The sequence below is a fragment of the Victivallis vadensis genome (assembly GCF_003096415.1).
Taxonomy (GTDB): domain Bacteria; phylum Verrucomicrobiota; class Lentisphaeria; order Victivallales; family Victivallaceae; genus Victivallis; species Victivallis vadensis.
Genome location: NZ_QEKH01000027.1, coordinates 1 through 57,671, shown reverse-complemented (window position 1 = coordinate 57,671; position 57,671 = coordinate 1). Strand labels below are relative to the sequence as shown.

General features: G+C 61.0%; 45 protein-coding genes and 2 pseudogenes. 23 read left to right on the top strand and 24 right to left on the bottom strand.

Annotated features, from left to right (window positions below):
- Positions 1 to 42 precede the first annotated feature (42 nt).
- The 3 genes from C8D82_RS15225 to C8D82_RS15215 are packed head-to-tail and all read right to left on the bottom strand — an operon-like array spanning position 43 to position 3,836.
- Entirely contained in the window at positions 43 to 1,164 is a 1,122-nt protein-coding gene (locus C8D82_RS15225; protein ID WP_116885144.1) for a UDP-N-acetylglucosamine--N-acetylmuramyl-(pentapeptide) pyrophosphoryl-undecaprenol N-acetylglucosamine transferase, read from the bottom strand.
- 2 nt (positions 1,165 to 1,166) lie between these two features.
- Positions 1,167 to 2,396 (bottom strand): FtsW/RodA/SpoVE family cell cycle protein, encoded by a 1,230-nt coding sequence (locus tag C8D82_RS15220; RefSeq protein WP_116885143.1) that lies wholly within the window; start codon positions 2,394 to 2,396, stop codon positions 1,167 to 1,169.
- A 12-nt stretch (positions 2,397 to 2,408) separates the two neighbouring features.
- Entirely contained in the window at positions 2,409 to 3,836 is a 1,428-nt protein-coding gene (locus C8D82_RS15215; protein WP_165833111.1) for a UTP--glucose-1-phosphate uridylyltransferase, read from the bottom strand.
- Between the two features lie 258 nt (positions 3,837 to 4,094).
- Here C8D82_RS15215 and C8D82_RS15205 point away from each other — a divergent pair, with 258 nt between their 5' ends.
- The 9 genes and pseudogenes from C8D82_RS15205 (at position 4,095) to C8D82_RS15160 (ending at position 12,783) form a co-directional block, all read left to right on the top strand.
- Positions 4,095 to 5,795, top strand: coding sequence for a DUF1559 family PulG-like putative transporter (locus C8D82_RS15205; protein ID WP_116885140.1), 1,701 nt, complete (start codon positions 4,095 to 4,097; stop codon positions 5,793 to 5,795).
- 195 nt (positions 5,796 to 5,990) lie between these two features.
- A pseudogene (locus C8D82_RS15195) lies at positions 5,991 to 6,305 on the top strand (HU family DNA-binding protein); the annotation flags it as partial.
- Between the two features lie 93 nt (positions 6,306 to 6,398).
- Complete coding sequence (gene hisS, locus C8D82_RS15190) at positions 6,399 to 7,679, top strand: histidine--tRNA ligase (protein WP_116885137.1); 1,281 nt, start codon at positions 6,399 to 6,401, stop codon at positions 7,677 to 7,679.
- A gap of 29 nt (positions 7,680 to 7,708) precedes the next feature.
- A complete protein-coding gene (locus C8D82_RS15185; RefSeq protein ID WP_116885136.1) occupies positions 7,709 to 8,359 on the top strand; it encodes an adenylate kinase in 651 nt (216 codons plus the stop codon).
- Between the two features lie 3 nt (positions 8,360 to 8,362).
- Positions 8,363 to 9,133 carry a type I methionyl aminopeptidase gene (gene map / locus C8D82_RS15180; protein WP_116885135.1) on the top strand — a complete coding sequence of 257 codons (771 nt, stop codon included), beginning with the start codon at positions 8,363 to 8,365 and terminating at the stop codon, positions 9,131 to 9,133.
- Entirely contained in the window at positions 9,115 to 9,333 is a 219-nt protein-coding gene (gene infA, locus C8D82_RS15175) for a translation initiation factor IF-1 (protein ID WP_116885134.1), read from the top strand. The genes map and infA overlap by 19 nt, the downstream gene beginning before the upstream one ends.
- Positions 9,334 to 9,372: 39 nt before the next feature.
- Positions 9,373 to 10,575 carry an acetate/propionate family kinase gene (locus C8D82_RS15170; protein ID WP_116885133.1) on the top strand — a complete coding sequence of 401 codons (1,203 nt, stop codon included), beginning with the start codon at positions 9,373 to 9,375 and terminating at the stop codon, positions 10,573 to 10,575.
- Positions 10,576 to 10,601: 26 nt separating this feature from the next.
- A complete protein-coding gene (gene pta, locus C8D82_RS15165; protein ID WP_116885132.1) occupies positions 10,602 to 11,612 on the top strand; it encodes a phosphate acetyltransferase in 1,011 nt (336 codons plus the stop codon).
- Positions 11,613 to 11,940: 328 nt separating this feature from the next.
- Positions 11,941 to 12,783, top strand: coding sequence for a GNAT family N-acetyltransferase (locus C8D82_RS15160; RefSeq protein WP_116885131.1), 843 nt, complete (start codon positions 11,941 to 11,943; stop codon positions 12,781 to 12,783).
- On the opposite strand, the gene C8D82_RS15155 is transcribed toward C8D82_RS15160, so the two are convergent.
- The 5 genes from C8D82_RS15155 to C8D82_RS15135 form a co-directional block, all read right to left on the bottom strand.
- Entirely contained in the window at positions 12,784 to 13,503 is a 720-nt protein-coding gene (locus C8D82_RS15155) for a hypothetical protein (RefSeq protein ID WP_116885130.1), read from the bottom strand.
- A gap of 38 nt (positions 13,504 to 13,541) precedes the next feature.
- The gene (gene tsaB, locus C8D82_RS15150) at positions 13,542 to 14,219 is read right to left on the bottom strand and encodes a tRNA (adenosine(37)-N6)-threonylcarbamoyltransferase complex dimerization subunit type 1 TsaB (RefSeq protein ID WP_133245230.1); all 678 of its coding nucleotides are present in this window, start codon (positions 14,217 to 14,219) and stop codon (positions 13,542 to 13,544) included.
- Positions 14,216 to 15,436 (bottom strand): diaminopimelate decarboxylase, encoded by a 1,221-nt coding sequence (gene lysA / locus C8D82_RS15145; protein ID WP_116885128.1) that lies wholly within the window; start codon positions 15,434 to 15,436, stop codon positions 14,216 to 14,218. The genes tsaB and lysA overlap by 4 nt, the downstream gene beginning before the upstream one ends.
- 18 nt (positions 15,437 to 15,454) lie before the next feature.
- Positions 15,455 to 15,805: a cupin domain-containing protein gene (locus tag C8D82_RS15140; RefSeq protein ID WP_116885127.1), complete on the bottom strand. Its 351-nt coding sequence runs from the start codon at positions 15,803 to 15,805 to the stop codon at positions 15,455 to 15,457.
- Between the two features lie 100 nt (positions 15,806 to 15,905).
- Positions 15,906 to 17,990, bottom strand: a complete 2,085-nt coding sequence (locus C8D82_RS15135) for a 2-hydroxyacyl-CoA dehydratase (RefSeq protein WP_116885126.1) — start codon at positions 17,988 to 17,990, stop codon at positions 15,906 to 15,908.
- Between the two features lie 203 nt (positions 17,991 to 18,193).
- Between C8D82_RS15135 and C8D82_RS15130 the strand changes: the two genes are divergently transcribed.
- The 4 genes from C8D82_RS15130 (at position 18,194) to C8D82_RS15115 (ending at position 24,763) form a co-directional block, all read left to right on the top strand.
- Positions 18,194 to 21,319: a DEAD/DEAH box helicase gene (locus C8D82_RS15130; RefSeq protein ID WP_165833110.1), complete on the top strand. Its 3,126-nt coding sequence runs from the start codon at positions 18,194 to 18,196 to the stop codon at positions 21,317 to 21,319.
- 189 nt (positions 21,320 to 21,508) lie between these two features.
- Positions 21,509 to 22,894: a tetratricopeptide repeat protein gene (locus C8D82_RS15125; RefSeq protein ID WP_165833109.1), complete on the top strand. Its 1,386-nt coding sequence runs from the start codon at positions 21,509 to 21,511 to the stop codon at positions 22,892 to 22,894.
- A gap of 118 nt (positions 22,895 to 23,012) precedes the next feature.
- Positions 23,013 to 24,101: a hypothetical protein gene (locus C8D82_RS20800; RefSeq protein WP_133245229.1), complete on the top strand. Its 1,089-nt coding sequence runs from the start codon at positions 23,013 to 23,015 to the stop codon at positions 24,099 to 24,101.
- A gap of 74 nt (positions 24,102 to 24,175) precedes the next feature.
- Positions 24,176 to 24,763 carry a flavodoxin family protein gene (locus C8D82_RS15115; protein ID WP_116885122.1) on the top strand — a complete coding sequence of 196 codons (588 nt, stop codon included), beginning with the start codon at positions 24,176 to 24,178 and terminating at the stop codon, positions 24,761 to 24,763.
- Positions 24,764 to 24,893: 130 nt separating this feature from the next.
- Here the strand turns inward: C8D82_RS15115 and C8D82_RS15110 are convergent, their stop codons facing one another.
- Both C8D82_RS15110 and C8D82_RS15105 read right to left on the bottom strand, forming a co-directional pair.
- Positions 24,894 to 25,391, bottom strand: a complete 498-nt coding sequence (locus C8D82_RS15110) for a DUF1559 family PulG-like putative transporter (RefSeq protein ID WP_116885121.1) — start codon at positions 25,389 to 25,391, stop codon at positions 24,894 to 24,896.
- On the bottom strand, positions 25,388 to 25,948 hold the full coding sequence (locus C8D82_RS15105) for a hypothetical protein (protein WP_116885120.1): 561 nt from the start codon (positions 25,946 to 25,948) through the stop codon (positions 25,388 to 25,390). Before C8D82_RS15105 ends, C8D82_RS15110 begins: the two co-directional genes overlap by 4 nt.
- 197 nt (positions 25,949 to 26,145) lie before the next feature.
- On the opposite strand from C8D82_RS15105, the gene C8D82_RS15100 reads away from it, so the two are divergent.
- From C8D82_RS15100 to C8D82_RS15085, 4 genes are all read left to right on the top strand, one after another.
- A complete protein-coding gene (locus C8D82_RS15100; protein WP_116885119.1) occupies positions 26,146 to 27,969 on the top strand; it encodes a 30S ribosomal protein S1 in 1,824 nt (607 codons plus the stop codon).
- 202 nt (positions 27,970 to 28,171) lie between these two features.
- Positions 28,172 to 30,244, top strand: a complete 2,073-nt coding sequence (locus C8D82_RS15095; RefSeq protein ID WP_116885118.1) for a DUF2339 domain-containing protein — start codon at positions 28,172 to 28,174, stop codon at positions 30,242 to 30,244.
- Entirely contained in the window at positions 30,241 to 31,563 is a 1,323-nt protein-coding gene (locus C8D82_RS15090) for a DUF3999 family protein (protein WP_116885117.1), read from the top strand. The genes C8D82_RS15095 and C8D82_RS15090 overlap by 4 nt, the downstream gene beginning before the upstream one ends.
- A 51-nt stretch (positions 31,564 to 31,614) precedes the next feature.
- Positions 31,615 to 32,889: an acetylxylan esterase gene (locus C8D82_RS15085; protein ID WP_116885116.1), complete on the top strand. Its 1,275-nt coding sequence runs from the start codon at positions 31,615 to 31,617 to the stop codon at positions 32,887 to 32,889.
- 102 nt (positions 32,890 to 32,991) lie between these two features.
- Here the strand turns inward: C8D82_RS15085 and C8D82_RS15080 are convergent, their stop codons facing one another.
- Complete coding sequence (locus tag C8D82_RS15080; RefSeq protein ID WP_133245228.1) at positions 32,992 to 33,489, bottom strand: MFS transporter; 498 nt, start codon at positions 33,487 to 33,489, stop codon at positions 32,992 to 32,994.
- Positions 33,450 to 33,812, bottom strand: a complete 363-nt coding sequence (locus C8D82_RS15075; RefSeq protein WP_116885114.1) for a hypothetical protein — start codon at positions 33,810 to 33,812, stop codon at positions 33,450 to 33,452. Before C8D82_RS15075 ends, C8D82_RS15080 begins: the two co-directional genes overlap by 40 nt.
- Before the next feature lie 434 nt (positions 33,813 to 34,246).
- On the opposite strand from C8D82_RS15075, the pseudogene C8D82_RS15070 reads away from it, so the two are divergent.
- Positions 34,247 to 34,468, top strand: a pseudogene (locus C8D82_RS15070) (DUF4434 domain-containing protein); the annotation flags it as partial.
- Between the two features lie 27 nt (positions 34,469 to 34,495).
- On the opposite strand, the gene C8D82_RS15065 reads toward C8D82_RS15070, so the two are convergent.
- The 5 genes from C8D82_RS15065 to C8D82_RS15045 form a co-directional block, all read right to left on the bottom strand.
- Positions 34,496 to 34,804, bottom strand: a complete 309-nt coding sequence (locus C8D82_RS15065) for an Hpt domain-containing protein (protein WP_116885112.1) — start codon at positions 34,802 to 34,804, stop codon at positions 34,496 to 34,498.
- A gap of 136 nt (positions 34,805 to 34,940) precedes the next feature.
- The gene (locus C8D82_RS15060; protein WP_116885111.1) at positions 34,941 to 36,428 is read right to left on the bottom strand and encodes a right-handed parallel beta-helix repeat-containing protein; all 1,488 of its coding nucleotides are present in this window, start codon (positions 36,426 to 36,428) and stop codon (positions 34,941 to 34,943) included.
- Positions 36,425 to 38,107: a right-handed parallel beta-helix repeat-containing protein gene (locus C8D82_RS15055; RefSeq protein WP_116885110.1), complete on the bottom strand. Its 1,683-nt coding sequence runs from the start codon at positions 38,105 to 38,107 to the stop codon at positions 36,425 to 36,427. The genes C8D82_RS15060 and C8D82_RS15055 overlap by 4 nt, the downstream gene beginning before the upstream one ends.
- On the bottom strand, positions 38,107 to 38,820 hold the full coding sequence (locus tag C8D82_RS21655) for a DUF1559 family PulG-like putative transporter (RefSeq protein ID WP_116885109.1): 714 nt from the start codon (positions 38,818 to 38,820) through the stop codon (positions 38,107 to 38,109). Before C8D82_RS21655 ends, C8D82_RS15055 begins: the two co-directional genes overlap by 1 nt.
- Before the next feature lie 925 nt (positions 38,821 to 39,745).
- Positions 39,746 to 41,125 carry a family 4 glycosyl hydrolase gene (locus C8D82_RS15045; RefSeq protein ID WP_116885108.1) on the bottom strand — a complete coding sequence of 460 codons (1,380 nt, stop codon included), beginning with the start codon at positions 41,123 to 41,125 and terminating at the stop codon, positions 39,746 to 39,748.
- Between the two features lie 138 nt (positions 41,126 to 41,263).
- On the opposite strand from C8D82_RS15045, the gene C8D82_RS15040 reads away from it, so the two are divergent.
- The 4 genes from C8D82_RS15040 to C8D82_RS15025 all read left to right on the top strand — a co-directional run bounded on the left by C8D82_RS15040 (position 41,264) and on the right by C8D82_RS15025 (position 45,243).
- The gene (locus C8D82_RS15040) at positions 41,264 to 42,049 is read left to right on the top strand and encodes a helix-turn-helix domain-containing protein (RefSeq protein ID WP_165833108.1); all 786 of its coding nucleotides are present in this window, start codon (positions 41,264 to 41,266) and stop codon (positions 42,047 to 42,049) included.
- A 130-nt stretch (positions 42,050 to 42,179) separates the two neighbouring features.
- Entirely contained in the window at positions 42,180 to 43,229 is a 1,050-nt protein-coding gene (locus C8D82_RS15035) for a LacI family DNA-binding transcriptional regulator (protein ID WP_116885106.1), read from the top strand.
- Positions 43,230 to 43,241: 12 nt separating this feature from the next.
- Positions 43,242 to 43,940, top strand: coding sequence for a type II secretion system protein (locus C8D82_RS21650; protein WP_116885105.1), 699 nt, complete (start codon positions 43,242 to 43,244; stop codon positions 43,938 to 43,940).
- 16 nt (positions 43,941 to 43,956) lie between these two features.
- A complete protein-coding gene (locus C8D82_RS15025; protein WP_207776147.1) occupies positions 43,957 to 45,243 on the top strand; it encodes a glycoside hydrolase family 2 TIM barrel-domain containing protein in 1,287 nt (428 codons plus the stop codon).
- A 389-nt stretch (positions 45,244 to 45,632) separates the two neighbouring features.
- Here the strand turns inward: C8D82_RS15025 and C8D82_RS15020 are convergent, their stop codons facing one another.
- The 3 genes from C8D82_RS15020 to C8D82_RS15010 all read right to left on the bottom strand — a co-directional run bounded on the left by C8D82_RS15020 (position 45,633) and on the right by C8D82_RS15010 (position 51,084).
- Entirely contained in the window at positions 45,633 to 46,706 is a 1,074-nt protein-coding gene (locus C8D82_RS15020) for a tetratricopeptide repeat protein (protein ID WP_116885103.1), read from the bottom strand.
- A 176-nt stretch (positions 46,707 to 46,882) separates the two neighbouring features.
- The gene (locus C8D82_RS15015; RefSeq protein ID WP_116885102.1) at positions 46,883 to 49,981 is read right to left on the bottom strand and encodes an efflux RND transporter permease subunit; all 3,099 of its coding nucleotides are present in this window, start codon (positions 49,979 to 49,981) and stop codon (positions 46,883 to 46,885) included.
- Positions 49,978 to 51,084: an efflux RND transporter periplasmic adaptor subunit gene (locus tag C8D82_RS15010; RefSeq protein WP_116885101.1), complete on the bottom strand. Its 1,107-nt coding sequence runs from the start codon at positions 51,082 to 51,084 to the stop codon at positions 49,978 to 49,980. Before C8D82_RS15010 ends, C8D82_RS15015 begins: the two co-directional genes overlap by 4 nt.
- A 129-nt stretch (positions 51,085 to 51,213) precedes the next feature.
- Here C8D82_RS15010 and C8D82_RS15005 point away from each other — a divergent pair, with 129 nt between their 5' ends.
- Positions 51,214 to 52,620: a TolC family protein gene (locus C8D82_RS15005; RefSeq protein ID WP_165833107.1), complete on the top strand. Its 1,407-nt coding sequence runs from the start codon at positions 51,214 to 51,216 to the stop codon at positions 52,618 to 52,620.
- A 25-nt stretch (positions 52,621 to 52,645) separates the two neighbouring features.
- Here the strand turns inward: C8D82_RS15005 and C8D82_RS15000 are convergent, their stop codons facing one another.
- Genes C8D82_RS15000 through C8D82_RS14985 form a run of 4 tightly spaced genes read right to left on the bottom strand, consistent with a single transcriptional unit; the run spans position 52,646 to position 57,463 of the window.
- The gene (locus tag C8D82_RS15000; RefSeq protein WP_116885099.1) at positions 52,646 to 53,593 is read right to left on the bottom strand and encodes a glycoside hydrolase family 130 protein; all 948 of its coding nucleotides are present in this window, start codon (positions 53,591 to 53,593) and stop codon (positions 52,646 to 52,648) included.
- Positions 53,594 to 53,604: 11 nt separating this feature from the next.
- A complete protein-coding gene (locus tag C8D82_RS14995) occupies positions 53,605 to 54,309 on the bottom strand; it encodes a DUF1559 family PulG-like putative transporter (protein WP_116885098.1) in 705 nt (234 codons plus the stop codon).
- 21 nt (positions 54,310 to 54,330) lie between these two features.
- The gene (locus tag C8D82_RS14990; RefSeq protein ID WP_116885097.1) at positions 54,331 to 56,382 is read right to left on the bottom strand and encodes a hypothetical protein; all 2,052 of its coding nucleotides are present in this window, start codon (positions 56,380 to 56,382) and stop codon (positions 54,331 to 54,333) included.
- Positions 56,383 to 56,440: 58 nt separating this feature from the next.
- Positions 56,441 to 57,463, bottom strand: coding sequence for a LacI family DNA-binding transcriptional regulator (locus C8D82_RS14985; protein WP_116885096.1), 1,023 nt, complete (start codon positions 57,461 to 57,463; stop codon positions 56,441 to 56,443).
- Positions 57,464 to 57,671: the final 208 nt, after the last annotated feature.

Below are 57,671 nucleotides of genomic sequence, written 5' to 3'. Positions count from 1 at the left end.
ATCTCGAATATAGCCTTTCGGACCCGCCGTGTCAACCCGGTTTCAACGGGTTGAATCAAAATAATCAGAAATCGCCGCCAGCATCGTCTCCGCCGCATGCGGTTTCGCCAATGCCCGCGCGCGCTCCGCCCGATGCCTCCAGCCTTCCGGAGCGTCGAGGAAATCCCGGAACAACTCCGTCGCGCGCCTTGCCGTGAAGTCAGTGTTATCGACCAGCACCGCCGCATCCGCATCGGCCAGATACCGGGCGTTATCGGCCTGATGGCCTTCCGCCGCATAGGGATACGGGATCAGCACCGCCGCCTTGCCGAACAGCGCCAGCTCCGCGACCGTGCTGCCGCCCGAGCGCGAAAGCACCAGATCGGCGGCGCCGAGAAACAGCCCCATTTTTTCGCTGGCGGGCAGCAGCAGCAGCGGAAACTTCGCATCCCGGTAGGCCTCGCGCGTCTCCTCCAGCTTATCCGGCCCCGCCAGATGAAGCACCTGAAAGCGGCCGGCATCCAAACTCCGCAGCGCCTCCGGCGCAATCCGGTTGAAGACGCTCGCCCCCTGGCTGCCGCCGAAAATCAGCACCGTCGGCAAATCCGGCTTCAGGCCCGCATCGAACGCCCTGTTCAATCCGGCGACCGCCTCCTCTTTGGAGATTCCGGCTTCCGCCTCCAGCTCGGGGCGGACCGGCATTCCGGTCACAACGGTGCGCTTCGCCTTGGAAGTTCCGCCGTTCACCGGCGGAAATGCGGTCGCCAATACCTTCGCCTGTCTGCTCAACAGCCGGTTCGCCTTGCCGATCCGGGCATTGCCGTCATGCAGGAAACAGGGAATCCCCCGCAGCCGGGCGGCAAAAATCGCCGGGAATGATGCGAAAGAGCCCATCCCCAACAGCGCCTGAGGCCGGAACTTCCCCAGCTCGCGGTACGCTCCGGTCACGCCTCCGGCCAGCCCCGCCGCAAACTGGCGGGCGTGCTTCGGCGACGGCATCCGGGGCAGCACCACCGCGGGCACTCCATAGGATTCGGCGATTTCGCGCTGCTTCTCGGAATTGACGCCGGAGAGCAGCAGCAGCACCTCGCCGTCCTGCCTCTGAAAGACGCGCGCAATGCTCAGACCGGGATAGAAATGCCCTCCGGTTCCGCCGCAGGTGATGGCCAGACAGGTCAGTTTCATCTTCACTCCCCGTCGCGGTATTGCCGGAACCACGGCAGGAAGGAGAGCTTCCGCCGCAGGGAGTTCCGGTATCGTTCGTTATAGCCGGGTTCGGCGGTGTCGGCGGCGATCGAAACCAGAATGCCGACCGCGATCAGCGTCGCCATCATATTGCTGCCGCCGTAACTGATGAACGGCGCTGGCATCCCCTTGGTCGGAGCCACGCCGATTACCACGGTCATATTGATCGCCGCCTGCAGCACGATGCCGAGCGTCAGCGCGAAACCGAGCAGCATCCCGAGCCGCGAATGCGACCGCAGGCTGATTTTCAGCGCGCAGACCGCGAACACCGCATAGGCGACGATCACGGCCAGCATCGCGATCAGCCCCAGTTCCTCGCCGACGATCGCGAGAATGAAGTCGGTATGGGCTTCCGGCAGGTATTTCGCCTTCAGGCGGCTCTCCATGAAGCCGATGCCGTTCCAGCCGCCGGAGCCGAAGGCCAGCAGCGAATTCCACAGCTGGTAGCCGGAGGTGCTCTGCACCTCCTCCGGCCGCAGGAACGAAGTCACCCGCGCCACCCGGGTCGGGTCGTGAAAGAAGATGTAAGTGCCGATCAGCACCGCAAAGGCGATCGGCACGAGGATATACCGCTTCCAGAGCCCGGCGGCCAGCAGCGTCAGCGTCGCCATCGAGCCGACCAGCACGGTGGTGCCGAGGTCGCGTCCGGCCAGAATGCCGAGAATCACCAATCCGGTGACGCCCGCCAGCGGCAGGATGCCGCGCCGGTTGTTCCACTCGTTGAAGGTGCGCATATTGTCCGCGCAGTATTTCGCGACGAACAGCGCCACCGCGATCTTCGCGAACTCGGAAGGCTGCAGGCTCATCTCCAGCCCCGGCAGCCGGAAGCGGATCCAGCGGTTCGCGCCGTTCACGGCGGGAAAGCAGAGCGCCGCCATCAGCAATATGAACGACAGCGCCATCCAGACCACCGACGCATTCGCGAGCTTGCGGTAACCGATCAGGAACGCCGCGCCGCCGCCGAACACCCCCGCTCCCACCCAGATCAGCTGGTTGCGGAAGAATTTCAACCCGGCGGTGTTGAAGCTGGCCGAATAGAGCATGGTCAATCCTCCCACCACCAGCGCAGCCGCCACGATCAGCAGCCAGTAGGCCATGTTCATGGCTCCGGTCGTATCCTGGTCGGGATCGGTCACCAGCGAGAGTTCGTCATTCAGAAACGGCTTGACCACGGCTTCGTCCCCTTATTCGAAATAGAGCCTGGCTCCGGCGGCGACTTCGCGCAGGTTGTGCGCCTTCACGTATTCGGCCGCATCCGCGTCGTCGCAGACCGCGCGCGGCGAAACCTCGATTTCGGCGGCGACCTTGCCTTCGGCGTCGCGGGCGACCTTGACTCCGGCCGCTTCGAGGCGGCGCGCGTCGCGGTCGATCAGCATCGCGCGGCAGCTCTCGACCGAATCCACGCCGGTCGGGTTCTTGGTCGGCGCGAAGAGGTCCTCGCGTTTGCCTTCGAGCACCATGGTTCTGGAGGCGAGCGGCATCGCGTCGAAGATGAAGGATTCCAGCTTCACCGCGTTGGGTTCGGCGGGTTTGACCGGATTGCCGGCTTCATCGACGAACGGCACCTTCTTGTCGGCGCGGTGCCACGGCAGTTTCAGGCTGCCGCCGGCGGTCAGTTTTTCGACGAAAGCGCGCGAGATCATGTGAATCGCCGGGCTGCCCGCGATGAACCGGAGCGTGCCGTCCGGATTGCGGCTTTCGGCGAGTTCCGCCGGGAGGTCGCTGTATTCGATGATCTCCAGATGGCCGTTGGTCACGCAGAAGTTGCCGAGCTTTTCAAACGGGCCGGTCTTGGCCAGCATGATCGCGCTCATTTCGGATTTTTCCAGATCGTGCATGCCGAGGAAGAAAGGATTCACCACCGGAATCAGCGGGTTGTCCACCTGGAAGTAGGAGATGCAGTCGGTCTTTTCCGCCTCCATCCGGGCCAGCGCGCCGGATTTGCGCAGCGCGAGCAGCGTGCCGCCGTGACCGTTCGGAGAGAGCGACAGCGAATCCTTTTCCGCCAGCAGCAGCTTGCCGTCGTAGCCGATCGCGGGCATGGTGCCCTGCGTGAAAAAGAACACCTGCTCCGGAGCCAGCCCGAAAAACGCATGCTCCTTGAAAAACGCCTCGGTCGCCTCGCGGTTCAGCAGACTGGTCATAATATACCACGTGAGCCGGCAGCCGAACTTTTCACCGGTGCGCAGAATGGATTCGGCGAAATACTGGAACAGCGTCTTGCCGGTCACCGGCGCGATCGGATAGGTCCCCTTCGGGCCGTCGAAGCCGAGCCGCGTCCCCTGTCCGCCCGCGACGGTCAGGCAGCAGACCCGTCCCGCCCGCAGCAGTTCTTCGCCGCGGGCCTGCGCCTTCGCGTAAAGCGCCTTTTGCTCCTCGTCGCGCGGAACCAGCGGGAAATAGGGGGCCGGGCCGAGATCCTCCGGGATCTGCGTTTTCGGCCGCAGCAGCACATACTCTTTGATCAGCTTTTCCAGTTCGGCGAAATCGATGTCGTCGAGCTGACCGGCCAGCCTGGCCTGCTGATCGGCGTCGAGCTGCGACCAGAAGCGCAGCAGCTGCTGTTGTCCGGCGGCGGCGAGTTTCGCGTGAAGTTCCTGATATCGGTCCATTATATCCATGCTCCTGTTGATTGAATTGCCATTGGCTGTCTGAAACAGCGAAAGGGTTATTTTACAATATAGCGCATTTTCGCCGCCGCCGCCACATCTTTCCGGAAAAAATCGGCCGATTTCCGCCGCCCCCTCCCGGTCCCGGAAACTTTTCTCCGGGAGGCGATTGGCATTTTCCGCAAAACGGTATATTGTAACGGTAAACGCGGTCCGTCCGCACGGATCGCGAGAGGATCAATCAAGAGGAGAATCCATATCATGAAAAAACGTTTCCTGAACACCCTGCTTGCCGGCGCCGCCGGGCTGACGCTGGCCGCCGGAGCCACCGAACTTTCACCGGCCGCGGCGGAAAAAGCGCTTTTCGACTCGACGGCCCGTCATCTCGACTTCGGGGGCGACTACTACAATTATCTCAGCATCGACGGGATGCCCGGACAATTCGAGGAATTGCTTGTCTCCATGCTCACCGCGTCCGGCGAGGCGGATTCCGCCGAAGTCGCCGACGTCGTCAAACTGGTCAGCGGCCTGCTGAATTTCGAGGCGGTGCAGGCGTTCGGTTCCAGCAGCATCATCGCGGCGGACGCCCCGGGCGTCTACGTGAACAAATCCTTCATCCGCCTGTCGGAAGCGCAGCCGAAAGGGGTGTTGTTCGATCTGGCCGGGCGTGAAAACCGCAAACTGGCGGGATTGAAGATGATTCCGGCCAACACCCGGCTGGCGTTCGGCCTCCACCTCGATCCCGGCCCGGCGTGGAAAACCTTGTCCGCGGCGCTTGCCGGTTCGCAGAACGAGGAAGTGAAGAATCTTCCGGCAGAAGCGGCCCGGCAGGCCGAACAGACGCTCGGCTGCAAATTCGACGACTTCCTCGCGGGACTCACCGGAGAGGCGTTCTTCCTGCTCACCAGCGACGGGACACTCCCGGATATCCAGCCCAAACTGCTGCTGATCCTGCCCGACGGCAAGGGGCTTCTCGCCCAGTTGCTCCTGAAACACGCCGATGACCTGGAGCTTCAAAAAGAGTCGGACACTCTATATACCATTCAGGCCCCCGGCCTGCCGCCCTTTGTCAAGCCGCGGCTGATCCTGGAAAAGGGGCGCATCGTGCTCGCCAGCTCCGCCGACATCTACGACCTTGTCCGTGCCGCCGACGGCGGCGCGGCAACGGCCCCGGAACTTGCTCCGTATTTCAGGAACATGCCCGGCGACGGACTCGGTTTCCTCTATTTGAATGTCCCGGCGTCACTGGTTCAGAGTGCGATTCAGCTCGGCGCGATCGCATCCGAATCCGAAGAGCTGGCCGCCCTCCAACCGGCGCTTGCGAAAATCCCCGGCCTGACCGTATTCAGCGTCAGCCGCAAGGAAGCGGAGGGCTACGCGGGAGTGATGCGCTCCAACCTCTCCGCCGCGCAGCTTCAGGTCGCCGCGCCGATGCTGGTCTATTCCGGCATGCTGCTGCCCGCGTTGAATCAGGCGCGTGAAAAAGCCCGGCGGATCAGTTGCGTCAACAACGTCAAGCAGGTCATGCTCGGCCTGACCATGTACGCCAACGATCATGACAGCCGATTTCCCGCCGACAACGGAGCGGCGGGCCTGAACACGCTGGTCAAAGACGACTATCTGACCGATTTCACCTGCTACATCTGCCCCTCGGCGACGGACGACAAGGGTTCCGGGAACCTCACGGAAGATACCTGCAGCTACATCTATCTCGGCGGAACCGATCTTGCCAAAGAACAGGCTCCCTCCAAGCTTCCGGTTGTTTTCGATAAACCGGGCAACCACCGCAAAGGCGTCAGTGTCGGCTTTGCGGACGGGCATGTGGAGCAGATCGACCTGCCCCGCTATCATTCGCCGGAACAGGTGATCGACTATCTGGTCCAGAATCGGGGACTCCCGGAGGAAACCGGCAAAGTCCTCAAACAGAAGCTTCAGAAATGGAATGCAGCCCAGACGGAATAACGAATCCGGCGGCCCGGATCATCGCGAACACGACGGTTCGTCCGCCGCATTCCCGATTTTCCGGCCGGAACTCTCCATCCGCCAAAATTACGAGTTTTTTCATCAAAAGATGTTGACTATGGGCGGTTTTGGCGTAATATTATTTAAATTGACAGCGGAAAAACTTTTTCAACATTATAATCATATTTACAGAGTCAGGGAGATTCAGAAATGACCAAGCGTGATTTGGTGGTTAAGATTGCCAGAGAAACCGGATTTATTCAGAACGACGTGGCCGAAGTGGTCCAGAAGACCCTTGACTATATCGCCCAGGACCTGATCGAAGGGCACACCATCGAGCTGCGGAACTTCGGCGTTTTCGAAATCAAAGTCCGCAAGAGCCGCAAGGGACGCAACCCGAACCAGCCCAAGAACGAGGTGATCATCCCGGAACGCGCCGTGGTCAAGTTCCGCGCCGGCAAGGAGCTCAAGGAAGCGGTCGAGCAGCTTGATCCGACTCAGTTCAAGTAAGCCGGTGTGCCGATGAGCGGCTGTCACGCCTGACGGAAACGATTTTCGTCGGGCGTGGTTTGTTTTTTTAACAGGATTTACGGGTTTTCAGAAATGGCGACATTTGCCCCACCGCCGGGTACGGCGGACATTTTTCCGGAGGAGGCCAGACGCTGGCGGAACCTCGAAGCCGCCGCCGGGACGGTCTTTTCAAGATACGGTTACGGCGAGCTGCGCACTCCGATTTTCGAGTACACCGAAGTGTTCCAGCGCGGCCTCGGCGACGAAACCGAAGTCGTGCAGAAAGAGATGTACACCTTCCTCGACCGCGGCGGACGCAGCCTGACGCTGCGCCCCGAAGGAACCGCCGGCGTGATGCGCGCCTTGTCCAACACCGACGTGCTGAACGGCGTCGAACAGCGGGTCTACTACCACGGCCCGATGTTCCGCGGCGAGCGCCCGGCGGCCGGACGGCGGCGGCAGTTCCACCAGATCGGCGTCGAAAACGTCGGCCGGATCGCCCCTCTCATCGACGCCGAATGCATCGCGATGCTGATGGAGTTCCTGCGTGAAATCGGCATTCCGGATGCGAAGCTCTCGATCAACACCCGCGGCGTGATGCCCGACCGCGGCCCTGCCGGACAGCTGCTGCGCGACTACTTCGGCAGCCGCATCCACGAGATGTGCGACGACTGCAAGGCGCGGCTGGAGCGCAACGTATGGCGCATTCTCGACTGCAAGCAGGAAGCCTGCCGCAAATTCGTCGCCGACGCACCCGACTATGTCGCCAGCTTCAGCGCCGAATCCCGCGCCTATTTCGACGAAGTCAAGGCGGCGCTGACCGCGCTCGGCGTGGAATATACGGTCGATCCGCTGCTGGTGCGCGGGCTGGACTATTATGTGCACACCGTGTTCGAGGTCACCCATACCGGCCTCGGCGCGCAGACCGCGATCGCCGGCGGCGGCCGCTACGAACTTTTCCTGCCCGGCCAGAACCGTCCGGTGCAGGGCGTCGGCTTCGCGGCAGGCATGGAGCGGCTGTTGATGGTGCAGGACGCGCTCAAAGTGAATCCGGCAAAAGAAGAACCGACTCCGGTTTATCTGGTCGGACTCGGCGCCGCGGCCCGCATGGCGAACCTCAAACTCGCCGGCGAGCTCCGCCGCGCGGGCATGAAGGTCGCGCTGGAGCTGGAGGAACGCTCCTTCAAGGCGCAGCTGCGCAGCGCGAACAAGGCCGGAGCCTCCTTCACGGTCGTACGCGGCGAAGCGGAACTTGAGAAGAAGATCGCGATGGTCAAGACCATGGCCGACGGCAGCCAGTCCGAGGTGCCGGAAGCCGGGCTTTTCGACACCCTGCTGAAACTTACCCGGCAGTCGGCCGGATCGAATATCTAACTTTTTCAACCAGAAATGGAACGATAACCATGCTGAAACAAAAGAACCTGATCTTTATCGGCGCTCCCGGCGCCGGCAAAGGCACCATCTCCGGCATCCTGCTGGCCAAGTACCCCTTCGCGCACATCTCCACCGGCGACATCCTGCGCGACGAAATCAAACGCGACACCCAGCTGGGCCGCGAAGCCTCCGTGCTGATGAAGGCCGGCAAGCTCGTGCCGGACGAAGTGGTCGCCGGAATGGTCCGCGCCCGCCTCGCGCAGCCCGATTGTCAGAAGGGCTTCATCCTCGACGGTTTTCCGCGCACCATCCACCAGGCCGACCTGCTGGGCGAAGCCCTCAGGGAGCTGAACAACCCGCTCGACCGGGTGATCTACTTCAAGGTCGATGACGAGCTGCTGCTGCAGCGGCTGACCGCCCGCCAGAACTGCAGGAAGTGCGGTGAAATCTACAACAAGCTCTTCATGCCCTCCAAGGTCGAAGGCGTCTGCGACAAGTGCGGCGGCGAACTCTTCCAGCGCCCGGACGATTCGCTCGAAACCGCGAAATCCCGTCTGGAAGTCTTCTACAAACAGACCCAGCCGCTGATCGATTACTACGAAAAGCAGGGGCTGCTGCTGACCGTCACCGAGACCGACAAGGACAAAATCGTTGCCGCGCTCGAACAGGAGCTCGCGTAAACCATGTCGCGCGATCAGGTCATTCATACGGAAGATGAGATCCGCCGGATCCGCCGCGCCGCCGAAGTGACGGCCGGCGTCCGCGACTCGCTGGCCCGACTGGCCCGCCCCGGAATGACTACTTTTGACCTCGACCAGCTCGCGGCGGAACTGATCCGCGAGACCGGCGGCAAAAGCGCGTTCCTCGGTTACCACGGTTTCCCCGGCAACATCTGCATTTCGGTCAACGACGAGGTTGTGCACGGCATCGGCCGTCCCGACCGGATCCTGCTCGACACCGACATCGTCAGCATCGACGTCGGCGTTGAACTCGACGGAGCGATCGGCGACACTGCCCGGACCATTTCGTTCCGGGAACTGCCCGACGACCTCGCCCGGCTGTTCAAGGGCACCCAGGAATCGCTGATGAACGGCATCGCCCAGGCCCGCGCCGGGCACTACGTGCGCCACATCAGCCAGGCGGTGGAGACGACCGCGAAGAAATACCGTCTCGGTGTGGTTCAGGAATATGTGGGGCACGGCTGCGGCACCCGGATGCACGAGCCTCCCGAAGTCCCCAATTTCGTCGGCTACGGCCGCGGCGCCCGGCTGGCGCCCGGCATGGTTCTGTGCATCGAGCCGATGCTGAATCTCGGAACCGCCCGGGTCACGACCGACCCGCAGGATCACTGGACGGTCAGGACGCGCGACGGCGCCTGTTCCGCCCATTTCGAACATATGGTGCTGATAACTGATAACGAACCGGAGATTTTAACGTGGCCAAAGACGATGTGATTCGCGTGGAAGGAACTGTCAAGGAACTCCTTCCCAATACGATGTTCAAAGTGGAAATTCAGACCGGGCATATGGTGACCGCCCACATTTCCGGGAAAATGCGCATGAATTTCATCCGCATCCTGCCCGGCGACTCGGTGACGCTGGAGATGTCCCCCTACGATTTGACCAAGGGACGTATTGTATTCCGCAAAAAATAATGACTGTTTCATACTCTGACAGGGAGATTGTATTTTCAAATGAAGATTCTGGTAATCAACGCCGGCAGCAGCTCGATGAAGTTCACGCTGTATTCGATGGAAAACGAACAGATTCTGGCCAAGGGACTTTTCGAGCGTCTCGGCTACGATAAGCCGAACATGGTCTACAAACGTCCCGACGGCTATAAGTTCGAGGCCGAAATTCCGGTCAAAAACCACGTCGAGGCGTTGAAGAAGATCTGTGAAAAGCTCGTCGATCCCGAAGACGGCGTGCTCAAGAGCCTCAGCGAAATCACCGCGATCGGCCACCGTGTGCTGCACGGAGGCGAAAAGATCACCGCTCCGGTGAAGATCGACGACAAGGCCAAGGAGATCATCCGCGAATGCTTCCCGCTCGGCCCGCTGCACAACCCGGCCAACCTCGCCGGCATCGAAGCGTGTGAGGAAGAGATGCCCGGCGTGCCGAACGTCGGCGTTTTCGACACCCAGTTCCACATGACCATGCCGCCGGAAGCGTACCTGTATGCGATTCCCTACGACTTCTACAAGAAATACGGCATCCGCAAATACGGCTTCCACGGCACCAGCCACCACTATGTGACGCTGGCGACCGCCAAATTCCTGAACCAGAAGGTCGAAGACACCACCATCATCACCTGCCATCTCGGCAACGGCTGCAGCATGGCCGCGGTGAAGAACGGCAAGGTGATCGACACCACGATGGGCCTGACTCCGCTGGAAGGGCTGATGATGGGAACCCGCTGCGGCGACCTCGACCCGGCCGCGGTGATCCGCCTGGTGGACCTCGGCCACACCACCGCCGAAGTGGATAAGATCCTGAACAAGCAGTCCGGCCTGTACGGCGTCGGCGACATCAACTCCGGCGATATGCGCGACATGCTTGCCGCCGCAGAAAAAGGCAGCGAACGCGCCGAGCTCGCGCTCAAGATGTTCGCCCGCCGCATCGTGAAATACATCGGCGCCTACTATGTGCTGCTCGACGGGCCGCAGGCGATCTCCTTCACCGGCGGCGTCGGGGAATTCTCGGTTCCGATGCGCAAGCGCATCATGGACCAGCTCGGTTCGCTCGGCCTCAAGCTGGACGACGGCCGCAACGCCGAATGTTTCGGCAAAGCCGGCGTGATCTCCACCGACGACAGCAGCTGGAAGGCGATCGTGATGCCGACCGACGAAGAACTGATGATCGCGCGCAGCGTCGTCGACACGCTGCACCTCAAGTAATCTTTTAACATAAGGATAACGAAGAAATGTCCATCCTGAATACGCTCGTCGAACGCGCCCGCAAAGGCGCCAAGGTCATCGTCCTGCCGGAAGGCCAGGACGCCCGCGTGGTCGCCGCCGCCAACAAGGCGGTCGACGAGAAGGTCGTCACCAAGGCGATCGTGCTCGGCAGCGAAGCCGAAATCGCCGAAGCCTGCGCCAAGGCCGGCGTCACCGAACGCAAGTTCGAATGCGTCGACTACCTGAACAGCCCGCTCTACAACGATTTCGTCGCGGAGTTCACCGAAATGCGCAAGGCCAAGGGCATGACCCCGGAAAAGGCCGCCAAGACCATGCAGAGCCGGATCTATTTCGGCGCGATGATGTGCCGCCGCGGCCTCGCGGACGGCCTGGTGGCGGGCAGCATCGCCTCCACCGCGGACATGCTCCGCGCCGCGTTCCACTGCATCGGCACCGCGCCGGGCATGAAGATCGCCAGCAGCACTTTCGTGATGGACCTGAAGACCCCGGCCCCGGCCGGAGACGATGTGCTGCTTTTCGCCGACTGTGGCGTGAATCCGAATCCGGATGCGAACCAGCTGGTCGACATCGCGCTCGCGACCTCCAATACCTATCGCGCATTGCTCGGCAAGACTCCGAAAGTCGCGTTCCTGTCCTTCTCGACCAAGGGCAGCGCCGACCATGAAATCCTGAACAAGGTCAAGGAAGCGGCCGCGATGATGCAGCAGAAGATCGCCGACGAAAAGCTCGACATCCTCTGCGACGGCGAACTGCAGGCCGACGCGGCGCTGGTTCCCTCCGTCGCCGCCGCCAAAGCGCCGGGCAGCCCGGTCGCGGGCGCGGCCAACGTGCTGATCTTCCCGGACCTCAACGCGGGCAACATCGGTTATAAGCTCGTGCAGCGCCTCGCGCACGCCGACGCCTACGGCCCGGTGCTGCAGGGACTCGCGAAGCCGCTGAACGACCTGTCGCGCGGCTGCAACAGCGACGACATTTTCGGCCAGATCGTGATCACGGTCTGCCAGACGATGAAGTAACTTTCCCGCCGGGACTTTGCCTCCGGCGGCCGGGGGCGCTTCGCCCCCCGGTACTCGGCACCGGCACCTTGCCGGTCGGGGTCAAGGGGCGAAGCGCCCTTGTCGTCGAAGACACCTGTGCGCTATGCGCCCAGCTACCGGTGCCTGATTGAAAATCAGGCCGCGTAGCGCACAAGGTCTGCAAACCGCAGGGGTGCAGACCCGCCTGCCTTCAAAACGGCAGGCTTCCCCCTCGACCTGCCTCCGGAGGCCGAGGGGCGAAACGCCCTGCCCGGCAGCATAGCTTCTCTCACGGCCTTTAAAAAAACTTTTTCAAGGAGGCAGGACAATGCGATTGGAATATTACTCCGGCACTGAAGCATTCGGCAACGATGTCCTTGACCCGCTGCTCCGGCACGAGGAACAGAATAACCTGCTGATCAGTTTCGCCCGCAATGACCGCAAGGCGGAAACCTCCGGCTGGCTGCTCGCAACCGTCAAAGACAATGCCGGAAGCGTCCTGCTGACCGCCGCCTGCACTCCGCCTTTCAATCTTGTGCTCGCGGAAACGGACAACCGCCCCTGCCCCGCCGCAGTAAAGCTGCTGGCCTCGGAGCTTAAAACGATGCGGCGGATGTTTCCCGGCGTGCTGGCCGAACAGACACTGGCCCGGCGCTTTGCGGAGGAATTCGCCGGAACCGGGCGCTACCGCATCAACCACTCCATGACCGTGATGCGGCTGGACCATGTCGCCAACCACACTCCAAGCCCCGGGGCAGCCCGGCCGCTGCGGGAGGAGGACCTGTTCTTCGTCCCCTACTGGTGCCGGGCATTCGCCGAGGAAGCACATGTCGGGCAGCCCGGCCTCGACGCCAGCATTGAACAGACGCGGAAACGAATCGGAGCCGATACGTTCTATTTGTGGGAGGACCGCATTCCGGTGTCGCAGGCCTGCCATGCCCGCTCCACGATGCACGGCGCCGCGATCAGCGCGGTCTACACGCCGCCTCCCTACCGGGGGCGCGGCTATGCGTCATCGCTGGTTGCCGAACTCTCCCGAGTCCTGCTGGAGCGGGGCAACCGCTTCTGCTGCCTTTTCGCCGATACGGCCAACCCGGTCTCCTGCGGCATCTACCGCAGGATCGGCTACGTCGACCGGTGCATCGTCGAAGAACTGCAGTGGCTCCCCTGATCAGAAGCCGAGGAACACCGTGCGCAGTTCGCCGGGACGGTAAACGATGTGCAGATTGCCGTCGTCGTCGCAGAACAGCGACTTCACCGAACGGTTGAAACGCAGAAAATTACGATCCTGCCGGCGTTTTCCCAGCTCCTTCAACGCGATGTCGCGGACCAGCCAGGTCGGCAGCGGAATGCGCCCGGCCCGGAACTTCGAAAAGTTGAAGTCGATTTCGTCCCCCTCCTTCTCGATCTCCACTTCCATCGACAGCCGGATCACACCGCCGAACAGAATCCTCCAGCCGGTATCCACCGGCACCACGAAATCGAACCGCCGGTTCGCGAATTTCACCTCATAGTAGCGCGGCGGCAGCGCGGTGCTGGCCGTAAAGCCGCTGGTCAGCACGAAGCCGTTGTCGCTCAACCGGATCAGCGACGCAACATCGGCAGGCGTCAGGATCAGTTCGGACTCCTTCGGCTTGCCCTTGATCACCTCCCCGGAAATCCGGGCCAGCAGGCGGCTCTGCAGCGCCGCATCCTCCACGGCCGGCGGCGTCGGCGGAATGTCGCGCATCGGACTGAAAATCAACGCCGCCAGAATCAGCAGCAGACCGATCAACGCCGCAAACGCAATCAGCAGCCAGCCTTTCCAGCCGATTCCGGCCTTCCTTTTCACGCTTTTCTTTTTCACCGGAGCCGCTTTGCGGGCGGTTCCGGCCGTTTTTCTTACCGCCATATCATTCCCTCATTGCCCCCGGCCGCCGGAGGCATCCCCTATTGCACCGGGGCAGTGAACACCGCCGGGCGAATGTAGACCAGGTCGGTCAGGCCGTTGTCGAATTTCCGGTAGCCGCAGGCGGCCAGCGCGGCGATGTCCAGTTCTTCGACCGGTTTGACTTTCGCGGCGGTTCCATCGTCCAGCAGCAGTTGGATCGCCGGAAGCTCCACGGAGAGCGCCACCAGATGCCGGTCCGGGCAGGTGCGGAAAAACTCCGCCGCCTGCTCTTTGTTCAACACCCGCGATTCGCCGGTCGGCACCAGCTCGCCGCCGAAGTTCTCGACCTCAAAATAGATCAGCTCACGGTTACGGCCGTCAAAAAGGCAGCCGATCCGGGCGCCATGGGCAGTTTCGAGCCGGGCGGCCAGCGCCACAGCGGTCGGCACGCAGCGGGTGCGCACCCCCTCTTTGCCGAAGGTCCAGCCCGCCGCCAGCGCGGCGGCAAGGCGCAACCCGGTGAAGCTGCCGGGACCGGAGCCGACCGTCCAATCCGAAACCTCCGCCAGCTCCACACCATTGGCGGCGAGCTGCTGCGCGACGAAGTCGGCCAGCTCCGCCGAATCGCGGCCCCGCATCGGGCGCGACGCGGCGCAAAGGAGTTCCTGATCCTTCATCAGGGCGAATCCGGCGCTGCGGCCGGAGAGATCGATTGCCGCGGCATAACGGGCATTCATTTTGCACTGCACTCCCCGAGGATCTGAACGGCCAGCTCCTCCGTTGTAAGTTTACGGCGTTCGGAAACCACTTTCCCGCCCGACACGACGATTTCGCCCGGCATCGGACGAAGGTTGTAGACGCCGCCCATCGAGTAGCAGTAAGCCCCGGCATTGCCGACCGCCAGAATATCGTATTCCCGGATTTCCGGGAGTTCGCGCTGTTCGGCGAAACGGTCGCCGGTTTCACAGATATTGCCGCACACGTCGTACACAACCGGCTTGCCGGCGGGATTGCTGAGGTTCCGGATCTGGTGATATGCGCCGTACAATACCGGACGGATCAGCTGCGGAAAGCCGGAATCACAACCAGCGATCACCCGGGTGCGGTTGCACTTGATCGTATTCACCTCGGTCAGCAGATGTCCCGCTTCGGCGACCATGTACTTGCCCGGTTCGAACAGCATATCGAGTCTGCGCCCGTAACGTTCGGTGAACGCGGTGAAACGGCGGGCGATTTCGGCCCCCATCGCGACGTAGTCCACCCGGCGCTCCTCCGGCTTGTACGGCACCTTGAAGCCGCCGCCGAAGTCGAGAAATTCAAGGTTGGGGAAGTTCTCCGGCGTCGCAATCGCCATTAAGTTGTCCATGCTCTGATACACCGATTCCGCGTGCTGCAGGCCGCTGCCGGTGTGCTCGTGCAGGCCGATCACCCTGAGATTGCCCTCTTTGACCAGCGCCTTGACCTCTTCGACCGATTCGAGCAGGATGCCGAACTTGGTCAGGTCGCCGCCGGTCATGGTCTTTTCATTGTCGCCGTCGCAGACGTCCGGATTGAAGCGCAGACAGAGCTTCATGCCGGGATGCTGCTTGGCGATCTTGCGCAGGCGGGAGAGCGAACCGATGTTCATCACCACGTCCATCGCCAGCACCTGTTCAAATTCGGCATCGGTCATATTGTTGGCGGTATAGATGATCCGCTCGCGCGGGAAACCGAGTTTCAGCGCGTAGACCACCTCGCCGGGGCTGACGGTGTCGAGTCCGGCCCCGGCGTCGCGCAGCAGCGTCAGCAATCCGGGATTGTAGTTGGCTTTCAGCGCGTAATGGATCTTCAGCCGGTCATACGGGATGAATTTGAACAGATCCCGGTAGCGCTCCACCACCAGGTCGCCGTCGTACACATACAGCGGCGTGCCGTATTCCTTCGCAAATTCCAGCAGGGATTCGTCGCTTATCATACGCAATAACTCCTTCGCTCAATAGGTTGCAATCACAGCGAGCAGTTCCAGCGGCTCCTCGCTGGTGCAGCGGATCGCATGGCCGTCGCCGTTGCCGGTCAGCAGCGTGTCGCCGACGCCGAGCTGCACCACCTCGCCGTTGTCGTCGGCTTCGGCCGTGCCGCGGATCACCACGAAAATCTCCTCCTCGGCGTCGTGCGGATGAAAGCCGATCGAACCGCCCGGCGGAATGGTCAGCTTGGCGCACATCCGCGTATGGGAGCGCATTTCGGTTTTGGGTTCCCAGAAATGTTCGATTGTAACGGTGCCTTTGCCGCCGCGCATCTCTTCGCGCTGTTCGGTACGGTATTCTCCACTGCGTCTGATCATGATTGCTTCTTCCTCTCCGTTTCACGCGGAAAGGCCCAGCTTCGGACCAATTTCCCGAACGCTGCGCCTTTCCCCCTTGTATGACTGTTTCAACCGGGCGTTACGCTTTGAGCCGCCCGAAAATGTTGCCGTATTTCTGTTCGTTCAGCGCCTCGACATAGGCGCTGATCTTGGTTTCCGTGCTGCACGGGTCGATCGTGGTGTCCACGCAGTCGCCGTCGAGCACCAGCAGCGGAACCGCCGCCTTGTTCAGCTCCTCGCGCAGATGCTTGATGAAGGAGCTGTCCGCCATCGAGCAGCGGCCGAAGCCGTGGTTGTACAGGATGCAGCCGTTGTAGTGAACCTTCGGCGCATTCTCCACAATCGTTTCGACCCGCAGCGCGGGATCCATGAAGCCGACGGTCAGGATCTTGCGCGCCAGCGACCGGTACGGGTCCTTCGGGTCAAGCGGCTCCCAGCCGACGAAGTTGACCTCCTCGAACACGATCGGCGCCTTGCACTTGACTTCGATGTAATCCAGCAGCGAACTGTCGTAGAACGGCGGCAGATGCAGCCACAGCAGCCGGTGGGTGTCCTCAAGCTTCACCGAGTCGCCGATCTCGTCGCGGATCGCCCGCAACTCCTCGAACAGCGTTTTCTGGATCGCGGTCAGTTCGGGCCTTCCCCAGAGCTGGCTGAAAATCGTCGCGAAATAGATCGCCTGCCCGCCCCGGATCAGCGGCGGGCTGCTGTGGCGCAACTCATTGCAGAGCAGAGAGTAGTGCCGCGCCTCGTTGGAGTGCTCGCACGCTTCGGCCAGCTTCGCCGGATCCATCTTAAGGCCCAGGGATTTCTCCATCAGCCGCACCGAACGCTCCAGCTCCTCGGCGAGATGTTCAAGGGTAATATCCCCTTCGGCCTCGCCGACCGCCGGAGTCTGCAGCGAAAAGAACTTGTCGCTCGCGCCGTAGGTGCGCGCCAGGTCGCGGAAAATCCGCTCCCCCTGCTGGCACGGCTGCGAAGTCGAAACGCCGAACGCCGGAGCCGGAAGCTGCACTCCTTCGAGCACCCGCAAAAAGGAGCAGGTTTCGCCGGAGAAGCCCTTGCAGGCCGCCTTGTCGAACGCCTTTTTGACCTTGTGCTGGCTGCGGGCGAAGAGCGCCGCATAGGTTTCAAGCGTCAGGGAACGCACCCCGAGCGCATTCAGCACTTCGGTCGGGAAGAACAGATTCCGCCAGACCAGCGGCTCCTTGCCGTGGCCGAGGAAATCACGGCGGGTCGCCTTGGCGCGCAGGTCCACCGAAGCGAGGTGCCGGGTCGCGGGCGGCAGGCCGGCTTCGGGATCGAGCTTGCCTTTGAGTTCCGAGAACTGCAGCGCGAGACAGGCGGCGCCGAGCGCCCCCATCACTCCGTGAAACTCCGGGATGATGATGTTGTTGCCGGTGATTTCCTTAAGGTAGTAGGCGACCGCGCGGTTGTACGCGACGCCGCCCTGGAATACGATATCCCCTTTGTAGCCGAGGAAAAGTTCGCCGACGCCGGACATGATCGTGCGCGCCTGCGCCCGGCAGGCCCCGCCGATGATGTCCCCCATCGGGAACCGGTTTTTGAATTTGTTGATGCTGGTCGCCGAAAGCACCGCACAGACCGAGGAAAACTCAAGATTGCTGTCGTAGTTGGCGCGGTCGGCCATCTCTTCGACCGGCACATTCAGCTTCACCGCGACGCTGTCCAGAAAAGCGCCGGTGCCGGCGGCGCAGATGCCGCTCATCTTGTAGTTCCACATTTTCATGCGGTCGTTGAAGACCATCGCCTTGCTGTCCTGCCCGCCCACGTCGAGGATCGCCTTGCAGTCGGGATAATAGTGGCGGGCGCCCGCCACATGCGCGGTTACTTCGCTAACCCGGAAATCATAAGGGACGAAATCCGCGGTATCCTCGACGATCTGGCTGCCGGTCACCACCGTGCAGTCAATCTGCTCCATCCCGGTCAATCCCGCGTCGAGCAGGAACCTGTCGACCGTCTGACGCAACTGGCCGAAGTTGCACGCACCGCATTTGGCGCAGACCCCGGCGCAGCGCACCCGGCCGGTATCAACCGGCTTCGTCCGCTGGTACAACGTCTGGCGGACCTTGCCGCGCTCGTTCATCAACACGGCTTTGAATGTGGTGGAGCCGATATCGATACCCAGATACAATTTTTCCATAAACAGAAAACCAGTTCGGTAATGAACCGCCTCCCTGCTGCCTGCCGGGAAAAGACGGTTCCTGTTGTTGAATTATTCATTTTTCGTAATGATTACTATACACCCGCTTCGGACTTTTTTCCAATATCGGCCGCTAAAAACTGGAAAATACCGGGAAACGGGAGTATCTTAATAAGTTTTATTGTAGTAAAATGAGGATTTTCATGAAGAAGAGCTTTGAAGACAGACTGATAGAACTCTCCGGCCCCGCAGAACTGAAAGCGGCCAAACAGCTGCTGAAGCAGGACCGCCTGGCCGGAGCATGGCATGACCGGGAGCAGTGGCTGTGCGGCCGGTTCCGCCTTCCGGGCGTCACCGTCGACACCCGGCTCCGGACCGGCGAAAATTCCGCCTGCGAATGCACCTGCCGTTCAAAGAAGCTCAAAGACGGCAAACTCTGCGAGCATGCGGTGGCGCTGACCATGTACGCCGGCCGGTTCCACACCCCGCAGCCGGATACGCTCCGCAACGAAGCCGCCACCTATTACGGCGGCCTCAAGCAGGAGAGCCTGCCGAACCTGATCGAACGCGCCCGGATTCCGGTGGCGCGGCTGAACATCGAAGCGGTTTCCGCGTTTCCGCACGTGCCGAGCAAATGGGAGAATGCGACGCTCGCGGTCAAGCTGCGCACCGCCGACCGCGAATACCTCGGCAACCTGAACAACCTGCGTCAGCTCTATTTCGACAAATCATTGACCGTCACGCTGAAGCTGGAACACTTCTCGCTGCACGAGCAGCAGATCATCCGTTTCCTGGCAATCAACGGCGAAGCGGAAAATTCGCAGATTCTGCTGAATGCGGAGCTGACCGCCGAATTTTTCCACTGCCTCGTGAACTTCCCGCGCTTCACCCGGGACGGCAGGCGACTGCTCGTGCGCGGCGAATTTGCCGAAGCGGTGCTGCTGTGCAAACAATCCGGGCGGGGCAAACCGGTGCTGTCGCCCGGCATCCGGGTCAACGGCGCGGGGCTGCCGACCGCCGGAGCCAAGGTGATCACCGGCAAGGCAGGGTGCTGGATCGGTCGCGAGGGGGAGTATTTCTTTATTCCGGCGACCTGCGAAATCAGCTGGCTGCGCAACTTCTTCCGTTCCGGCGCCCAGAATCCGCCGGAGGGGACCAGCGTCGAGGAATTCCTGAAAAACTTCCCGCTGCCGGTGGTGCCGGTGGACACGCTCGAACTCGCGACCCGCGACGCCGGCATCCTGCTTGACGGGAAGCTCTCCGGCGCCAACGAGTTCACGCTGGAGGTGAACTACCTCTATGAAACCGATTACGGCCACGCGCTGCAGAAACCCGGCTCCGGCTACCTGGTCCGCGAAGGCAAGAATTTCTGGAAACGCGACGAAAACGCCGAACGCCGCTTCGACACCGAGCTTGCACTGTTCGGCTTCGACTTCGACGGCGACACGCCCGCATTGCACGGCGCGGAGCGCATCGGCACCTTCCTCGACCGCGCCCTGCCCGAAATCATGGTCGCGCACCCCCGCCTGGCGCTCGGCGGCAGGCTCGCGGCAATGATCCGCGGCTCCTCCGGCCTGCCGGAGCTGGAGTTCCAGTGCCGCCTCTCTCTGACCAAACCGGACGCCTATGTGGTCAGCTACACGCTGACCGGCGCCGGAGTTCCGGCCGATTGGAAGCTGTGTGCCGAAACCGTGAAGCAGGGCGGCGACTTCGTGGTGCTGCCGCGCGCCGGCATGATCAAGATACCGCGGCCGCTGGCGGCTTTCTTCCCGGCGGCGGCCAACGTGATCCGCAGCCTCGATCCCGAGGGGCGCACCTTTGAGGTGCCGTTCTACGCGGCGAACTATTTCACGCATCTGGTCCGCGAGATTCCGGGCGCGCTGGTGCCGGAAATCGCGGCAGGGCCGGAGGCGGCCGCCCGCAGCTTCGACGCGGCTCCCGACTACAGATTCGAAGGCGAACTGCGCGGCTACCAGTCCGAAGGCGTCAAGTACATGCAGTGGATGACCGACCGGAATTTCAACGTGATCCTCGCCGACGAAATGGGGCTGGGCAAAACCGTGCAGCTGCTCGCGCTGCTCGCGTCGCGCAAGCTCAGAAGTTCACCGCCCGCCCTGATCGTCTGTCCGGCGTCGCTGGTTGCGAACTGGGAGCGCGAGGCGCATAAATTCGTGCCTGGCTTCCGGGTGGCGGCTCCGGCCGGACACGACCGTGCCGATATGTTCAAGGAGGTCAACGAGTATGATCTGGTGATCCTCTCCTATGCTGCGGCACGGCTCAGCGCCGACAAACTCAAGCACTGCAATTTCAGCTTTCTGGTGCTGGACGAAGCGCAGCATATCAAAAATCCCGGCTCCTCCAACGCGAAAAACTGCAAAAGCATCGCGGCCGCCCACCGGATCGTGCTTTCCGGCACGCCGCTGGAAAACTCACCCGAGGACCTGTGGAGCATCATGGATTTCCTGCAGCCGGGGATGCTCGGCACGCTGCCCGCTTTCCGGCGCGCCTATTCGAACCTGCGCGAAGACCCCGCCCTGCAGCAGGACCTCGCCGCCCGGATCGGCCCCTTCATCAAACGCCGCACCAAGGCGCAGGTGGCGACCGATCTGCCGCCGAAATCCGAACTTGCGCTCTACTGCGAAATGGAACCCGCCCAGCGCGACCTCTACGAAAAGGTCCGCAAGGAGGGGCTTGCCCAGCTTGCGAAATACAAAGAGGGCGACGCCCGCGGCAACGCGACCGTATTCACCACGCTGCTGCGGCTGCGGCAGATCTGCTGCCATCCGGCGCTGCTGCCGGACGGCAAGGGGGACGGGATTCCGTCGGCCAAAACCGACCTGCTCTTCGAGCTGCTGCACGAAAACATCGACAGCAATCACAAGATGCTGCTGTTCAGCCAGTTCACCAGCCTGCTCGCGTTGACGGTAAAAGAGCTGAACGCCGAAGGCATTCCCTTCGAATACCTCGACGGCTCCACCCGGAACCGGCAGGAGCGGGTCGATCACTTCAACAATTCACCGGAGATTCCTCTTTTTCTGCTCAGCCTGAAAGCGGGCGGCACCGGTCTCAACCTGACCAGCGCCGACACGGTGATCATCTACGATCCGTGGTGGAATCCGGCGGTCGAGCTTCAGGCCGCCGACCGGACCCACCGGATCGGCCAGACCCGCGCGGTCAGTTCGGTCAAGCTGGTGGTCAAGGACTCGATCGAGGAAAAGATTCTCGAACTGCAGGAACGCAAGCGTGAAATCTTCGACTCCGTGATCGACAATCCGGATGCGATGGGAGTCAATCTCTCCATTGACGAGCTGAAATATCTGCTTGACTGACCCGGAAACGACTGTTTTCCGGCCGGATTCATGAAAAACTTGCCTGCGGAACTTGAAAAACTCCGCAGTAAAGTGTATATAGTAGGGTTACGGAAAATTCGGCCCTTTTCAAGACCGGGCCGGACCCTTTCACTTTTCAACCAGGAACCGGCCGGAGCCGGGAGATTTTTCGATAAGGAAGCTGATGTTATGAAACGCAAGCCGTTGAGCAAGGTGCCGATCTACGCCCGGGAAGCCTACAACAAAGCCCTGAGCAGTGCCGTCGCAGACCCCGGATACGCGATGGAAACCCTGCGGGACCTGGTCAAATCGATTCCCGACTTCGGCGTCGCGCGCGACAAGCTGCGCGAGCTCGAATGCAACAAGGCGATGCGGCAGAATCCGCTGGCCAAGGCGTTCTGGGTTTTCCTGTCGGTCTTCACTTTTCCATTCATCAAGCTCAAGGCGGTCAAAGACCCCTTCGCAGCGATGGCGATGTGCGAAGGGCCGCTTGCCAAATGTGTCGACAATCCGCTGATCCTGACCGCGTTGGCCGATGCTGCGGAAGATGCCGACGCCGCTTTCGCTTCGGCGGAAGCGCTGTCGATCATCCACCGTTTCCACCCGAACAACGACGGCAACAACCGCCGCCTCGTCGAAGCGCTGCAGCGCAACGGCCAGGCCCGCGAAGCGTTGAAAATCTTTCAGGACCTCGCCAAAAAGAATCCGAAGGACCTCGGCATGCAGGGTGAATTGCGCAGCGCGCTCGCGCTGGCCAGCATCGAACGCGGCAACTGGGAGGAGGAAGGCACCACCCAGAGCAAATCCGCCGACAGTCAGGCCGCCGTCACCCAGCAGTTGATCGACGGCACCATTCACGACGCCGACCAGGCGAAAGTGCTGATCGAAAAATTCACCAAAGACCTCGAAGAAAACGATTCGATGGACATCCGGCGCAAGCTGGCCGACGCTTATATGGTTGCCGAAAACTATGAAGCCGCGATCAATGAGATGAAAATCGTCGCCAAAAAGCTCGGCGCCCTCGACCCCGCGCTGGACAAGCAGATCGAGAAAGCCTATATGATGCAGCTCGACCAGGCGATTGCGACCCTCAAGGCCGATCCCGACTCCTATGAAAATGCGGAAGCTCAGATTGAGGACCTCGAAAAAGAGAAGCTTTCCTACCGGCTCCGCAAATCCGAAGCCCGCTCCAAGGCCTATCCGAATGATCCCAACCTCCATTTCGACCTCGGCGTCTGTTATTTTGAAAACGGCGATTACGAACCCTCCCTGACGGAATTTGAACACGCGATGCGCACCCACCAGAAGCGGGTGATCGGAGCGACCTATTCCGCCAAAGCGCTGATTCGACTGAACCGCGCCGAAGAAGCGATTGCAATGCTTGAAAAAGAGTTTGAAACCATGAGCCGCCTCGACCGCTTCCGGAACGACGCGCTCTATGCGCTCGGCCTCGCCTACGAAGCGGTCGGGCGCGGCGGAGACGCGCTGGCCAAATACCGGGAAATCGCCCAGAAAAAACCGAAATTTGAAGATATCGCCGCGAGAATCGAGAGGCTGGAAGCCGAAACCAAGTGAAAACGCGTTTTTTGCTGATAATATTTGAATCGCACTATTGATTTTCCGGAATGATGGATTAAATTTTTTTGTGACAAGTTGCATATTCAGCTGAAATAAGGTGAAGAAAGGGTTTACGATGGCCGAGGATGATATCAAAATAAACGCGGGTATGGACGACGGTGACGATACCAAAACCCGGAAAACCGTACGGCTGAAGCCTTCCGCAACGACTCCGGCCTCGATCAAGCTGCCGACTCCGGGAGCGCCGATCGCCGACCCGCTGACCGGCCGCGATACCGATACCGGTAATCTGGAAATCCTGGAAGACACCCAGACGCGCCGTACCGTCAAACTCAAACCGATTGCGCCGCAGCGGGTTGTCAATCAACCGATCAAACTTCAGGGCTCCGAGGTTCCTCCCGCCGCATCGGCTGCACCTGCCGCCGGTGCAGCAGTCGATGGAGAAAATACCCAGACCCGGAAAACGGTGGTGCTTCGCCCTTCCGCCGTAACTCCCGCCAGTGTGAAATTACCCGGCGCCGATCCCAATTCCGGCACCAATACCCAGACCCGGAAAACCCTGGTGCTGCGTCCTTCCGCCGTGCCCCCCTCCAGCGTCAAGGTAGGCGGCCAACCAGCCGCCCCCGCGGCGCCGGCGGCCCCCGCACCGAAAACTTTCGCCGCTCCCAAGACTTCCGAGGAAGCCGCAGAGAACGACGAAACCATCCGGATCAGTCGTCCGGTCAAGGCCAAAGCGCCGGTCGATCCGAGTAAAAAGACCGTAATGCTGCCGAACCAGCCGGGTGCCGTCCCGGTCGACAACAGCACCAACAAAACGGTGGTGATGCCGACCGACCTTTCCCCGGCTGTCGAAGAAGACGACAAGTCGACCGTAAAGCTGCCGCAGCCGAAGAAACCGGCCGCCCCCCCGGCTCCGCCTTCCGGGCTGAACCTGAAGCGCGATCCGGAGCCGCCCAAAGCTCCGGAACCGGCCAAGGAGCTGAACGTGAAGGACGAAAAAGCTCCGGAACCGGCTCCGGCGCCCGCCGCCAAACCGGCCGCGATGATCTACGAAGACGCGCCGCGTCCCTCGATGGCTTATCTGATTCTGGCCGCGCTCTCTTTCGTGCTGCTGATCGGCACCACCGCCATCACCACGGTCGAATATCTGAATCTCTGCCAGAATCAGAATATTGAGCTGCCGGGATTGCCGCAGGTGAAGTAGCAGCGAACTGTTCTTTCCGGCGCGTCCGTTCCCACGGTCGCGCCTTTTTTTATCCACTGGGAAGGAGTACAACCATGAGCAAAAAAATTCTATTCGTAATCGCAGGTCCCCGCCTGAAAGGCGCCAGCGCCTTTGCCGCACGAACCGCCGCCGAAGGAGCCGGCCAGGCCGGAGCCGATGTGGAAATCGTGGAACTGCCCAAACTGACCCACATTCAATCCATGGGGTGCATCAGCTGCATGCGCTGTCAGATTTCCCGGGAATACCGGTGCGCCCTCAATGACGACCTCGCCCGCCTCGTGGCGCGCTTTCCCGAATTCGACGTAATCGTATTCTCCACCCCGGTCTTCTTCTTTTCAATGCCCGCCCAAATCAAGGGGCTCATCGACCGCACCTTCTCACTCGTCAAAAATGTCGGCGGTCAAGTTGCGACTCCGCTGGCAAACGTCCAGCTCGCGTTGATCGTCACCTCCGGCGGCGGCCGGGAAGACAGCGGCGTTCAGACCATCTACGACGCTTTCCGCTACTATCAGGAATACGCAAACCTCAAGCCGCTCAAATATCTCTACTTCGGCAACACCCCCGACGATCCCGCCAGATTCGCCGCCGATTCCCAGGCAAAAGCCCAGGCACACAGCTTTGGACTTACCCTCGCCCGTTAGCCGGAATTTCGCCCTTGCCCGCCGAAGGCGAAATTCCGGCTCAAGAAACTTGCACACGGCGTAAATTAAACTCCTCGTTTATCCACGACAGACTGTTTTGCGCCATGGCGCGAATTGGGGGGGAAGAACACTATTTCTTCAGGGTCTTTTTGATTTCGGCAGGCAGATAGAGCCAGTTTTTGGCATCGGTTTTACCGGCGGAGCCGTGAAAGTTGTCATAATCGGCCATCACAGGCATGGAAAAATCGAGGATTTTCAGGGTTTTCTCATCCATTCTCTGTCCATTGGCCAGAGTGTTCCAGTCATAACTGCCGTTGGAACGCGACGCGGCATCGGCGTCGGAGGGACAGCGGAAGATGCCTTCGCTGTCCGACAGATAGGGGAGCAATACCTCACGGATTGCGGGACCGGCATTCGGCTCCTGCGAGCCGGCGCAGGTCGGCAGGCAGAAGCGGTTGGCGGGACCGTACATCTCCAGGCCGGTCCCGATCTGCTTGAGGTTGCTCTGGCAGGCGGAACGCCGCGCCGCCTCGCGTACCAGATTGGTTGCGGGGAAAAGCAGTCCGGCCAGAATGGCGACAATGCCGACTGTGATCAGGAGCTCAAGCAGCGTAAACGGATGTTTCATCGTGGTTTCTCCAGCATCTTTTTCCAAGTTTTGAATGTCGGCCCGAGCAGTTCCCGATCCTGCGGGGAGAGCACGTTGGTCGCAGTGTTTACGGCGTTGTCAAACGCGGCACGGCCGCCCTCGTCGCTCATCAGGAGCGCGAGGGCTTTTTCCTGCTTTTCGCGCGGCATCCGGCGGAAGTAGGCGAGAGTTTTTTCCGCATCCTCCCGCAGCAGGCGGGCGCGTTCCTGTTTCTGCTCCGGAGGGAGTGCTGCGAATTCCTGCAAAGTCCGGTTCACCGCGCCCGCCATCGCGTCCACCATCGCCGCATGGCGTTTGTCCGCGGGGATCTGCTGTGCGCTGCTGAAGCTTCGCCGCAGGTTGTCGAGCCGCGCCAGCATCGACTGGTCCGGATCGAACGCCTTGTCGAAATTCCGCTTGATCCGCTGCTCCGGCGGCAATGCCGCCTCCTCGGCGGCTTCCGCCGCAAAATACCGGATTGTCGCGCCCGCGATCAATAAAAGAAGCAGAGCGGCGGAACCGGCGGCGATCCAGATTTTCTTCTTCCCGGATTTCACTTTGTAATACCTTACGCGTACCGACGATGAATTGATCATAACAATATATTATATTCTGAAAACGCGGCAATTCAAGAGGGTAATTATTATTTTCCGAAAAGAAAAAACGGGGTTTCCGCCGAAAATCGGTAAAAAATCGAAAAAAATATCCGTAACTGCTTGCAATTTATTGGAGATAGGACTAAATTAAAGAATTTATGGAAGCCGGACGCATCGAATCCGCGATCGTTCCGGGGGTAACGGACAATCAACAATCAACCAAAACAAGAACACAAAACAACATGGCAGAAGAAACCAAATTCGAGGAAAGTTTCCTGGACTTTTCCAACATCCCGAGCTCGATGGATGAGCTGCTGCAGTCCAGCGAAAGCACCAACGCTTTCACCAAGGGCAAGATCGTCGAAGGCAAGATCGTCGCAAAACGCCCCGACGGTGCGTTGGTAGACATCGGCTACAAGGCCGAGGGATTCGTGCCCGCCTCCGAGTTTCTGAAGTTCGACGAAGCGAATATCGGCGACAAGATCGATGTTTACCTCGAAGAGATCGAAAACCGCAACAATATGCCGGAGATCAGCCTTGAAAAGGCTTATTCGATCAAGGCCTGGAACCGCATCACCACCGAATACGGCGAAGGTCATGTTGTCAAGGGGTTCATGCGTCACCGCGTCAAGGGCGGCATCATGGTCGATGTCGAAGGCTTCCCGGCCTTCCTGCCCGGCTCGCAGCTCGATGTGGGCCCGGTGCACAATATGGATGACTACATCGGCAAGGAATTCGATGTCAAGATCATCAAGATCAATCTCGACCGCCGCAATATCGTGGTTTCCCGCCGCGAACTGCTTGAGGAGACCCTCAAGGATCAGCGCAGCAAGCTGCTCGGAGAAATGAAGGTCGACGAACTCCGCAAGGGCGTGGTCAAGAACATCACCGATTTCGGCGCGTTCATCGACCTCGGCGGCGTGGACGGTCTGCTGCATATCACCGACATCAGCTGGGGCCGGATTTCGCATCCGTCCGAAGTGCTCAAGGTCGGCGAAGAGATCGAAGTGGTCATCATCGGCATCGACAAGGAAAAAGAGCGCGTCTCCCTCGGCCTCAAGCAGAAGACCCGCAATCCGTGGGACGATGTCGTCTCCAAGTATCCGAAAGGCAGCAAGATCAACGGCAAGGTGGTCAATATCATGCCGTACGGCGCTTTCGTGGAAATCGAAACCGGCGTCGAGGGCCTGATCCACGTCTCCGAAATGAGCTGGACCAAGCGTGTCAGCAAGGCGAGCGACGTTCTCAGCATCGGTGAGGAAGTCGAAGCCGTCGTGCTCGATATCGACCGCGACAGCCGCAAGATTTCTCTCGGCCTGCGCCAGAAAGAGCGCAATCCGTGGGAAGTGCTGGCCGAGAAGTATCCGGTTGGCCGCCGCATCACCGGCAAAGTTCGCAATATGACCAGCTACGGTGCGTTCGTCGAAATCGAAAACGACATCGACGGCATGATCCACGTCTCCGATATGAGCTGGACCCGCAAGATCAACAATCCGAACGAGGTCCTGAAACCGGGACAGGAAGTCGAAGCGATCATTCTGGACATCAATCCGGAACAGCAGCGCATCTCCCTCGGCCTCAAGCAGGCCGAAACCGATCCCTGGGCGAACATCAACGATCTCTATAAGGTCGGCGATGTCGTGAAGGGCAAGGTCACCAAGATCGCGGCGTTCGGCGCTTTCGTCGAACTGACCAACAAGATCGACGGCCTGATCCACATCTCCCAGTTGAGCCGTGATCGCGTCGAAAAGGTCAAGGACGTGCTGAACGTCGGCGACGAAGTCGAGGCGCGCGTGATCAAGGTCGATACCGACGAGCGTCGTATCGGTCTCTCCATCAAGGCTGTCGGCGAAAACTTCTCGCCGGAAGACCTGAAGGCGGCGGAAGAAGAGTACACCGCCGCGCTGAAGCCGGGCGAAGCCATGGTCGACATGGGCGAAGTCTTCAGCAGCGAAGCGATGGCCGGCCTGAAGCTGGACTAATCGATTCCAATTCCAAACGCCGGCGGATTCTGCATCCGCCGGCGTTTTTTTGCTTCCGGGCAAATAAGAATTGAAGAATGGTTTCGTCTTATCCGGTTGAAGTTGTGCCGGACTTTTCCGGGGCGGTGCTTGAAAATCAGGTTTGCGACTGGTATTGTAAAACAACCGATGCCGGAGTTTTTTCCGGTGAGGAAGGGGGAGTATGGAAGAAATCGTGATACTTGCCGGCGTTGCCGTGCTGATCGTGCTGGTTGCCGCAATATGCGCATTTTTCCGGATGCTTTATGTGCAGGAACGGAACCACCGGATACTTCAGGAGGTGCTGATGCACCTCCGGGAACTCCGGGCGGCGGGAAAAGCTGCGGCAGCCCCTCCCATGCCCCGATCGCATGAAGATGAAAAGGTGCGTAAACCGCAGGATGATACTTCCGGGGCCGACGCCGTTTCGATGTCGACTCCGGTGCCGCCGGAGGAGAAGCCGGTGCAGCTTGAGCCGGAGAAAGAAGCGGTTGCCTTTGCGGCGGAAGCAGCCGGAGAGGAACCGGTGATACCGCTGAGAGTTGAACCGGAGAAAAAGACGGTTCCCGTTTCGGAACGCTCCGCATTTACGCCGCTCCCTCCTGCAGAACCGGGCTTTGAGACCCGGGCGGAAGAGGCGATTGCGCGCATCTGGAACTGGATCACGGTCGGAGAGGAGTTCCGCCCGAAGAACGTCGCGGCCGAATATGCGGTGGCGACCACCTGGCTGGTTCGCGGCGGGATTCTGGCGCTGCTGGCCGGAATCGCGCTCTTTCTGCGATATGCCTATGCCCGGAACCTGGTTCCGCCGGAGGCCCGGGTTTTTATTGTGGTGCTGGCCGGATCGGGCATGGTCGCGGCGGGCATCCGGCTCGCCCGCCGGAAATACCACCTGATCGGCATGGGGCTGCTGGGAGGCGGCTTCGGCACGCTTTATTTCGCGGTCTATGCATTGATGACGCTGTATAAGCTGTGCGGCGCCGGAACCGCGTTCGGGCTTTCGATTCTGGTCACGGCGGCGGCGATGGTGCTGGCGGTGCGGATGAATGTGCTGCTGGTGGCGCTGGTCGGCGTGCTCGGCGGCTATGCCGCGCCGGTGCTGTTTTCGACCGGGGAGAAAAATCTCGCCGGGCTTTTCCTCTATCTGCTGCTGCTCGGGGCGGGGGTGCTGTTCACCGCCCGGAAGCGCAACTGGAAACTGCTGAACTCGGTCAGCTTCTGGTTTACCGTGCTGCTGTTCGGCGGAGCGCTGGCGCGCTTTTACCGGGAGCAGGAGGATTATCCGGTCGTAATGCTCTTTCTGGCGCTGTTTTATTTGCTCTTTTCGATGCTGCCGGTGGTCTACAATCTGCTCAACCGGGTCAGGATTTCCGTTTTCGAGCTGCTGCAGGTCTCCGCGAACGGGCTGCTGTTCCTGATTGCCGGGGTGTTGCTGACCCGCGGCCGGTATGACTCGGCGACGGCGGCGCTGGTGCCGCTCGGCATGGCGGCGTTCTACACGTTGCTGCTGTGGGCCGGATTGTTCCGCCGTCTGAACGACCGGCCGCTGCTCTACACGTGGCTGACGCTGGGAGCGGCTTCACTGGCGACGGCTTTCCCGCTGGCGCTGGGCCGGAATTTCCTGGTGGCGGCGTGGGCGGCGCAGGGCGTGGCGATGATCTGGATTGCGGTCCGGGTGAAGTCGCTGTTCCTGCGGTTCCTGGGGGACGTGTTCTTTCTCCTGGCGGCTTTGCGCTGGATGCTTTTCGAGCTGAAACCGGATTTCCTGCATCCATCTGCATATGATTTCGACACCTTTTCCGGGCGGCTGCTGACGCTCGGCGCGCTGACCGCCGCCGCATTCTTCGCAGGGCGGCTGCTGCATTCCGGCGGAGAGGACGAACAAAGGAGCGGAAACTGCTTCCTCTCTTTCGGCGTGGCGGGGCTTTTTCTCTATCTGACCGCCGAAACGTGGTGGCTGCTCCGCTTTGAACTGCCGTCGGCGGAGGCGGGCGGCGTTTCGGTGCTGTGGGGGCTGTTCGCGCTGGCGGCGGTGGCGGTCGGCGTGGTGCGGCGGCTCCGTCCGCTGCGGCGGCTGGGACTGATCCTGTTTCTGGTCACGGTGATCAAGATTTTCTTCTACGATCTGGCGCGGGTGGATTCCTTCTACCGGATCATCGCATTCATCCTGCTCGGCGTCGCGCTGCTGGCAGGAGCATTCATCTACATCAAATTCCGAGACCGCTTCGAAGCGGCGGCCGGGGAGAATCCGAAATGAGCAAGCTGAAGCTATGGCTGTTTACGGCGCTGGCGGGGATCGGCCTGATCCTCTCCGCCGCGGAGCAAGATCGATATGAACTGCGGTTTCAAAAGAGCGTCGCTCCCGCCGGAGGGGCGGGGGAGGTCGGCCGGCTGCGGTTCGACTCCGAGCTGTACGACGCGGTCGGCGACCTCAAGGCGGAGCTGCGCTTTTACGATGGTCAAGGGAGGGAAGTGCCGTTCCGGGTGCGCAAGGCAGTCACGGAGCCGGAACGCCGGAACACGTTCGATGAGGTCCCGTCGCGGATCATCGCGCTGGACCAGCAGGGCAATACCGGCATCTTCACGGTGGAAAATCCGTCCGGGGCCGCGATCGGCATGCTCCGGGTCGACACCGCCGACCGGGATTTCGACAAGACCCTGACCGTCGAGGCCGGAGATGACGGAAAGAACTGGCGCAGGGTAGCCGGGCCGCAGCCGTTTTACGACTATTCCAGCCGGGGACCGCTGCGGAATGTCCGGATCGGGTTCCCGGCGGTGAAGGCGCGGTATTTCCGGGTGCTGATCGGTTCCTATGTCGAAAATGAACCGTTGCCGAGTTCACGCGTGATCACCGGCAGCGGCGAACCGCGCACGGAACGGATCTGGATGGAGCGTCGGCTCAAGGTCGATGCGGTCGCGCTGCTGAAACCGGTCGAGGGGACCGTCCGTGCCGGCAGAGAGAAGCTGTTCGCCTATGCGCTTGAGCCGCAGGGGAAACGCCGGGAGGAAAACGGCTGGACCGTACTGACTTTCCGCAGTTCGCGCGAACCGCTGGCCGAGCTGGAAATCCGTTCGTCCACTCCCGATTACGTGCGCGAAGCGGTGGTGTTCGGCAGCACCGACGGGCGGAAATTCGTGCGGCTCGCGGCCGCGCCGCTTTTCCGGCTGCGGTTCGACCCGGCGCAGCCAGATTCCGCGCCGGTGAAGCTGGCTGAAACCCGCTACCCGTTCTACCGGGTCGAAATCCGCAACGACGACAACCGCCCGCTTGAAGATATCACGGTGCAGGCGCGCGGCCCCGGCTATTTCGCGGAGTTCCTGACCCGGGACAGGCCTGCCGAGCTTCGTTACGGCGGCGACGTGCCGGTTCCGAAGTACGACCTCCCGGCAGTGCTGGATCGGATGCAGAACCCGGCTGTGCAGGAGTGGAAAGCCGGGCCGGGGAAGGCCAATCCGGAGTTCCGCGCCGGCCGGATCAACCTGTACCGCTGGCTGCCCGGCGCGGCGCTGGTGATTCTGGGCACCGTACTCTGCTGGGCGCTGTGGCGCGGCATCAAAACCATCGAGCAACCCTGATCGGAGATTGCCTCCGTTTCGACCAGATAACAGAAATAAGGAAAGAAAGACATGTTCCGCAACTCTCTCTTCGCCGCGGCGCTGGCCGCAGGTTCCCTGCTGTGGGCGGGAACCTACCGTTTCGACGTGAAAACTGACCGTCCCGCCGTGGATTACAAAACCGGCGAGCCGATGGTCTTTACCGTGCAGCTGCTGGAAGACGGCAAGCCGGTGGAAGGCAAGAAGATCGAATGGGTCCGGGCGGGCGACGACCGCAAGGTGGAAAAAGGCGAAGCCGTTTCCGGCGCTCCGGTGACCGTCACCACCAAAAGTGAAAAGCCCGGCTTCGTGCGGCTGTCGCTTTCTGCGAAGGACGCCGACGGCAGGCCGCTGCGCAACGGCACGCGCAGCGTCGGCTATACCGCCGGAGCCGCCGCCGACACCGATCAATTTGAAGTCGCGCAGGAACCGGCCGACTTCGACGCGTTCTGGGCGAAGCAGAAAGCCCGCGTCGCGGCGGTTCCGATGAAGGAGCTGGAACGGGTTCCGGTCGAGCTTGCCAACAAGCAGACCAAAGACAAGGTCGTCTGCTATGATGTCAAGGTTTCGTGTCCCGGCGGCAAGCCGATGTCCGGTTACCTCTGCATGCCGAAGGATGCCAAGCCGAAATCGCTGCCGGCCAAAGTTGTTTATTTCGGCTACGGAGTTTATCCGATCAGCAAAAACGACGGCGCGGCCCGCAATCAGATCGTGTTGAGTGTGAACGCCCACGGCTTCCTGAACGGCCAGCCTAGAGAGTATTATGAGAACCTGAAAAACGGCGAACTGAAGGGATACGCCTTCAACGAAAAAGAAAACCAGGACCCGGAAACCACCTACTTCAACGGCATGATGCTCCGTTTGATCCGTTCGCTGGAATACGTGAAGAGCCTGCCGGAATGGAACGGCAAAGACCTCACCGTCGAAGGCCACAGCCAGGGCGGTATGCAGGCCGCAATCGCGGCGGGACTGGACAAAGACGTGACCATGGCAATTCCGAACCAGCCGTGGATGTGCGACATGGGCGGCGCCGCGCTGGGGCACCTGCGCGGCAACTGGCACATCAAGCCGACCGCGGCGCTCTTCTACTACGATCCGGTATTCCACATCCGGCGGTATGACGGCCGGCTCAAGGTTCTGGCCGGACTCGGAGATTATGTCTGCCCGCCTTCCGGCATGGCGGCGCTCTACAACAACGCCAAAGGCCCGAAAGAGATCGTCTATACGCAGGGCGCGGGCCATACCGGCAACGCGAAGGGTGAAAAGTTCATCCATAAATCCCCATCCGTTCAAAACAACGGCAGATAAACCTTTCCGATACCGGGCATCGGGAGATTTCGCTCCCTTGGAGCGAGCAGGGGCGAAGCGCCCTTGTCGCTGCGATCAGCAGCGAAATCCCGATCCGTGAATTCACAGGGAACTGTGTTTTTTCTCCAGGGCGGCTTTGACTTCCGCCATCCGGGCGGCATTGAGTTTGTAGCCGCACATCAGCAATGTTGCGACCACCATGCCGGAAGCAGGGACCACGACCGCGAGAATGCGCATCAGGAAAACGGTTCCGTCCGGCTGATCCGCGCCGAACCGGACTTCGAAACCGGTGCAGACCAGCAGCAGCCCGGAGAGCGCCGGCGCGACGGTCAGCCCGACTTTGGTGAACCAGCCGTAAATCGCGCCGAACATCGCCTCGCGCCGGGCGTCGTGTTCGAGTTCGTCCACGTCGCACACGTCGGCCAGCATCGAATCGCACAACATCAATACGCAACTGATTCCGGGGCCGTACAGCACCGACGGGATCACCTGCAGCGCGGCCAGCGAGGAGAGCTTCCACAGCGTGCCGCTCAACCCGATATAGACTGATGCGTCCTTTCTCACGCCGCTGAAGATATCGTATTTCCGGCGGCCTCCCACGGCTGATCCGCGAAGTTCAGCCACACCTTGCTGCCGTCCGCAAACTCCTCGCAGAACCGCCGGATCTCCTTTTTCGGCAGCAACGCCGCTTCACCGGAGGTCAGCGCGCGGCCGGCCGGGGCATAATAGACGATACCGGTCACCGGCTGACCGCTCAAACGTTTCACCAGCCGCCGCTTCTGGTAGTAATTGGTCGCGGCGGGCATGATCTCATGCTTGATCTTGTCGTCCATTGTCGGCGCGACCTCCAGCAAAGAGTACAGCGCATATTCCGGCGCGGACAGCGGGCAGTTCCGCCAGCCGGCCACGTAGCCGCGCTCCACCGCTCGAAATATCCCGCACCATGATAAATTGCCAGCGGCCGGATCTTCAGCAGCAGGAAATCCAGTATCAGGCCCGAATTACGGCTCGCCTGTCCCACCATCGAATCGACGTTGCCGCTGTGAATCCAGCTGGTCAGCGCATAGGATTCGCCGAAAACCGGGCCGCCGTAGATTTCGCGCGCCATCCGCCACAGCCGGTTGGTCGGCACCAGCGTTCCGCGCATCATCCCCGCTCCCGGCACGCCGGGGCGGAAATCCACCCGCCACCACGGCAAATGGGTGCTGTGTATGTCGGAAACAGCCGCCGGAAACGACTTCGGCCCTGATCCGCTTCATCACCGGTTCGGCGTACTTGCGGATTTTCGACGGCGCCAGCTCCTTCGCATCGGCCCACGCGTTCTGCGGCTGGCCGTTCTCCTTGAGCAGCAGGCCGCATTCAATGCTGGAGCAATATCGAGAGCTTTGACCGCGACATGCCCTGGCGCTTCCCGCCGATCAAATGGGAAAAATTCCTGTGGAAGCTCGAATCCGCCGCAGCAGCAGGAATCACCGAAGGAATCACCTTCGAGTTTTCACACTTCATGAGTCCGAACAGCATGTATCCTTCCGCCGCCGCACTCTACCGGCGCTACCGCGAATATTGCGGCCTGCAATAACCTCATTCAAGCGTATCGGCCCCGGCATCAGAGAGCGGAAATCGCACCTTCGATCTCTTCAACCAATCCGGAACCGGCGGCGACATCTCCGGCCTCTCCGGCCTCCTGGAGCTTCAAGCCGAGCACACGCACCGGCTCGGCGCCGATATTGGCGGAAAACCCTTTGATGGTATGGCCGATACGACGCATTTCCGCCGCGTCGGAGGCCTCGATTGCGGCATGTGCTTTGCCGATATATTCGGTTATGGTCGAGCGGTAATCGTCGATCAGCTCGCCGGCGAACTCTTCATCCAGTCCCATGTTGTCACGGATATAAGCGACAATCATCTCTTTCATTGAAACCCCCCTTCCGGTTCAAAGGACGGGAACAGCTTCCGCCCGAGACCGGACGACTGAAGATGTTCTCATTGATAATCGCTAATATATCCCGCCCGGCGGTGTTTTTCAAGGTTGACGGAAAAATCCCGGCGTGTCACCTCCGTCCATCCGCCGGAAACGACACGCCGGCAGGGGAAGTCTCCACATGCAGGTATTTTGCGTAACTTCTCCAGACACTCTCCGGCAGCGCCGCGCCGACGCGCCGTTCTTCCCCGGCGGCGTTCTTCCGCCGCACCGCCCGGGGCAGTTCCGCCTCCAGCCGTCCCGCCGGCTTTCCGTCATACCACTGCGAATTGACATCGAAGCTGCCGGGAACTTCGCCCGGCAAAAGCAGCTTTCCCGCCACCCGGAAGCCCCTGTCGCCGAAGTACAAATTACCGCTGAGCATCACGCGTTTTTCCATTCCGGCGGGAATATCCATCAATGCGGTCCCCATTCCGCCGATCAGCGAATGCTCGATGCTCAGCGTGCCGCGGTTGTCCTCCGCTCCCCGGTTCAGGATTCCGGCGTTCAGCAGCGTGCACTGCCGGAACGACGCCGAACCGTGCCGCAGGAACATCAGCGGCACGGCGTCTCCGTTTCCGATGATCACGCAGTTGTCGAAGAACATCCGCGAATCGTTGTTCTGCCACACCTGTTCGAACGGCCGGTTGTGCACGACGAGGCAGCTTGAATAGGTGTGGGCACTGTGGTCGTTCGCCGCCACGCCGCCCTCAAAGACATTGTTCATAAAGACGCAGCGCGCATAGCTCGAATTGGACCAGTGCACGTCGCAGCTTCCCGAACTCGCGCACCGCACCGCGACGCAATCCTCGTACAGCACGACGCTGGTGCCGTGGCACGAAAAGCCCTGCCCGCAGTTGTCGATCGCCACACAGTTGCGGTAATGCACTCCGCGCGGGTCGCCTGCCGCGTCGAAACCGTCATTCCAAGACAGGATCACCGTGAAATTTTCCACCCGGACATGATCCGCCAGCACGTAAAAACCGGCATTGGCGGGCAGTTCCACGGTCAGCTCCGCGATCGTTCTTCCCTCCGGCGGCCTGAAAAAGAGCTTGCGCTGCCTGCGGCTCCACCAGAAACCTCCGGGTGTTTTCTCCATTTCGGCGCGCGTCAGGCAGTTGGCCGCCGCCTTGCCGTCCACGAAGAAAATCCGGCTCTCCGGCAGCCAGTAATCCTGCTTCGCATAATGCTTGTACATATTGCTCATCGGCCAGAAGGGCAGTTCGTACACGCCGTTCCCGGCCTCCTTCCAGCGGTCGGCGGGGACCGCGGACAATCCGGAAATCACCGCCCCGTTGCCGTCGATCACCATCGGTTGCTCCGCCGTACCGCCGAGCCGGATATCCAGGCTTCTGCCGACCGCTCCCGGATAGGGGCGGCGGTAGGGCTTGCCGCCGTTCGGGGCGACTTCCAGCCGGTCGGAACGCTTCAGCAGCGCCAGCCCCCTTTCGATCGACGCGACCGGCCGTTCCGCCGAACCGTCGTTGGCGTCGTCCCCTTTGACATTGTCCACATGGACCGTCGCCGCCGTCAGGCCGGCAGCGGCGAAAAGAGCCAGAATCCCGGCGATATGTTTCACGGTTTCACCTCGTTGTTTTCGATCGTGGAGTCTTTTGAACCGAATTGTCCGATGGGCTGTTTTTCATAGCGGATGCCGTAATTGCCGCCGATATCCGGGTTGTTTCCCCAATTCACGCCGGAAATCACATTGCCGCGCACCGTCGCACCGTCGGAAGCCAGCAGGTAGATTCCGGCGAGCGAACAGTTCCCGATGCGGTTGTTTTCGATCACGACGTTGCGGTTGCCCGGATAAAACGGGGCCTTGCCGCCCTCGTTGCGCACGAACGTGCAGATCGCGCCGAGCGAGTAGCCGAACCGCGAATACGCCGAGCCGCCGAGGTCGACCGATTCGATCCGGTTGTTGCGGACCGTGACGCCGTTCACCCAACCGCCCTCCTGCCAGTAGGCGTATTCGGGACCGATCGAAATCGCACTGCTTTCCAGCCGTTCGATGCGGTTGTTTTCAATCAGGCCGCAGTACGCCATGATCCGCAGGCCGCGGGCGCGGTGGTCGTGAAAATAGTTGTTCCGGATCACGAAGCCGGGTGAATTGATCGCCGGGAAGTCAACCAGCGTCCCCGGCTCCGGCAGCGGCCCGTCCACCGTAATGCGGTAGGTGATGTAGTCGGGAATTTCCGCCGCCATATAAACCTGCTTCAGGTCGAGGCCGGGAACATCCTCCGCGATTTCCACCTTGCGCACCTTCGCCGTGCCGAGCACAGCGAAATTCTCCTTCGCCAGCAGCCGCACCTCGTCGCCGGGCAGGATCAGTTCCGTATATTCGGAGGGGCGGTAGCCGATCACCGCCAGAAAACTCTCCTTCTCGCGGCGCACCACCCGCAGCGGCGAACCGTGCAGATTCACCGAATCGTCGCCGATGAATTCGATTTCGCAATTCTCGATCAGCGGCCCCTGCCGGGAAGTCGCGTAATTGATGCCGTCCGCCGACAGCGACAGCAGCCGCGCTTCGGCCGCCCCGGCAGGCATCGGTCCGCGGATCATCCGGCAGTTGCGGATTTCGTGCCGCCCTCTGGTGCGCCGCGCGAAGATGCCGCCGCCCGGCGACGAATAAAAGGTCAGGTTCTCGAACTTCAGCAAGTCGGACATGCCGCGGATCTTCATGATGCAGCCGGGGCGGTAGTTCAGCACCACGAAGTCGCCGACCTCCAGATTGGGCTGAAGCTGCGCCATCAGCAACTCCCCCTCATCCGGCGAAACGGCGCGGTTGCGTTCGCAATGGCTCCAGACTGCGTCATACTTCATCGTGCGGCTTTTGCGGTCGAACAGTTGCGGATGCGGCACCAGATAGCGTTTCTCCAGCCGGGGATAGCCGTCGTGCAGCCGGTAGCGGACCACCTTTTTCCCGCGGTCGATCGCGGTGACCGTCCCCTGCGTGAACGGCAGCGGATCGTAGTCCACCGCAAAATCCCGCATCGTCACATTGCTGCAACCGTTCAGGAAAAAGAGATCGGAGAGGTTGGTACAGACCAATTTCGTATCGCGCCCCCCCCGGATGGTCAGGTCCCGGAACTCCCTGCCCAGCTCCACCATTCCCCGGCAGCGCACTTCGCCGTCGGGCAGCACGATCTCCCGTTCCCCCGCGCGGTAACGGCTGCGGATAAAATTTCCCAGATCGAACTCCGCCGCTCCCAGCGACAGTGCGGCGACCGCCGCGACCACCATACTCGTCCACCTCATTACGGCACCTCCGGTCTCATCACGAGTTCATATTGCGTCATCCCCTTGCGGATCGGCTTCACGCTGCCGTCCATCATCGCGACATTCTTATAGCCGGAGTGCCGGAAGTCGGCCAGCACGGTCGTGTTGTCCTCGAACTGTCCCCGGTCGACCACATGGATTTCGCTCTCCTTCTTCTCCGCCGGAGAATCGAGTTTGTAGCCGCAATCCATCAGGAAATAGACCCGCGACGGCGCGAAGCCCGGCACCCGCGCATCCGGCATCGCCGCGTACACATTGGAGTAAACCTGTCTGGTCTTGGTCATTTTCAGATTGGTGGTCGCCAGATAAAAGCTGTTCGGCGCGTAGCTGAAGGTATTGGGGCCGCGGTCGCTCTGGGCCGGACAGAGCCACGGTTTGCCTGCCATGAATTCGTGCATGTCGTCCCACGATTCAAACGGAACCGCCGTTTTCCCCAGATACGGCCGCAGGGTCGGAGCCATATATTGTTCATTGAAGCCGATCGTCGCCGAAGTCGTCCGGCCCGGACAGAAATATTCGTAATCCGACGCATACAGCGTCTGCGCCGTGAAAATCTGTTTGAGATTGTTGATGCAGGTCGCCGCATATCCCCGCGCCCGCGCCTGATTCAGCGCCGGCAGCAGCATCGAAGCCAGAATCGCGATGATCGCTATGACAACGAGCAGCTCAATAAGGGTAAATTTCCGCCGCATAATCTCCGGTATGTCAAGCGGGCGGGTGTGTTTTTCTTGTTGCATTTGCTTTCCCTTTAGCTCATTACGCATTTTACCTCCGCTGTAAGTCGGTCGTTTTTCTTTTAAAGGCCATTACAGGCAACAACTCAAATGTCATATTTCCTTGTCCGGCCCGATGTCGGCCGATATCAACCTTGGAGTGCGAAGATTTATCTCCGCTCTCAAGTCGCGCGTGATCATGCAGTCACTCATACGTTTAGCTACCTTTCCATGCCATTACAGGCCACAAACTGGGTGCCGGTCATTTGCGGATGGCTCCGGAGGGCCTTTTCAAGGCCTGCCCGCCTGCGGCGTGCACGATCGCCCGTCCGGACCTCCCCGCTCGCCTCTGGACTCCCGCTGACTTGCGAAGCACTCCCGTTCGCGGGCGCGGCTTCGCCGCTTACTTGCCGGGCTGCGCCCGTCAACTCCTCAACATTCGCTGCGCTCACTACGCCGGAGGGGCTTCGCTCACTACGTTCGGCGTCGTCACTATCGTTCCTCGTTACTTGCTGCCGCAAGTAATGCCCTCACATTCGTTCGCGGCGCTGACCGCGCTTGTTGTGCGCCGCGTAAAAGGCGGCATAACCTTACTTATGTACCGAGTAAATGGCCACTTGGCCTACTATACTGCATAAATGGCTTTGCAGACCAACCAATACCTGCCAGTGCCAGCCGCCGCGCGACCCCGAAGGGCGTAGAGCGCGCACCCGGCAGCGGCACCTTGCCGCCAGACGCCGCGGACCCCGAAGGGTGTAGAGCGCGCACTCGGCAGCGGCACCTTGCCGCCAGACGCCGCGGACCCCGAAGGGTGTAGAGCGCGCACTCGGCAGGCACCTTGCCGCCTGCTTAACATACTGTGCAGTATGCGGAATGTCACGCGCCCGGGCCCCTTTCCCCGTTCCTAAAACCAACGCCTGTCAAGGTGGTCGCGTTCCGCCTCCAGCAGTTCCGCCATAATATGTTTCGCATCGCTCAGGTTGTTCACCAGCGGATCCGTCGCCAGCGCCCGCAGCAGAATCCGCCGGTCGCAGCTCACCGCCGCCTCCACCGTCAGTTCGTGCGTATCCAGCACCTGCTGGGTCAGCCCCAGCAGGCCGCGCGGCATATCCCCGACCGGGCGCGGACGCGGCCCCTTCATGTCAAGGTCGCACAGCAGTTCCAGGAACGCATCGTCCGGCAGGTTGCCGACCGCTCCCTGGTTCGGCGAATTGATGTAAAACTTCTTGCCGAGGTTGCCCCACATCGATTCGATGATGTCCGTGGCGTGGTCGCCGCGTCCCTTCGCGAAAAATTCCCCGATCGGAGTGGTTCCGTCCGCGATCTTCTCCGTCTCGCTCCACGCTTCGGCCATCTCCTCAGCCCGGTTGTAGCCGTCGAAACAGACGATCGGCTCCGGCGTGACCGGCGTGACTCCGTAGCCCTGATAGAACGGCACATACTCCTTGGTATGGCTCACCGCCGTCGGAAACGCGCCGTACAGATCCATCAGTTCCAGCGCGTAATTCATATTGAGGCGCGGCTTCGCCTTGGAGGTCGGGCGCGTTTCGTATTCGCGCTTCGCCTCCCGCTCCACGAAACTGCGCAGCACCGGCATGTAGTCTTTGCCGTCGTAGAAGCAGCGCAGAATCCAGGTGCAGTGATTGACTCCGGCGATCTGCAGGTCGAATTTCTCATCCACCTCCGGCGGAGCCGCCTGCGTCCCCTCCGGCAGGATGCCGAGCTGGCGCAGGTACATCGCCCGCACATAGGGCATGTGGTTGCCGTCGCACAGCGCGAAGCTCTTCACATCGGCGGCGTGGCGCATCAGCGCAATGCCCATCACCGAAGTCGGATTGATGAAGTTGATCAGCCACGCTTCCGGCGCAAGGCGGCGCACATCGTCCGCGATCCGCAGGATTTCCGGCAGCTCCCGCAGCGCCCGGAAGATGCCGCCGGGACCGATCGTGTCGCTCGAACACATCGTAACGCCGTACTTCTTTGAAATGCGCGTGTCGAGTTCCCGGTAGTAGGCGTTGCGATATGAGAACGAAAGCACCACGAAGTCCGCTCCCTTCATCACCTCCAGCCGGTCGGTCGAACCCTCCAGCGTCAGCGGCGCCCCCGCAGCTTCCTTGGCCCGGCGGGCGATTTTCATCATCGTCTCCAGCACCGCCGGATCGGTGTCGACCAGCGCCAGCGTGCCGTTCCGCAGGATCGGGCTGGTAATCATGTTGTAAATGACCGGCTTCCCGAAAAAGTAGCTTCCCGCTCCCAGTACCACAACCTTCGGTCCTCTGTCCATATTCCGTAGCTCTCCTTGATTTTTTTGGAATTTCCTGATCCCTGTATGGATAATTTTACCACAAACCATTTGAAATCCCAAGGGTAAGGATGTATTATGTTTCGTAATTCTGTCGCATCATTCAGGAAAAAGAGAAAAATGGAACTCTACCGACCGTATTCGACCGGAACCATTCACGCCCCAGTCCGCGTCCGTTCGACCGGGCACTACACAGTGCCGAAGGGATGGAGCGACCCGCCGCTGGTCAAGCCGATCCTCGAACTCTACTGGTGCGTCTCCGGCTGCGGCAGATTCGGCTCCGGGGCTTCCGGCTGGCTGCTGAATGAAAATCAGGTCTGCTTCTACTTTCCCGGCGACCGTCACGAGATCACCGCCGAATCCGCGTCGTTCGATTACTGGTGGCTGACCATCGATGGTCCGAATGTTCCCTTCCTGATCGACAGCTTTCGGCTGGAACGCCCTTCCCGCCCCGTTGCCCCCTGTCCGGAAGAGCTGTTCCTGAAACTCGCCCGCGAAATACGCGATCTCGGCCGCGACGGCGAATACCGCGCCGGCGCCACCGCCTACGAAATCCTGACCCGCGCGATGCTGCCGCCCTCCGGCGAAGAGAGCGGCCTTATCCTGCGCTTCAAGCAGCTGGTCGAAGAACGTTACGACGATCCCGCCTTGTCGGTACGGAGTCTGAGCGCGGCCCTCGGCGTCCACCGCTCCACCCTGACCCGGCTGGTCACCCGCCACTGCGGCATGCCGCCACAGGAGTACCTGACCGGTTTCCGGCTTCAGATCGCGATGCAAATGCTCCATGAAAGCGCCGTTTCCGTCAAGGAGATCGCCGAAGCCACCGGATTCAGCGATCAGAACTATTTCGGCAAAGTTTTTCTGAAGCGTCTCGGCAAAACACCTACCCAGATGCGCCGTCTCTGATCCGCATTTTGATCCGCATTTTCGCAATTTTTTTCAATTCTCCTATTGACATCCGTTCCTGAATGTGGTATAATTAAACTAAGCGGTTAGCTAACCATTCCAAAACAGTTCAACCAACAAGAAGGAAATCATGTCCAATCCGGTTCGCCTGATCGACATCGCGCAGTTGGCGGGAGTGTCGAAGGTTACAGTCTCGAAGGTGTTGAATCCAAGCCCGGGCAATCACACCAAAGTCAGTGAGGCTACGGCGGAGAAGATCCGCAAAGTCGCCGAATCGCTGAACTACCGGCCGAACCTCGCCGCGCGGCAACTGGCGGGCGGCTGGAGCAAGCTGCTCGGCGTGCTGATCGATGCAAACAGTGCCCCCGGCGAACTTCAGCGCGTCTCGTTTGCCGCCCGCGCCGCGGAACAACACGGCTACCGCTTGGTGATCGGCCAGTGTCATAACGACCTCGCCAACATCCGCGCCTATCTGGACGACTTCGCGTCGCGCGGTGCGGACGGAGTCATCATCCACTCCAACGCCTTTCCCGGCCTGAACGCCGACATCCTGAAAGCCGCCGCCAAGCTCAGCCATGTGATCTATTATGACCAGCCGGTCTGTGATGACGGCACGTTGGATTTCATACACGTGGATTTCGGCGATGGCGTCCGGCAGCTGGTGGACCATCTGTACGGGCGCGGACGGCGCAGGCTCGTCTATTTCGCCCCCTATCTCCGGTTCCCCTGCGGCAAGCACCGTTCCCAGCGCGAACGCGAACAGGGATTCACGGAGGGAATGAAAGCGCACGGCCTGCCGTTCGATCCCGATTTCGCATATCGTTATTTATACGACGAGATGCCTCCGGTGCCGGAACTGGTCGGGGCCGCCGCACAAATGATTCGCATCGAACGTCCCGACGCAGTGATCGCCCGCAACGACGACTATGCTGCAATCGTGTTGCGTGCTCTGTGGAAGCTCGGGATGCGCTGTCCGGACGACGTGGCGGTGGCCGGTTACGACAACCTGCAATTTTCCGAATACCTGACTCCCGCCCTGACCACAGTCGACAACGAACTGGCAGAAACCTCCCGCCTGATCGTCGACTCTCTGATCGGCCGGATCGAAAAGAAACTCCCTCCGGAACAACCCGTCCGTCTTTACCGTTCTCCCAAACTGATCATACGCGAAACCACCTAGGAGAAGACCATCATGAAAAAATATTTCACACTGATTGAATTGTTAATTGCAATTGCGATGATCGCAATTCTCGCCTCCATGCTGCTGCCCGCGCTGAACAAGGCGCGGGACCGGGCTGCCCAGACCGCCTGTCTCGGCAATCTGCGGCAATTGAGCGTGATGGTGTTGCAGTACGCCGATCAGTCCAACGGACACGCTCCGACCAACGAACCCTCTAAAAGCGGCGGGCAGTGGTACGGTATGAACTATCTGAACAAGCTCGAAAAAGGCGGTCTGCTGAACCTCGGCATCGGTTACTCCAAGGGGAAATGGGAAGCGGCCAACTATTACCGGTGCGGTTTCGTGCGGTGTACGAAGAGTCCCCTCTATCTGACGGATACCCGCGTGATCGAGGAGAATACCTATCACTCTTCCACCTACTGCATCAACGACGCCGTCGCCGGCAACATGGCCAAAGTACCCGGCATCGAAAAGTACAATAAACTCAGCAACATCCCCAAGCCGTCACGCTGGCTGCTGCTGGCGGAACGCAACAAAAACGACGGTCACTACTTCCGCTACACCACCAATTTCGGCGGTTCCTATACGCCCTATTATCCGCATGGGAACGGAATCGGTATGTTTTCCTTCACCGATGGACACATCCGCTCCATTTCCTATGCGCAGTTCCAGCGTGAACTGAAAAACAAAGAAATTTTCAAATATGAATGACCGAAGGAGTCTGACCATGAAAATTCTGTTATCGGGCATCGCCGCCCTGTTGTGCATCACCGCCGCCGCCGCGCCGGTCAGGCTGGAACAGGATGCGTCGGGAAACTGGCGGCTGTTCGCCGACGGCAAACCGTTTCAGGTCCGCGGCGTCGGCCGGTTCGACCAGCCGGAGCTGGCCCGGCGGTGCGGCGTGAATACGTTGCGCACCTACAGCAGCAATGATCCGGAGCGGGCGCTCCGGGAGATGGATGCGGCGCAGCGGAGCGGTTTCAAGGTAATCCGCGGAATCTGGCTTCAGCGCGAAAGCAAGAATTTCAGCTACAAGAATCCGGTCCACCTTCAGGAACAGCGGGAAAATATTCGCCGACAGGTTCGGGCGCTGCGTCACCATCCTGCGTTGCTCTGCTGGGGGCTCGGCAACGAAGCCGAAGGCCCCCGTACCACGGAGCTGCATCCGGAGTACTGGAAGGAATTGAATATACTCGCCGGAATCCTCAAAGAGGAAGATCCCGACCATCCGGTGATGAATGTAATCGCCGGCAACGCAGTCTGGAAGATGAAAGCGATCAAAGAGCTTGCTCCCGCCATCGACATCATCGGCATCAACACCTACGCCGGAGCCGTGATTTCGGCAAAACGGCTCGACGAAGCCGGCTGGCAGGGGCCGTGGATGCTGACCGAATTCGGGCCGCGCGGCCATTGGGAAGTGCCGCAAACCGCCTGGGGAGTTCCGCTCGAACCGGGCGGCAAAGCCAAAGCCGACAACTACGAGCGCGGTTACCGCGCCGCCGTCGCCGATGCGAAACGCTGTCTCGGCATGATCGCCTTCGTCTGGTCAAGCAAACAGGAAGTCACCGGTACCTGGTACGGCATGTTCCTCGAAACCGGCGAGAAAACCCCGGCTGTCGACCGGATCGCCAAGCTTTACTCCGGGAAACCGCTGCCGAACCGGAGTCCGAATATCGACCGGATCGTCTGCGGTCTGGACCGGAAGAAGGTCGCTCCCGGCCAGACCTTTCAGGCACGGGCGTTTATCATCGATCCGGAAAACGATCCGGTCACCTGTGAGTGGAAAGTAATCCGCGAAAGTGGCGTGAAGTGGGCTGAAGGCAACCGCGAACCGGTTCCGCCGACCATCGAAGGTTGTTTTCCGGCCGGAAACACCGGCGGCGAAGTCACGGTTGTTACTCCGGAAAAACCGGGAGCCTACCGTCTCTTCCTCTTTGTCCGCGACGGTCAGGGCGGCGGCACCTCCTGCAATCTCCCCTTCCTCGTGGAACAAAATGATAAAAAGAAGATCTGAACACTCCCCCCCAAAGCAGCCACGCCACGTTCGCGTGCAGAAGTCTCCACGGGCAACGTGCCGGTGTGTATGCTTGCCTCCCGACACGAAGCGTCCTTGGAGTGTGGAGATGAATCTCCGCACTCCAAAGTTGTAATGAAACCGCCGGAAGTGAGTCGCGGGGAAGCCATGCCGCATTCGCGGCAGGCGGGTCTGCCCGCCCTAACGGGCGGCAGACCTTGTGCGCTATGCGCACAAAGTGTCTCCGACGGCCAACGCTTTCGCCGTTGGATCACGACCGGCAACGTGCCGGTGCGGAGTTCTGCCGATAGACCAAATAAACTTATAGATAACGACCGGGGGGGCGCCACCGGCCACCGGAGGCAATGTTCCGGGCGGGGGGACAATGGTTATTCGGTCAGGTGGACCAGTGAGAATTTGCGGCCGCTCCGGGCAGCGTGTTTTTTCCAGAATTCGCTTTTGTCCGGATTCGGGGAGGTGCCGATTCCTTTCCGGTAGCAAAGCGCGAGCATGTTCATCGCGTCGGCGGAACCACCGTCGGCGGCCTTCCGAAAGGACTGAAACGCCAGTTTAGCATTTTTCGCAGTGCCGGTTCCCTGAAAGTAACACATTCCGACCAGATAGTCGGCGGCGGGTGAACGGCGAACGAGGCTCAACTGCCGGAAGGCTTCGGCGGGATCGGCCTGGGTGCCGATGCCGCGCAGGTACATCACGCCGATCAGCAGCCGGGCTTCGTTGTGGTAGGAGTCGGCGGCGTTTCGGAAGCAGCGGAACGCCTCTTCGCGGTTCTTTTCCACTCCTTTGCCGGTCAGGCAACAGAGGCCGAGCGAGAAGTAGCCCAGGCCGCGGCAGAGCCGGGATTCGCTTTGGATGCTTTTCCGGAAGAGTTCGACCGCCTTGGCGTAATCCTTGGTCGTTCCCTTGCCGTGATAGTAGCAGCGGCCCAGATAGTACTGGCCGAGGGAAAGCCCGGCATTGGCGGCTTTGGAGTAGTATTCGAAAGCCAGCTTCGGATTTTTTTCCACGCCGGTGCCGTTTTCATAGCAGAAACCGACCGACATCAGCGCGTCGGCGTTGCCTTGTTCCGCGGCTTTGCGGAAGCATTCGAGCGCCCTGGCGTAATCCTGCGGGGTTCCCAGACCGACATAATGACAGTTCCCGAGGCGGAAGAGCGCTTCGGTATGTCCCTGTTTGGCGGCCTGCTCGTATGCCTCGCGCGCTTTGGCGGGTTCCTTCGGAGTGCCGAAACCGAATTCATAGCAGTGGCCAAGCCGGTATTGGGCGTCGGCGTTGCCGCGTGCGGCAGCCTGCTTAAAAAACGGAAACGCGGCCTCCCGGTCCTGTACGGAACCGTTGAGTCCTTCAAAAAGATTCAGGCCGAGCCGGTACTCCTGCTGCCCCGGTTCTTCCGCCGGAAGCTGCAGTGTGCCGCACAAAATCGCAAGTATGAAAAAGAAACGCATGATCCACCTTTGTTTTCAGAAAAAACAGCACGGGGAAAGAGGCGATGCAACCGGGATGGTGAAACTTCTCCGGAATTTCCGGCGGTACTGTTTCTCTTTTCTCCAGCTTAGTATAGCAGGGAAGTTGTGAACTTGCAAAGAAAAATAAAAATTTTTTCAATGGCGGCGGGAACCGGTCAGCCGCCGGCTCCCCTTCGACAGATCCGATAGAACACCGGCACCAGAAACACGCCGAAAAGCACCGCACAGGTCATGCCGCCCACCACCGCCGCGCCGATCGAACGCTGGCTCGCCGCCCCCGGTCCGGATGCATACAGCAGCGGCAGCGTCCCAAGCACGAAAGCGGCCCCGGTCATCACGATCGCGCGGAACCGCAGCTTGGCGGCTTCCACCGCCGCCGCGGAAGCATCGGCTCCTTCCCGGCTGCGCTGCAACGCGAAATCCACGATCAGGATCGAACTTTTGCAGGACATCGCAAACAGCAGCACCACGCCGATCTGCGTGTAGATGTTGTCGGCGATCCCGGTCAGCATCAGCAGCGCGGCCGCGCCGAGCAGCGACGGAAACACCGCGAGGATCACCGAAAACGGCAGCACCCAGCTCTCATACAGCGCCGCCAAAAAGAGATAGATGAACAGCAGCGCCAGCGCGAAAACCGGCAGCGCCTGATTGCCCGCGAGCTTCTGCTGGTAGGACATGTCGGTCCAGGCGTGATCGATGCCGGGCGGCAGCGTCCGCGCGGCGATCGCTTCAAGTTCGGACATCGCTTCGCCGGAACTGACGCCCGGCGCCGGACTGCCCTGCAGTTCCGCCGACAGAAAGAGGTTGTAGCGGCTCAGGAATTCCGGCGCGGTATGGAGCGAGAGCCTGATCAGTGAATCCAGCGGCACCATCGTATTGCCGGAACCGGGCACGTGGAGGCGGCGGATCTTCTCCATGGTATCGCGCGCCCCCGGTTCGGCCTGAAGCTCCACCTTGTACACCTGTCCGAAGCGGTTGAAGTCATTGATGTAGTTGACGCCGAGCGTGCCTTCCAGCGTCGAGTAGATCGACTGCAGATCCACGCCGAGCCGCAGGGCCTTTTCCCGGTCGATCTCCAGTTTCAGGTAGGGGCAGTTCAGGTTGAAGGTGGTGAAGACATTGGTGAATTTCGGATTTGCCATCACCTCTTCCAGCATCGCATCAAGCGCCGCGCCGAGCGCGTCGGGATCGGAGCCGGCGGTGTTTTCCAGCACGAAATTGAAACCGCCCGCCGTGCCGATTCCGGGAATCGGCGGCGGCTCGAACACCATCGTGAACGCCTCCGGCACCAGAAACGAAGCCCGCTCCGCCTCCCTGACCAGCTTCGCGGCGGAGAGGCCGCGCTTCAGCCTCCGGTCCCACGGTTCGAGCACCACCACCAGGAACGCGTTGTTCGCGGCGGGGGTGCGGTTCAGGATATTGAAGCCGGGAGCGGCCAATACGTCGCGCACGCCGGGCAGCTTTTTGAAGATAGCCGAAAGCTCCGCGACCTTCTCCTCAGTCCGCTCCAGCGAGGAACCGGGCGGCAGCCGGATTCCGGCGAAGAACACCCCCTGATCCTCCTCCGGGATGAAGCCGCCGGGAACCCGGTGGAACGTCCATACCGCCGCTCCCGTCAGCACGAGGTAGACCGCCAGCACCGGCAAAAACCGCCGCACCGCGGCGGCAACGCCGCCGCCGTAGCGCTTCGAGATCGCGCCGAAGCCCGCATTGAACCAGCGGAACAGGAAGAACCGGCTTTCAACCATATCCGGCTTCAGCAGCAGCGCCGCCAGCGCCGGACTCAGCGTCAGCGCGTTCACCGCCGACAGCAGCACCGCAGTCGAGATGGTCACGCCGAACTGCCGGTAAAGCTCGCCGGTGATGCCGGAGAGAAAGCAGATCGGCACGAACATCGCCAGCAGCACCAGAGTGGTCGCGATGATCGCGCCGGTGATCTGCCGCATCGACCTTGAGGCGGCTTCCCGGGGGGCGAGTTTCTCTTCGACCATCAGCCGGTGCACGTTTTCGATCACGATGATCGCGTCGTCCACCACAATCCCGATCGCCAGCACAAGGCCGAAAAGAGTCACCATGTTGATCGAATATCCGAGCAGCCGCAGCCCGGCGAAAGTGCCGAGGATGCTGACCGGGATCGCCAGCGTCGGCACCAGCGCCATGCGCCAGTTCTGCAGGAAAAGCAGCGTGACCAGCGCGACCAGCACGACGGCGGTCGCCAGCGTGACCGCCACATCGCGGACCGAAGCGCGGATGAACTCGGTCGAATCATACTGAAAGCCGCACGCGAGGTCGGGTGGAAACGATTGCGACAGCTCGGCGATCGCGGCGCGGCACGCATCCGAAATCGCGATGCCGTTCGCGTCGCTCTGCTGGTAGACCAGCAGCATCACGGCGGGCTGGTTGTTCAGTGAGGCGGCGGTGGAGTAGCTTTCGCCGCCGAGCTCGATCCGGGCGACGTCGCCGAGCCTGACCTGCGGACCGCCGGGTGTGCTGCGCACCACGATGTCGCGGAACTGCGCCGGATCTGTCAGGCGTCCCCGGGTGCGCACCGTGTATTTCAACGGTTCGCCGGGCAGGTTCGGAGCCGCACCGACGGCGCCGGAGGAGACCAGCAGGTTCTGATTCTGCACCGCCCGCACCACTTCGCTGACCGGCAGGTTCATCGCGGCGAGCTTGTCGGTGTCCAGCCAGAAGCGCATCGCGTAGTCGCTGCCGCCGAAAATCTGGATGTTCGCGACTCCCGGAATCCGGCTCAGCCGTTTTTTCAGCTGGATCGTCGCGTAGTTGCTCAGGAACAGCGTATCATAGCTGCGGTTCGGCGAGTAGAGGGTCATCGCCATTAAGATATTGCCGGACTGTTCCTGCACGATCACGCCCTCGCGCTGCACGGTTTCGGGCAGCTGCGGCAGCGCCCAGTTCACCCGGTCCTGCGTATCCTGCGTGTTGGCGCGGCCGTCGGAGCCGATCCGGAAGGTCGCGGTGATGCTGACCGAACCGGAGTTGGAACCGGTCGAGGAGAGGTAGATCAGGTCGCGCACGCCGTTGACCTGCGTTTCGATCGGCTCGATCACGCTGTCGAGCAGCTCCTGCGCGCTCGCTCCGGGGTAGGTGGTGGTGATGCTGACCTGCGGCGGCGTCACATTCGGATACTGTGCGACCGGCAGCGCGAAGATCGCCAGTGCTCCCACCAGCGAAATCACGATCGCGATCACGACCGCGAGGTAAGGATGGTCGATGAAAGTATCCGAATTCATCGCGTGGCCTCCCCGAGTACACGGACCGGAACGCCGGGCCGCAGCAGCGGATTCCCGGCGGCGACGGCCCGGTCGCCCGGTTTCAGGCCGGACTTTGCGATAAAGAGGTTGCCGAGCCGTGCGCCGAGTTCCACCGGGCGGACCGCGAGCCGGCTGTCCGGACCGACCACGTAGACGAAGGTCTGCGTCTGGTTATAGTGCAACGCGGCCGGATCGACCAGCGCGACCGGTTCCGTTGCGGGTTCCTCCAGCCGCACCCGCACGAATTCGCCGGGCACCAGCAGCCGGGCGGCGTTGGGGAACCGGGCCTGCAGCCGGATCGACGCGGTTTCGGGATCCATCCGGTTCTCCCAGAAGGAGATTTTGCCGGCCTCCGGATAGAGAGTGCCGTCCCTTTGCAGCACCCGCACGATAAGCTCCGGCGCTTTGCCCTGCTGCAGTTCGGCGGTCAGCTTCGGCAGCGCGAAAGCGTCACTGACTGAAAATTCCACCCGGACCGGGTCGATCTGGGCCAGTGTCGCCAGCGTGCCGGAGGGGGCCTGAAGGTAATTGCCGACATCTTTGGAGGTCAGGCCGATCCAACCGTCGAACGGGGCGGTGATCCGGGTGTAGGAGTAATTCAGCTTCGCCTGTCTGAGTTCCGCCTCGGCGGCCAGTACGGCGGCTTCGGCTTCGAGTTTGGCGGCTTTCGCGGAGTCGAAGCGGTCCGGCGACGCGATCTTTTCCCCGTAGAGCTGCTGAATACGGCCGAATTCCGATGCGGCGTTGTCGCGGCGCGCCTTCATCATATCGAGTTGCGCCTGCGCATTTTCCTGCGCAATCCGGTATTGGGCGGGTTCGATCAGGTAAAGCAGCTCGCCCTTTTTCACGAAGCTCCCCTCCCGGAACGGTCGTTCCTGCAGAAAACCGCTGATCCGGGCCACCAGGTCGACGGTGCGGAAAGGCTTCACCTGCGCCACCGCCTCATAGGAAGGACGGTAGTTCCCCGAAGTGACCGGCAGCACCCTGACCGGCATCGGCGTTTCGCTCTTCGGCGTTTCCGCCGGACGGTCGCAGCCGGCGGCCAGCAGCAAAACCGCAGCCGTAAAAATTTCAATTCTCATAATCGTTTCTCCTCTTATCTATAAAAATAGCTTTAAAATGATTTTTATCAACTTTGATTGGATAAATATAATATTCAAAAGTTGATAAAATTCCAAAATCGAGTATCGTAAAAGAGAGGAGAAATGATTATGAAAACTTGCTGTCTGCTTTATGCCGCGGCGGGAGCCGTGCTGCTGGGGGGCTGTCTGCCGAAGCCGGTTTCCACACTGGTGGACCAGACCAGCTTCACGCTGCGGGAGAAGGAACCGGCCGATGAAATGTTCCACAGCATCGATGAACTGAGCCGGGAGGAGGCGGTCCGGATCGCCCTGAAGAACAATCCGACCTATCTGGAGGCGGGACAGTCGATCACCGCCGCCCGGATGCGGCTCTACCAGGCGCTCGGCGGCTATTCGCCGGTGATTTCGGCGGCCACCGCGGTCGGCGACCAGCTCTACGACAGCTCCGGCGCGCCGGAACTGGAGTCGGGCAATGCGTTCTACTCCTATACGATGGTGCAGGCGAGCTTCCTGATCTTCGACGGACTGGCGCGGGAGTTCCAGGTGGAGGCGGCGCGCCACAGCCTCGCCGGCGAGGAAGCATTGCAGGAAAACGCCCGGCGGCTGTTGACGCAGGCGGTTTCCAATGCGTTCGACGACATTCTGCTCGCCGCAGCGCAGCGGAAGATCGCCGATTCCGACTTTGAATTTCAGAGTAAAATGCTGGAGGACACCCGCTTACGGGAAAAGGCCGGAACCGCGAACCGCAGCGATGTGCTGAATTTCGCCGGCAGGCGCAACCGCGCCGCCGCCCGGCAGGTCACCGCCTCCTATCAGCATGAGGTCGGCCGCTATGTACTGGCGGTGCTGCTCGGCTACCCGGACGGCACGCTGCCGGAGGGACTGAAGTTCACGCAGGAAAAGCCGGACGAAGCCGCGCCGCTGCCGGTCGGCGCGGCACTGGACGCCGCCCTCGCGAACCGTCCCGATCTGAAGAACTTCCGCGAACAGCTCCGCGTCAGCGAATACCAGCTCTACAGCCGCTACAGTGCCTTTTCGCCGCGGATTTCGGCGTTCGCGAACTACAGCTACAGTTCCAATTCGACCCGCAACAGCGGCAACAATCCGAACGGATTCGCGAATTTCTATGTGGAGGGCAACTCCTTCAACTACGGCGCAATGGCGGAGTTGACGATTTTCAACGGTCTGATCCGCTACAACCGGCTGCGCGAGAGCCGGGCACAGCTGGCGATCATGCAGTACAAAGGCGCGGAGGCGTGGTTACGCATCGTCGCCGACGTACGCAACGCCCACGCGAACGTACAGCACAACCGCGAACTCGCCGCACTGAACCGCGAAAACCGCGACATCATGCGCGAACAACGCGACCTGGTCGCCAAATCCTATCTGGCGGGTGAAGCCGAGATCACCCGGCTCAATGAAGCGCAGAATAATTTCGTGGCCGCCGAGGAGGAGTATGTACAGTCACTGGTGAACCTCTCCAAAGCCCGCGCCCAGCTGGCCGCCGCTGTCGGCGGAGTTCATTCAATACAATGAATGATCCGTTTCCGCCGCCCGGAAGTCACCGGGATTTGAAAAACCGTTCGGCGGTCGGATTGCCGGTTTTGCAGGCGGCAACCAGATCGTCGAGACGGGCGGTGGCGAGCCCGACGCAGGTGTCGGCGGCTCCGTAATAGATTTTGACGGTGCCGTCCGGCTCTGGGATCGCGTTGCAGGTGAAGGTCACGTTGGCAACCCGTCCGAGCATTTCATAAGGCGACTCCGGCCACAACACCGGCAGGCCGCCCCGGGCGATGATCCGGGCGGGGTTTTCGAGGTCGAGGAGCATGACGCCGAGCCGGTAGATATAGCCGTTGCAGGTGCGGTCGACGCCGTGATAGACGGCGAGCCAGCCTTCGGGGGTGCGGATCGGGACGGCTCCGCCGCCGATCTTGTGGGAGTCCCAGCAGCCGGGGCGGGGAACCATCAGAATCTGCGAATCGCTCCAGGTGGAGAGGTCGTCGGAATAGCTGATGCACATATCCGAAGGTTCGCATTCGTCGTCGCCCATCGGACGGTCGAAGCGGACGTAACGGCCCCGGATCTTTTCCGGGAACAGTACGGAATTGCGGTTGTTCCGGCCGGTTTCGGCCTGTTCGACGCGGTCGAAGCGGATGAAGTCACGCGTCCTGACCATGCCGGTGCGCACGCCGAAGCCGGGGCGCTGGCTCGCGTAGAGGATCAGGTATTCGCCGTCGATTTCAGTGATGCGCGGGTCGTAGATGCACGCTTCGGGAATACCGTCGGAAAACCCGGGCCACTGTACGGGAGCCGGATCGGGCGTGAAATGAATCCCGTCTTTGCTCCGCGCCAGCCAGAACACGATCGGCGTGGCGGCGGTCGCGGCGTCGGCCATCAGCAGATATTCGCCGTTGAACTTCACCGCGCCGGGGTTGAATACATACATGATATCATCGGGAAACGCAGCCGCCGTCAGCACGGGGTTGCCGGAAAATTTTTGAAACAGCATGACCGGAATCCTCAATCTTTCCAGAAGTAGCCCGCTTTGTCGGCGGCGTTTTTGTTGAGCGGAATTTCCAGCCGGCGCATCGCAACGACGTGGCCGTCGGCGAACAGGATGTTCGCTCCCTGATTGCCGAGGTGCCGCCAGGCGCCGCCGGCGGAAACCATATTGCCGTATTTGGGATCGGCGTTATCCTCCCGGGCGTCGGCGCGCGGGTACGGCCAGCTGCCGCGCTGGTCGGTGTCGAAAACCGTCGCCCGGCGGCTGGGCGACTTGATCTTGCTGGTCTTGGTCGGCCAGCCCCAGATCGTCGCGAAACGCGAATTGATCGCATAGTGGCAGGTCTTGGCGGAGAGATCGTACGGCGACTCCGAACTCGGACAGCCGAAGATGCCGATCGGCTTGCGGATGTTGCTGGTCAGCTTTTCCAGATGGCACTGATCGGCAAGGGCAACATTGGGCTGGTAGTAGGGCATCAGCATATCCTGCCATTTACCCTTGTCCTTGCCGCCGTCAAGATTTCCGTAGGCCTGCGGAGAAATGCTGTTGTACTGGTCGAGGTACAATTGCATATAAGTACCGATCTGCTTGAGATTGTTGGTGCATTTGATGTCGCGCGCCTTATCGCGCGCTTTGTTCAGCGCCGGAAGCAGCATCGCCGCGAGAATCGCTATAATCGCTATCACGACGAGCAGCTCAATCAAGGTAAAAAAGCGTTTCATGGTTCTCTCCTTTATCTATGATTACGGAAGCAATTCAAGTTCAAACCGGGTCATTGAGTGGGGTGGAAACGTCCAGTCGAAACCGTCGGGGCGGACCGGGACGGCGCGCCGGGCCGGAGTGAAATAATCAATGCTCTCCGGCTTCTCCTGATACAGCTCGAAGCCCGTGCCGGATTTCAGCCGTCCGCCGGTCACGGCAACCGGCACGGTCATCGGCCTCTCCGGGTCTTTGTTGAATACGATCAGATGCAGCGTGCGCCCGTCTGCGGATTTTCCGGCCAGCGCGGCCAATGCGGGATAGGCCGGTTCGGTCGGGGAGTGGAACTCCTCCGCGACAAGATTGCGGATCTCAAGTTTGCCGGAGAGACCGGAGGGACGCTCCACCCGCAGCAGCAGTTCCGTGGAGGGACAGGCCGGCAGCGCGGGCAGTTCGAACCAATACTCATGGAATTTCCCGTCCGCGGCGATCGGGTCGGAGGCGCTCGCCGAATTGGTCACATTCCAGCCGCGGGTGTCGGCGAGACCGAGCGCGACCGTGCCGCGCCCTTTGCCTTCGGGGGTGAACCGGGCTTCAAACCGGAGCTTCGTCTTGTAACCGGTGCCGAACGGCGACTCCTGCGGGCGCGGCAGTACCGCGAACGGCAGGTAGCTTTCCCGGTTCACCTCATCCAGCCGGAAAGTCAGCGCGTTCTTTCCCGCCGCCGCCGGCTTGATCCGGTACTTCGGGAGGTATTTGCCGAAGTCGAAACGGAAGGTATCACGAGATGCAAACCGGCGCTCCGGCTGCGGCCGGTCGCCCCGGGACTCCCAGAGTCCGCCCAGCGGAGCGGCGGCGAGGCGCGGGTTGTCCGCGACGACCGCCTCCACCAGTTGCCTGCCGCCGAACTTGCCCCACTCCTCGAAGAATGGCAAAGTCGCATAACGGCGGGTCACCTCCCCGGATTCGTCGGGAGTCCTGAACAGCCCCCATGCGCCGTTCAGCAGATGCCAGTAGTTGGCGAAAAGCATATTCTCCTGCTGCCACAGGCGGATCTCGTCGGCGCACATCAGCCCCGCCATAAAGCTGAACCGGTGGGGGAAAGGTTTGCTTTTACTGGAACCCACATTGTATTCAGTGACGGCGGTCGGCAGGTCGCGCCCGGCCAGTTCCCGGATATTCCTGCGGTAACAGCCGATCCGGGCGGCAAGCTGGTCGGGATAGGCCAGCACGGCGCGCAGCGCCTCCTCCGGCCCGGAATTCAGGATGGCCGGCCCGTAGAAGTGGAGCACCACGTAGTCGGCAACCGCACCGGCTCCGGCCAGCACCTTCCGGTTCCACTCGCAATCCCAGTTGATGCCGCTGCCGGGAGCCATCACGATGCCGAGTTTTACGGAGGGATCGGCCCGGCGGATCGCGGCGGCGGATTTCACCGCGTAGTCGGCGTACTCCTCCGGCGTGAATTTCCGGCGCGGAACACCGTTGTGGTTGCCGTGACCGGACTCGTTGCCGAGTTCAAAGTATCTGACGCCGTAAGGCTCCGGGTGTCCCCAGAGCGCGCGCTTCTGCGCCCAGGGGTGTTCCGGGGTGGCGGGAGCGTTCAGGTATTCGACGAACTCCGCGAAATGGGCGGGCAGTTCCGCGGCGGGCAGCGCGTAGTCGGTCAGCGTGATCACCGGCTCCTGATTCAGCCGGCGGCACAGTTCGAGGAACTGATCGACGCCGAATTTCCACTGCGGCCGCTCCGAAAGCGGCCCGACCGCATCCTTCCAGTTGAAATTATGCACGAGACATCCGCCTGGATAGCGCAACATGCCGGAATTCAGCGATTCGGCCAGTCCGAACGAACCGTCGGCCGGCTGCTGTGCAGTCGGATTCCAGAGCCCCTGACCGTACTTGACGCCCTGAAGCGGCCACTTGGCGGCGCCGACCGGGGGGCCGAAGATGCCGCGGGTGTCCGCCGCCTCCAGATTCTGGCCGAGAATCAGCGGATTGAAGCGGCCGGTTTCACGGGAGAGATCGATTTGCAGGGTCGCCGCTGCAAGCCGCGTGAACAGCAGCACGGCTCCGAGAATAAGACTGATACGCACAAGCATAAATATTTTCCTTACTTTGAAGATGTTGCAACCACCCGCCCGGCGGCTGATCTTGGATTCATTCATTCCGTTTGGCGACGCTGGAGCGGGCGACCAGTGAGCAGTTGAGCACCTCGTGCTCGGGGACGGCAAGGCCGCGGATCAGGTTGATCAGCATCCGGACCGCCGTCTCGCCGAGTTCGCGGGTCGGCTGCCGGATCGCGCTGACCGGCACCGGCATATACAGCAACTCGTTGTTCTCCTCGAACGACAGCAGCGACAGCTCCTCCGGCACCCGGATCCCGACCGCCGCCGCCCCCGCGATCAGCTTCTGCGACATCAGGCTGTTGGTGGAAAAAAGCGCGGTCGGCCGTTCCTGCATATTCGCAAGCGCGGAGATCACGCCGGAAACCGAATCATTCAGCGAACGGTATTCGCGAATCATCACCTGCTCCGGCGCTCCCCCCAGTTCCCGAAGTGTTTCGAGGAAACCGGCGGTACGCTGCGCCTGGCAGATGTCGCTGCGGCTCATGGTCACGATGCCGAAGCGGCGATGGCCCCGGCTCCACAGATAGTTGGCCGCGTCGCGTCCTGCCGAAACGTTGTCGGCGCAGACGCTGTAACGCAATCCGGTTTCGGCCAGATTGCCGATGCAGACCACCGGGATCGGCAGTTTCGCGAGCTGTTCCGAAACCGTATAGAGCATATCGAATTCCGGGATCAGCAGCCCCTTCAGCCGGTGCTCCCGGACCAGGCTTTCGATGTAATCGATGCTCAACCGCTTCGAACTCAACGCGATAAACTGTGCGGAAAAATCTTCGGCGGTCAGCGTCTCCATAATCGCGGTGGCCAGCGTCGCGTTGTAGCTGGAATTCAGGAAATCGCGGTAGGCGAACATCACGATTCCGACACTCTCCGGCGCCGCGCTTTCAAAACCGGTCAGCACCGGCCCGGCGGACCGCAGCTCCTCGATGGCCCGCCGGACGGTTTCGACCGTCGTGGAGCGGTGGCAGTGTTTTCCGCTCAGGATGCGCGAGACCGTCGCGGTGCTGACGCGGGCCCGGTCGGCCACTTCCTTGATGGTGGTATGTTCCAGAATCACAATTCTTCTCTCCGTGTCTTATGGAATCAGGTTCACACTTTTATTATGACCGAAAATTACAGGGATGTCAACATTTTTTCCGGAAAAACGGAACAGCTTTTTTACAAAAGTTTGTTATTGTCCCAAATTTTGTGAAACACACTTGTAGTTTCCAACGCCGATAACGACGTTGCCGATAATTTGCATACGTTTTTGCCAGTAGTCCTCC

Coding starts and splice junctions, on each gene's coding strand:
- C8D82_RS15225 (WP_116885144.1), bottom strand. CDS start 1,164: ATGAAACTGACCTGTCTGGCCATCACCTGCGGCGGAACCGGAGGGCAT.
- C8D82_RS15215 (WP_165833111.1), bottom strand. CDS start 3,836: ATGGACCGATATCAGGAACTTCACGCGAAACTCGCCGCCGCCGGACAA.
- C8D82_RS15205 (WP_116885140.1), top strand. CDS start 4,095: ATGAAAAAACGTTTCCTGAACACCCTGCTTGCCGGCGCCGCCGGGCTG.
- hisS (WP_116885137.1), top strand. CDS start 6,399: ATGGCGACATTTGCCCCACCGCCGGGTACGGCGGACATTTTTCCGGAG.
- C8D82_RS15185 (WP_116885136.1), top strand. CDS start 7,709: ATGCTGAAACAAAAGAACCTGATCTTTATCGGCGCTCCCGGCGCCGGC.
- map (WP_116885135.1), top strand. CDS start 8,363: ATGTCGCGCGATCAGGTCATTCATACGGAAGATGAGATCCGCCGGATC.
- C8D82_RS15170 (WP_116885133.1), top strand. CDS start 9,373: ATGAAGATTCTGGTAATCAACGCCGGCAGCAGCTCGATGAAGTTCACG.
- pta (WP_116885132.1), top strand. CDS start 10,602: ATGTCCATCCTGAATACGCTCGTCGAACGCGCCCGCAAAGGCGCCAAG.
- C8D82_RS15160 (WP_116885131.1), top strand. CDS start 11,941: ATGCGATTGGAATATTACTCCGGCACTGAAGCATTCGGCAACGATGTC.
- C8D82_RS15155 (WP_116885130.1), bottom strand. CDS start 13,503: ATGGCGGTAAGAAAAACGGCCGGAACCGCCCGCAAAGCGGCTCCGGTG.
- tsaB (WP_133245230.1), bottom strand. CDS start 14,219: ATGAATGCCCGTTATGCCGCGGCAATCGATCTCTCCGGCCGCAGCGCC.
- lysA (WP_116885128.1), bottom strand. CDS start 15,436: ATGATAAGCGACGAATCCCTGCTGGAATTTGCGAAGGAATACGGCACG.
- C8D82_RS15140 (WP_116885127.1), bottom strand. CDS start 15,805: ATGATCAGACGCAGTGGAGAATACCGTACCGAACAGCGCGAAGAGATG.
- C8D82_RS15135 (WP_116885126.1), bottom strand. CDS start 17,990: ATGGAAAAATTGTATCTGGGTATCGATATCGGCTCCACCACATTCAAA.
- C8D82_RS15130 (WP_165833110.1), top strand. CDS start 18,194: ATGAAGAAGAGCTTTGAAGACAGACTGATAGAACTCTCCGGCCCCGCA.
- C8D82_RS15125 (WP_165833109.1), top strand. CDS start 21,509: ATGAAACGCAAGCCGTTGAGCAAGGTGCCGATCTACGCCCGGGAAGCC.
- C8D82_RS20800 (WP_133245229.1), top strand. CDS start 23,013: ATGGCCGAGGATGATATCAAAATAAACGCGGGTATGGACGACGGTGAC.
- C8D82_RS15115 (WP_116885122.1), top strand. CDS start 24,176: ATGAGCAAAAAAATTCTATTCGTAATCGCAGGTCCCCGCCTGAAAGGC.
- C8D82_RS15110 (WP_116885121.1), bottom strand. CDS start 25,391: ATGAAACATCCGTTTACGCTGCTTGAGCTCCTGATCACAGTCGGCATT.
- C8D82_RS15100 (WP_116885119.1), top strand. CDS start 26,146: ATGGAAGCCGGACGCATCGAATCCGCGATCGTTCCGGGGGTAACGGAC.
- C8D82_RS15095 (WP_116885118.1), top strand. CDS start 28,172: ATGGAAGAAATCGTGATACTTGCCGGCGTTGCCGTGCTGATCGTGCTG.
- C8D82_RS15090 (WP_116885117.1), top strand. CDS start 30,241: ATGAGCAAGCTGAAGCTATGGCTGTTTACGGCGCTGGCGGGGATCGGC.
- C8D82_RS15085 (WP_116885116.1), top strand. CDS start 31,615: ATGTTCCGCAACTCTCTCTTCGCCGCGGCGCTGGCCGCAGGTTCCCTG.
- C8D82_RS15065 (WP_116885112.1), bottom strand. CDS start 34,804: ATGAAAGAGATGATTGTCGCTTATATCCGTGACAACATGGGACTGGAT.
- C8D82_RS15055 (WP_116885110.1), bottom strand. CDS start 38,107: ATGAGGTGGACGAGTATGGTGGTCGCGGCGGTCGCCGCACTGTCGCTG.
- C8D82_RS21655 (WP_116885109.1), bottom strand. CDS start 38,820: ATGCGGCGGAAATTTACCCTTATTGAGCTGCTCGTTGTCATAGCGATC.
- C8D82_RS15045 (WP_116885108.1), bottom strand. CDS start 41,125: ATGGACAGAGGACCGAAGGTTGTGGTACTGGGAGCGGGAAGCTACTTT.
- C8D82_RS15040 (WP_165833108.1), top strand. CDS start 41,264: ATGGAACTCTACCGACCGTATTCGACCGGAACCATTCACGCCCCAGTC.
- C8D82_RS15035 (WP_116885106.1), top strand. CDS start 42,180: ATGTCCAATCCGGTTCGCCTGATCGACATCGCGCAGTTGGCGGGAGTG.
- C8D82_RS21650 (WP_116885105.1), top strand. CDS start 43,242: ATGAAAAAATATTTCACACTGATTGAATTGTTAATTGCAATTGCGATG.
- C8D82_RS15025 (WP_207776147.1), top strand. CDS start 43,957: ATGAAAATTCTGTTATCGGGCATCGCCGCCCTGTTGTGCATCACCGCC.
- C8D82_RS15020 (WP_116885103.1), bottom strand. CDS start 46,706: ATGCGTTTCTTTTTCATACTTGCGATTTTGTGCGGCACACTGCAGCTT.
- C8D82_RS15015 (WP_116885102.1), bottom strand. CDS start 49,981: ATGAATTCGGATACTTTCATCGACCATCCTTACCTCGCGGTCGTGATC.
- C8D82_RS15010 (WP_116885101.1), bottom strand. CDS start 51,084: ATGAGAATTGAAATTTTTACGGCTGCGGTTTTGCTGCTGGCCGCCGGC.
- C8D82_RS15005 (WP_165833107.1), top strand. CDS start 51,214: ATGAAAACTTGCTGTCTGCTTTATGCCGCGGCGGGAGCCGTGCTGCTG.
- C8D82_RS15000 (WP_116885099.1), bottom strand. CDS start 53,593: ATGCTGTTTCAAAAATTTTCCGGCAACCCCGTGCTGACGGCGGCTGCG.
- C8D82_RS14995 (WP_116885098.1), bottom strand. CDS start 54,309: ATGAAACGCTTTTTTACCTTGATTGAGCTGCTCGTCGTGATAGCGATT.
- C8D82_RS14990 (WP_116885097.1), bottom strand. CDS start 56,382: ATGCTTGTGCGTATCAGTCTTATTCTCGGAGCCGTGCTGCTGTTCACG.